The 55798-nt window shown below is 71.6% G+C and carries 51 protein-coding genes (1 of these 51 cut by a window edge); 15 read left to right on the top strand and 36 right to left on the bottom strand.

The genetic code is table 11. The features are described 5' to 3' along the window. The 4 genes from ACLF3M_RS31210 to rimP all read right to left on the bottom strand — a co-directional run. Positions 1–446: translation initiation factor IF-2 associated domain-containing protein (locus ACLF3M_RS31210; RefSeq protein ID WP_430660927.1), on the bottom strand; the 446-nt coding region annotated here is incomplete at its 3' end. 28 nt (positions 447–474) lie between these two features. Further along, positions 475–1227, bottom strand: a complete 753-nt coding sequence (locus ACLF3M_RS31215) for an RNA-binding protein (protein WP_430660983.1) — start codon at positions 1225–1227, stop codon at positions 475–477. Next, on the bottom strand, positions 1184–2818 hold the full coding sequence (nusA, locus tag ACLF3M_RS31220; RefSeq protein ID WP_430660928.1) for a transcription termination factor NusA: 1635 nt from the start codon (positions 2816–2818) through the stop codon (positions 1184–1186). Before nusA ends, ACLF3M_RS31215 begins: the two co-directional genes overlap by 44 nt. Before the next feature lie 4 nt (positions 2819–2822). Next, positions 2823–3425 (bottom strand): ribosome maturation factor RimP, encoded by a 603-nt coding sequence (rimP, locus tag ACLF3M_RS31225; protein ID WP_430660929.1) that lies wholly within the window; start codon positions 3423–3425, stop codon positions 2823–2825. Between the two features lie 224 nt (positions 3426–3649). On the opposite strand from rimP, the gene gmd reads away from it, so the two are divergent. Together gmd and ACLF3M_RS31235 are read left to right on the top strand one after the other, a co-directional pair. Further along, on the top strand, positions 3650–4711 hold the full coding sequence (gmd, locus tag ACLF3M_RS31230; protein WP_430660930.1) for a GDP-mannose 4,6-dehydratase: 1062 nt from the start codon (positions 3650–3652) through the stop codon (positions 4709–4711). Beyond that, a complete protein-coding gene (locus tag ACLF3M_RS31235; RefSeq protein WP_430660931.1) occupies positions 4708–6741 on the top strand; it encodes a GDP-L-fucose synthase family protein in 2034 nt (677 codons plus the stop codon). Before gmd ends, ACLF3M_RS31235 begins: the two co-directional genes overlap by 4 nt. A gap of 22 nt (positions 6742–6763) precedes the next feature. Here the strand turns inward: ACLF3M_RS31235 and ACLF3M_RS31240 are convergent, their stop codons facing one another. The 6 genes from ACLF3M_RS31240 to dnaK form a co-directional block, all read right to left on the bottom strand. After that, complete coding sequence (locus ACLF3M_RS31240) at positions 6764–7246, bottom strand: hypothetical protein (protein ID WP_430660932.1); 483 nt, start codon at positions 7244–7246, stop codon at positions 6764–6766. A 71-nt stretch (positions 7247–7317) separates the two neighbouring features. Continuing rightward, positions 7318–8031, bottom strand: a complete 714-nt coding sequence (trmB, locus tag ACLF3M_RS31245; RefSeq protein WP_430660933.1) for a tRNA (guanine(46)-N(7))-methyltransferase TrmB — start codon at positions 8029–8031, stop codon at positions 7318–7320. 93 nt (positions 8032–8124) lie between these two features. Next, positions 8125–9312 (bottom strand): methionine adenosyltransferase, encoded by a 1188-nt coding sequence (gene metK, locus ACLF3M_RS31250; RefSeq protein WP_430660934.1) that lies wholly within the window; start codon positions 9310–9312, stop codon positions 8125–8127. A gap of 145 nt (positions 9313–9457) precedes the next feature. Continuing rightward, positions 9458–10228, bottom strand: a complete 771-nt coding sequence (dapB, locus tag ACLF3M_RS31255) for a 4-hydroxy-tetrahydrodipicolinate reductase (RefSeq protein WP_430660935.1) — start codon at positions 10226–10228, stop codon at positions 9458–9460. Positions 10229–10604: 376 nt separating this feature from the next. Further along, the gene (dnaJ, locus tag ACLF3M_RS31260) at positions 10605–11759 is read right to left on the bottom strand and encodes a molecular chaperone DnaJ (protein ID WP_430660936.1); all 1155 of its coding nucleotides are present in this window, start codon (positions 11757–11759) and stop codon (positions 10605–10607) included. Positions 11760–11856: 97 nt separating this feature from the next. Continuing rightward, positions 11857–13770 (bottom strand): molecular chaperone DnaK, encoded by a 1914-nt coding sequence (dnaK, locus tag ACLF3M_RS31265; RefSeq protein ID WP_430660937.1) that lies wholly within the window; start codon positions 13768–13770, stop codon positions 11857–11859. 307 nt (positions 13771–14077) lie between these two features. On the opposite strand from dnaK, the gene ACLF3M_RS31270 reads away from it, so the two are divergent. Then, positions 14078–15364: a DUF3422 family protein gene (locus ACLF3M_RS31270; protein WP_430660938.1), complete on the top strand. Its 1287-nt coding sequence runs from the start codon at positions 14078–14080 to the stop codon at positions 15362–15364. Positions 15365–15667: 303 nt separating this feature from the next. Further along, positions 15668–18199 (top strand): DUF7507 domain-containing protein, encoded by a 2532-nt coding sequence (locus ACLF3M_RS31275; protein WP_430660939.1) that lies wholly within the window; start codon positions 15668–15670, stop codon positions 18197–18199. 79 nt (positions 18200–18278) lie between these two features. Here the strand turns inward: ACLF3M_RS31275 and ACLF3M_RS31280 are convergent, their stop codons facing one another. Then, positions 18279–18854 (bottom strand): nucleotide exchange factor GrpE, encoded by a 576-nt coding sequence (locus ACLF3M_RS31280; RefSeq protein ID WP_430660940.1) that lies wholly within the window; start codon positions 18852–18854, stop codon positions 18279–18281. A 147-nt stretch (positions 18855–19001) separates the two neighbouring features. On the opposite strand from ACLF3M_RS31280, the gene murJ reads away from it, so the two are divergent. Further along, on the top strand, positions 19002–20543 hold the full coding sequence (gene murJ, locus ACLF3M_RS31285; RefSeq protein ID WP_430660941.1) for a murein biosynthesis integral membrane protein MurJ: 1542 nt from the start codon (positions 19002–19004) through the stop codon (positions 20541–20543). 113 nt (positions 20544–20656) lie between these two features. Beyond that, positions 20657–23419 (top strand): hypothetical protein, encoded by a 2763-nt coding sequence (locus ACLF3M_RS31290; RefSeq protein WP_430660942.1) that lies wholly within the window; start codon positions 20657–20659, stop codon positions 23417–23419. Between the two features lie 3 nt (positions 23420–23422). On the opposite strand, the gene ACLF3M_RS31295 is transcribed toward ACLF3M_RS31290, so the two are convergent. From ACLF3M_RS31295 to ribA, 3 genes are all read right to left on the bottom strand, one after another. Then, positions 23423–23794, bottom strand: a complete 372-nt coding sequence (locus ACLF3M_RS31295; RefSeq protein WP_430660943.1) for a hypothetical protein — start codon at positions 23792–23794, stop codon at positions 23423–23425. Between the two features lie 66 nt (positions 23795–23860). Then, positions 23861–24379, bottom strand: a complete 519-nt coding sequence (locus tag ACLF3M_RS31300; RefSeq protein WP_430660944.1) for a L,D-transpeptidase family protein — start codon at positions 24377–24379, stop codon at positions 23861–23863. A gap of 198 nt (positions 24380–24577) precedes the next feature. After that, complete coding sequence (gene ribA, locus ACLF3M_RS31305; protein ID WP_430660945.1) at positions 24578–25756, bottom strand: GTP cyclohydrolase II RibA; 1179 nt, start codon at positions 25754–25756, stop codon at positions 24578–24580. Positions 25757–26024: 268 nt separating this feature from the next. Here ribA and ACLF3M_RS31310 point away from each other — a divergent pair, with 268 nt between their 5' ends. Next, a complete protein-coding gene (locus ACLF3M_RS31310) occupies positions 26025–26750 on the top strand; it encodes a response regulator transcription factor (protein ID WP_430660946.1) in 726 nt (241 codons plus the stop codon). A gap of 136 nt (positions 26751–26886) precedes the next feature. Here ACLF3M_RS31310 and ACLF3M_RS31315 read toward each other — a convergent pair whose 3' ends face one another. The 5 genes from ACLF3M_RS31315 to ACLF3M_RS31335 all read right to left on the bottom strand — a co-directional run bounded on the left by ACLF3M_RS31315 (position 26887) and on the right by ACLF3M_RS31335 (position 30467). Continuing rightward, positions 26887–27486 (bottom strand): malonic semialdehyde reductase, encoded by a 600-nt coding sequence (locus ACLF3M_RS31315; RefSeq protein ID WP_430660947.1) that lies wholly within the window; start codon positions 27484–27486, stop codon positions 26887–26889. Positions 27487–27600: 114 nt separating this feature from the next. After that, a complete protein-coding gene (locus tag ACLF3M_RS31320; RefSeq protein ID WP_430660948.1) occupies positions 27601–28167 on the bottom strand; it encodes a NifU family protein in 567 nt (188 codons plus the stop codon). Positions 28168–28267: 100 nt separating this feature from the next. After that, positions 28268–28762: a universal stress protein gene (locus ACLF3M_RS31325; RefSeq protein ID WP_430660949.1), complete on the bottom strand. Its 495-nt coding sequence runs from the start codon at positions 28760–28762 to the stop codon at positions 28268–28270. After that, a complete protein-coding gene (locus ACLF3M_RS31330) occupies positions 28762–29562 on the bottom strand; it encodes a TIGR02186 family protein (protein WP_430660950.1) in 801 nt (266 codons plus the stop codon). The genes ACLF3M_RS31325 and ACLF3M_RS31330 overlap by 1 nt, the downstream gene beginning before the upstream one ends. After that, entirely contained in the window at positions 29559–30467 is a 909-nt protein-coding gene (locus ACLF3M_RS31335; protein ID WP_430660951.1) for a sulfite exporter TauE/SafE family protein, read from the bottom strand. The genes ACLF3M_RS31330 and ACLF3M_RS31335 overlap by 4 nt, the downstream gene beginning before the upstream one ends. A 177-nt stretch (positions 30468–30644) precedes the next feature. Here ACLF3M_RS31335 and ACLF3M_RS31340 point away from each other — a divergent pair, with 177 nt between their 5' ends. Beyond that, the gene (locus ACLF3M_RS31340) at positions 30645–31568 is read left to right on the top strand and encodes a hypothetical protein (protein WP_430660952.1); all 924 of its coding nucleotides are present in this window, start codon (positions 30645–30647) and stop codon (positions 31566–31568) included. Here ACLF3M_RS31340 and ACLF3M_RS31345 read toward each other — a convergent pair. Further along, positions 31559–32479 (bottom strand): hypothetical protein, encoded by a 921-nt coding sequence (locus tag ACLF3M_RS31345; protein ID WP_430660953.1) that lies wholly within the window; start codon positions 32477–32479, stop codon positions 31559–31561. The two genes, ACLF3M_RS31340 and ACLF3M_RS31345, sit on opposite strands and share 10 nt — an antisense overlap. Before the next feature lie 46 nt (positions 32480–32525). Between ACLF3M_RS31345 and ACLF3M_RS31350 the strand changes: the two genes are divergently transcribed. Continuing rightward, positions 32526–34103: a bifunctional metallophosphatase/5'-nucleotidase gene (locus ACLF3M_RS31350; RefSeq protein WP_430660954.1), complete on the top strand. Its 1578-nt coding sequence runs from the start codon at positions 32526–32528 to the stop codon at positions 34101–34103. Continuing rightward, positions 34100–34690, top strand: coding sequence for a DUF938 domain-containing protein (locus ACLF3M_RS31355; protein WP_430660955.1), 591 nt, complete (start codon positions 34100–34102; stop codon positions 34688–34690). Before ACLF3M_RS31350 ends, ACLF3M_RS31355 begins: the two co-directional genes overlap by 4 nt. A gap of 78 nt (positions 34691–34768) precedes the next feature. Here the strand turns inward: ACLF3M_RS31355 and ACLF3M_RS31360 are convergent, their stop codons facing one another. From ACLF3M_RS31360 to ACLF3M_RS31380, 5 genes are all read right to left on the bottom strand, one after another. Continuing rightward, positions 34769–35551 (bottom strand): succinate dehydrogenase iron-sulfur subunit, encoded by a 783-nt coding sequence (locus ACLF3M_RS31360; protein ID WP_430660956.1) that lies wholly within the window; start codon positions 35549–35551, stop codon positions 34769–34771. Positions 35552–35569: 18 nt separating this feature from the next. Continuing rightward, positions 35570–37393: a succinate dehydrogenase flavoprotein subunit gene (gene sdhA / locus ACLF3M_RS31365; RefSeq protein ID WP_430660957.1), complete on the bottom strand. Its 1824-nt coding sequence runs from the start codon at positions 37391–37393 to the stop codon at positions 35570–35572. Between the two features lie 67 nt (positions 37394–37460). After that, entirely contained in the window at positions 37461–37886 is a 426-nt protein-coding gene (gene sdhD, locus ACLF3M_RS31370; RefSeq protein WP_430660958.1) for a succinate dehydrogenase, hydrophobic membrane anchor protein, read from the bottom strand. Positions 37887–37896: 10 nt separating this feature from the next. Beyond that, the gene (sdhC, locus tag ACLF3M_RS31375; RefSeq protein WP_430660959.1) at positions 37897–38340 is read right to left on the bottom strand and encodes a succinate dehydrogenase, cytochrome b556 subunit; all 444 of its coding nucleotides are present in this window, start codon (positions 38338–38340) and stop codon (positions 37897–37899) included. 320 nt (positions 38341–38660) lie between these two features. Continuing rightward, positions 38661–39074: a hypothetical protein gene (locus ACLF3M_RS31380; RefSeq protein ID WP_430660960.1), complete on the bottom strand. Its 414-nt coding sequence runs from the start codon at positions 39072–39074 to the stop codon at positions 38661–38663. A gap of 128 nt (positions 39075–39202) precedes the next feature. Here ACLF3M_RS31380 and ACLF3M_RS31385 point away from each other — a divergent pair, with 128 nt between their 5' ends. Beyond that, on the top strand, positions 39203–39979 hold the full coding sequence (locus tag ACLF3M_RS31385) for a helix-turn-helix domain-containing protein (protein ID WP_430660961.1): 777 nt from the start codon (positions 39203–39205) through the stop codon (positions 39977–39979). Here ACLF3M_RS31385 and ACLF3M_RS31390 read toward each other — a convergent pair whose 3' ends face one another. The 7 genes from ACLF3M_RS31390 to ACLF3M_RS31420 form a co-directional block, all read right to left on the bottom strand. Further along, positions 39980–41338: an LLM class flavin-dependent oxidoreductase gene (locus ACLF3M_RS31390; protein ID WP_430660962.1), complete on the bottom strand. Its 1359-nt coding sequence runs from the start codon at positions 41336–41338 to the stop codon at positions 39980–39982. A 131-nt stretch (positions 41339–41469) separates the two neighbouring features. After that, on the bottom strand, positions 41470–42441 hold the full coding sequence (locus ACLF3M_RS31395; RefSeq protein WP_430660963.1) for a Bug family tripartite tricarboxylate transporter substrate binding protein: 972 nt from the start codon (positions 42439–42441) through the stop codon (positions 41470–41472). 25 nt (positions 42442–42466) lie between these two features. Then, on the bottom strand, positions 42467–43618 hold the full coding sequence (locus ACLF3M_RS31400; RefSeq protein WP_430660964.1) for a sialidase family protein: 1152 nt from the start codon (positions 43616–43618) through the stop codon (positions 42467–42469). After that, positions 43618–44718: an iron-containing alcohol dehydrogenase gene (locus tag ACLF3M_RS31405; protein ID WP_430660965.1), complete on the bottom strand. Its 1101-nt coding sequence runs from the start codon at positions 44716–44718 to the stop codon at positions 43618–43620. Before ACLF3M_RS31405 ends, ACLF3M_RS31400 begins: the two co-directional genes overlap by 1 nt. Beyond that, entirely contained in the window at positions 44718–45740 is a 1023-nt protein-coding gene (gene pdxA, locus ACLF3M_RS31410; RefSeq protein WP_430660966.1) for a 4-hydroxythreonine-4-phosphate dehydrogenase PdxA, read from the bottom strand. The genes ACLF3M_RS31405 and pdxA overlap by 1 nt, the downstream gene beginning before the upstream one ends. Next, positions 45737–46831, bottom strand: coding sequence for a four-carbon acid sugar kinase family protein (locus tag ACLF3M_RS31415; RefSeq protein ID WP_430660967.1), 1095 nt, complete (start codon positions 46829–46831; stop codon positions 45737–45739). Before ACLF3M_RS31415 ends, pdxA begins: the two co-directional genes overlap by 4 nt. Further along, complete coding sequence (locus ACLF3M_RS31420) at positions 46828–47673, bottom strand: IclR family transcriptional regulator (protein WP_430660968.1); 846 nt, start codon at positions 47671–47673, stop codon at positions 46828–46830. Before ACLF3M_RS31420 ends, ACLF3M_RS31415 begins: the two co-directional genes overlap by 4 nt. Positions 47674–47800: 127 nt before the next feature. On the opposite strand from ACLF3M_RS31420, the gene ACLF3M_RS31425 reads away from it, so the two are divergent. Continuing rightward, positions 47801–48652 carry a peptidase gene (locus ACLF3M_RS31425; RefSeq protein WP_430660969.1) on the top strand — a complete coding sequence of 284 codons (852 nt, stop codon included), beginning with the start codon at positions 47801–47803 and terminating at the stop codon, positions 48650–48652. Between the two features lie 57 nt (positions 48653–48709). On the opposite strand, the gene ACLF3M_RS31430 is transcribed toward ACLF3M_RS31425, so the two are convergent. From ACLF3M_RS31430 to ACLF3M_RS31445, 4 genes are all read right to left on the bottom strand, one after another. Further along, complete coding sequence (locus tag ACLF3M_RS31430) at positions 48710–49381, bottom strand: SDR family NAD(P)-dependent oxidoreductase (RefSeq protein WP_430660970.1); 672 nt, start codon at positions 49379–49381, stop codon at positions 48710–48712. Further along, the gene (gene moaB / locus ACLF3M_RS31435; RefSeq protein ID WP_430660971.1) at positions 49378–49917 is read right to left on the bottom strand and encodes a molybdenum cofactor biosynthesis protein B; all 540 of its coding nucleotides are present in this window, start codon (positions 49915–49917) and stop codon (positions 49378–49380) included. Before moaB ends, ACLF3M_RS31430 begins: the two co-directional genes overlap by 4 nt. 38 nt (positions 49918–49955) lie before the next feature. After that, positions 49956–51593 (bottom strand): transglycosylase SLT domain-containing protein, encoded by a 1638-nt coding sequence (locus ACLF3M_RS31440; protein WP_430660972.1) that lies wholly within the window; start codon positions 51591–51593, stop codon positions 49956–49958. A 304-nt stretch (positions 51594–51897) separates the two neighbouring features. After that, positions 51898–52680, bottom strand: coding sequence for a uracil-DNA glycosylase (locus ACLF3M_RS31445; protein ID WP_430660973.1), 783 nt, complete (start codon positions 52678–52680; stop codon positions 51898–51900). An 88-nt stretch (positions 52681–52768) separates the two neighbouring features. Between ACLF3M_RS31445 and ACLF3M_RS31450 the strand changes: the two genes are divergently transcribed. The 3 genes from ACLF3M_RS31450 to ACLF3M_RS31460 form a co-directional block, all read left to right on the top strand. After that, positions 52769–54409, top strand: coding sequence for a 4Fe-4S dicluster domain-containing protein (locus ACLF3M_RS31450; RefSeq protein WP_430660974.1), 1641 nt, complete (start codon positions 52769–52771; stop codon positions 54407–54409). A gap of 185 nt (positions 54410–54594) precedes the next feature. Further along, entirely contained in the window at positions 54595–54870 is a 276-nt protein-coding gene (locus ACLF3M_RS31455) for a hypothetical protein (RefSeq protein ID WP_430660975.1), read from the top strand. 676 nt (positions 54871–55546) lie between these two features. Further along, positions 55547–55798: the 5' portion of a LacI family DNA-binding transcriptional regulator gene (locus tag ACLF3M_RS31460; RefSeq protein WP_430660976.1), read on the top strand. 828 nt of this gene lie beyond the right edge of the window; the window shows 252 of its 1080 coding nt (coding positions 1–252); it begins with the start codon at positions 55547–55549; its stop codon lies off the right edge, out of view.

Here is a 55798-nt window from a genome sequence, read left to right on the forward strand (position 1 = left end):
GGCGCGCGGCGCTCCTCGTCCTGGCGACGGGCGGCTTCCTCGGCGGCGGAGCGCAGGCTCAGCGCCTGGCGCTCGCGCTCCTCGCGCTCGCGCGCCTGGGCCTTGCGCTGCTCCTCCAGCACGCGGGCGCGCGTGTCCATCTCGGCCTGGGTGAGCGGGCGCCCCCCCGGGGCCGCGGGCTTCGCGGCCGCCGGCGCGGCTGGCCTGGCCCCCGGCGCGGCGGGCGCGCCGGGCTTTGCCGCCGGCGCGGCCACGCCGGGCTTGGCGGCGACCGCACCCGGGGCCGGGCGCTTCTTCACCACCTCCACCTGGACGACCTTGCTGCGCCCGTGGCTGAAGGACTGCCGCACGCTGCCGCCATCGACGGTCTTGCCCAGGTCAAGGCGTCCACCCGGCCGGAGCGAGAGCCGGCCCTTCCCTGCATCCTGGTCGTTCTGGTCGCTCATTCGCCGATCCGAACCCGATCTCTCTTCATCAGTCCACTGCACCGGCCGCGCCATCGCGGTCGGGCTTCGCGTCCGGTCGGGCGCGATCCTCCGCCGGGCGCCTGCCCGGCTTCTGGGCGTCGCGCCTCGGCGCGGCGTCCGGTCGGAGGGTCATCCCCTCCAGCCTCGCGGCTTCCGCCGCGATCCTTTCCGCCAGCCGCCCGCGGGCGACGGCGACATGCACGGCCCTGTCCCGGCCGAACGGCGCGCCGAGCGCCGCCGCGTCGAGGGGCGATACCACCGGCACATCCCGGCGTCCGACCAGCCTGGCCTTCTCGGCCGTGCTGCCATCCGCCGCCTGTACCATCAACCCGGCGCGGCCGGCCTGCAGCCATTCCCTGGCCGCCTGCCACCCGCTGACCGCCTGCCCCGCGCGCCGCGCGAAGCCGACGAGGTCCCGGATGCGCCCCCGCAGGCCATCCTCGATCGTCGCGCGAAGGTCGGGGGGCACAAGCACCTCGCCGCGGACGGCCTTAGCAAAGGCCCCGCGGCGCGCGGCCTGTTCTATCACATCGGCCTTCGCACTCAACCACATTCCCCGGCCGGGCAGGCGTTCCGCGAGATCCGCGATCACTTTCCGGTCGGGGCCGAGGACGAAGCGGACCATCGCCTCCTTCGGCAGACGCTCACGCGTCACCAGGCAACGGCGGAGCGGCCCGCGCTCCGGCTCGTCGTCTTCCGCAGCTTCGATGGGCAGTTCAGCCGGCGTTGCCGTCTTCCGTCTCCCCGGCGGTCTCTTCAGTCGCTTCCTCGGCGACCGGCTCGTCGTCGCCTGTCCCGGGCGCGGGCTCGTCGTCACCCGTCCCGGGCGCGGGATCGTCACCGAACCAGCCGGCGGCCTGGCGCGCGGCCATGATGATGGCGTTGGCGCTATCCTCGTCCACGGTCTCGGACCCCAGGATCTCGACCAGCTCGTCGCCGGCGAGATCCGCCAAGTCCTCGAGCGTCTTGACGCCCTTCTCGCCGAGCTGGACCAGCATCGCCGGCGAGAAGTTGCCGACCTCCTGCACGCTGTCCTCGACGCCCATCTCGCGGCGCTTCTCGTCGTATTCGCCGTCGCGCTTCTCGATGAAGGCCGCGGCGCGGCGCTTCAGCTCGGCCGCGATGTTCTCGTCGAAGCCCTCGATGCCGGCGAGCTCCTCGTCGTCCACGGCCACGATCTCCTCGATCGAGCCGAAGCCCTCGGTCACCAGCAGGCCGGCGATGACGTCGTCCACGTCGAGGCCCTCGACGAACAGGCCGGAGCGCTTGCGGAAATCCTCCTGCCGGCGCTCCGATTCCTCGGCCTCGGTCAGGATGTCGATATCGTAGCGCGTGAGCTGCGATGCAAGGCGCACGTTCTGGCCACGGCGGCCGATCGCGAGGCTCAGCTGGTCGTCGGGCACCACGACCTCGCAGCGATGGCCTTCCTCGTCCAGCACGACCTTCGTCACCTCGGCCGGCGCGAGGGCGTTGACGATGAAGGTCGCGCTGTCCTGCGACCAGTTGATGATGTCGATCTTCTCGCCCTGCAGCTCCTGCACGACGGCCTGCACGCGGGAACCGCGCATGCCGACGCAGGCGCCGACGGGGTCGATGCTGCTGTCGCGCGAGATCACCGCCATCTTGGCGCGGCTGCCGGGGTCGCGGGCGACCGCCTTGATCTCGATGATGCCGTCGTAGATCTCCGGCACTTCCTGCGCGAAGAGCTTGGCGAGGAAGCCGGGATGCGTGCGGGAGAGGAAGATCTGCGGGCCGCGCGGTTCCTCCCGCACGTCGTAGATGTAGGCGCGGACGCGGTCGCCGTTCTTGAAGGCCTCGCGCGGGATGGTCTCGTCACGGCGAAGCAGCGCCTCGGCCCGGCCGAGGTCCACCATGAGGTTGCCGTACTCCGTCCGCTTGACCACGCCGTTGATGATCTCGCCGACGCGGTCCTTGTATTCCGCGAACTGCTTGGACCGCTCGACCTCGCGCACGCGCTGGACGATGACCTGCTTGGCGGTCTGGGCGGCGATGCGGCCGAAATCGATCGGCGGGAGGGGGTCCACGATGAACTCGCCCACCGCGATGCCCGGCCGGATCTTCTGGGCGATGCGGTGGGGCATCTGCGTCGCCTCGTTCTCGACGGGCTCGGCCTCCACCACCTCGGTCCAGCGGGACAGCTTCACCTCGCCGGTCTTGCGGTCGATGACGGCGCGGATGTCCTTCTCGTGCCCGTACTTGGCGCGGCCGGCCTTCTGGATGGCCTGCTCCATCGCCTCGAGCACTTCCTCGCGCTCGATCATCTTCTCGCGCGCGACGGCGTCGGCGACCTGGAGGAGTTCGGGGCGGGCAATGGCGACGTCGAGGGCCATGGCGTCAGTGTCCCTTGCGCTGGGTTGGCCGATCGGCCCCGTCTTCCGCCTCGTCGGCGTCCTCGGGATCGGTCGGGGGAGCGGCAGTGGCCGCGATCAGTTCGTCGGTGAGCACCAGCTTCGCCTTGCGGATGTTGCCGCGCGGGAAGCTCACTTCGCTGCCGTCCTCCAGCCGGACTCGGGCAAACTCGGCATCGGCGCCGAGGGCGACGCCCTTGAAGCGCTTGCGCCCGTCCTGCGGGATGGCGAGCTCGAGCGTCGCGACATGGCCGGCAAAGCGGTTCCAGTCCTTGGCCCGCGTCAGCGGGCGGTCGATGCCGGCGGAGGAGACCTCCAGCATCCACTCCCCGCGGATCGGGTCCTCCACGTCCAGCACGGCGCCGATGGCGTGGCTGATCGTCTCGCAATCCGCGACGAGAAAGGGCGCGCCGTCGGCGCGGTCGGCCATGACCTGCACCGTCGGTCGTTCCTTGCCGCTGACCTGCACGCGCACGAGCTCGTAGCCCAGCTGCGCCAGGCTCGGCAGGATGGCGTTGGCGATGCGAAGCTCGAGCCCCTCGTGCTGGGGCAGGTCGGCATCGGCGGGGATCGGGTTCGTGTCGCTCATGGCCAGGTGGCTCGGCGCCTCCCGGCCAACAAAAAAGGCGGCCCTTTGGGGGCCACCCTCCGTGACGTCGGAAAGCGATTGGCCAGGGATATAGGCGATGCCGCGGGCGGCGGCAAGCACCGAACGCCGGCCTGTGCCAGGCCCGGGGCGGTGCGCCGGGCAGCGGAACGGTGTATCCGCGACGCACCGCGGCGGCCGGGGGCCCCGCCCGACCGGAGAGCTGCATGAGCCGCGTTGCCCTGATCACCGGCATGACCGGCCAGGACGGGTCCTACCTGGCGGAGCTGCTGCTCGCGAAGGGCTACGTGGTGCATGGCGTGAAGCGCCGCGCCTCCTCCTTCAACACGCAGCGCGTGGACCACCTGTATGTGGATCCCCATGTCGCGGGCGCGCGCTTCTTCCTCCATTACGGCGACCTGACCGACGCCACCAACCTCATCCGCATCCTGGCCGAGACGCAGCCGGACGAGATCTACAACCTCGGCGCACAGTCGCATGTCCAGGTCAGCTTCGAGACGCCGGAATACACCGCCAACGCGGATGGCCTGGGCGTGCTACGGCTGCTGGAGGCGATCCGGATCCTCGGCATGGAGAAGCGGGCGCGTTTCTACCAGGCCTCCACCGGCGAGCTCTACGGCAAGGTCCGGGCCGTGCCGCAGGACGAGGCCACGCCCTTCCACCCGCGCTCGCCCTACGGCGTCGCCAAGCTCTACGGCTACTGGATCACCGTGAACTACCGCGAGGCCCATGGGCTGCACGCCTCCAACGGCATCCTCTTCAACCATGAGAGCCCGCGGCGCGGCGAGACCTTCGTCACCCGCAAGATCACCCGCGCCGTCGCCGCCATCGGGGCCGGGCTGCAGGACGTGCTCTGGCTCGGCAACCTCGATGCGCGGCGCGACTGGGGCCATGCGGCGGAGTATGTCGAGGGGATGTGGCGGATCCTCCAGCAGGACAGCCCGGACGACTACGTCCTCGCGACGGGGCAGACCCATGCGGTGCGCGACTTCGCGCGCCTCGCCTTCGCCGAGGCCGGCATCGCGCTGGAATGGTCCGGCCGCGGCGTCGAGGAGGTCGGGCGCTGCGCCGCGACCGGGCGCGTGCTGGTGCGGGTGGACCCGCGGTATTTCCGCCCCGCCGAGGTGGACCTGCTGATCGGCAATGCGGCCAAGGCCAGGCGCGTCCTGGGCTGGGAACCGCGCGTGACCGTGCCGCAGCTCGTCGCGGAAATGGTGCGCGCCGACATCGCCGCGATCCGCGCCGGCGGGCAGGACCGCGTGGGATGACCGCGCCCTTCGACCTGGCGGGCCGGCGCGTGCTGGTCACCGGCCATCGCGGCATGGTGGGCTCCGCCCTGGTCCGGCGCCTCGCCGCGGAAGATGTCGCGGTGCTGACGCTCGACCGACGGAAGGTGGATCTGCGCAACCAGCTTCAGGTGCGTCGCGCGATGGCGGCGATGCGGCCCGACGTCGTGATCGTCGCCGCGGCCAGGGTCGGCGGCATCGTCGCGAATGACCGCTACCCCGCCGACTTCCTCTACGACAACCTGATGATCGAGGCGAACCTGATCCAGGCGGCGCACCTGGCCGACGTCGCGAAGCTGCTCTTCTTCGCCTCTTCCTGCATCTACCCCGAGCACGCGCCGCAGCCGATCCGCGAGGAATCGCTGCTGACCGGGCCGTTGCAGCCCACCAACGAATGGTACGCCATCGCCAAGATCGCCGGCATCAGGCTCTGCGACGCCTATCGCCGGCAGCACGGCCGCGACTTCATCTCCGCCATGCCCTGCAACCTCTACGGCCCGAACGACAGTTTCGATCCCGAGCGCAGCCACGTCATCCCCGGCCTGATGCGCCGCTTCCACGAGGCGAAGCTGGCCGGCGCGGAGGAAGTGGTCTGCTGGGGCACCGGCGCGCCGCGGCGCGAATTCCTGCATGTGGACGACCTCGCGGAGGCCTGCGTCTTCCTGCTGCGCCATTTCAGCGCGGAAGGGCCGATCAATGTCGGCACCGGCAGCGACATCAGCATCCGCGAACTCGCGGAGACGATGCGGGACGTCACGGGCTATGCCGGGCGGATCGCCTGGGACGCGTCCCGGCCCGACGGGACGATGCTCAAGCGCATGGATGTCGGCCGGATCGAGGCGATGGGATGGAAGCCGCGCATCGCCTTCGCCGAAGGACTGGCCGGGACCTATCGCTGGTTCACCGCGCAGGAGAGGCTGCGCGGCGGCGGCGGGCCGGCGCGCGTCGGCCGGCCGGATCCGGGCGAGCGGCGGCTCGGCGCGATCGAGCTGCATGCGCCGGACGAAGTGGCGGCCGGCCTGTTGCGCGCCTTCGGCGCCGCGCTCGGCGAGGATCCCGCCGGCGCGCCGCGGCATCCCAAGGATCCGCTGCGGATGCGCTGGGCCCGGCCCGGCATGGGGCCGCGGGAGGTGCGCTCGCTCTCGCTGCGCCGCTTCGGGCGCTTCGGCAATGGCGTGACGCAGCTGCTGAACGCGATCCACCTGGCGCGCCGGGCGGGCATCGCACGCATCCATCTCGGCCCCGTCAACCCCGCCGGGCTCGCCGCCAGCCGCGCCATCGAGGGCATCGAGTTCCGGCTGGACGAGGCCGACGGCAGCGCGGGGGCGGACCTGCTTGGCCGCTTCTTCTACGGCAGCGTGCTGCCGCGCGCCTTCGCCAGCCGCGACGCCGCGGCGGTGGAGGCGATCGCCGCGACCTGGCTGCGGCCGCTGTTCGACGGCTTCTTCGCGCCACGCCCGGCGCGGCCGGCGCCGACGCTGCACGTCCACCTGCGCGCCGGCGACGTCTTCGTCCGGGCGCACCCGCTCTACACCCAGCCGCCGCTCGGCTTCTACGCCCGCGCCGTCGCGCATGCCGTCGCGGAGCTCGGCGTGCGCCACGTCGTGCTGGTGCACGAGGACGAGGCCAATCCCTGCATCGCCGCGCTGCGCGACTGGCTGGCGGCGCGGGGCATCGACTTCTCCGACCAATCGGCGAGCCTCCAGGAGGACCAAAGCGAGCTGATGGCGGCCGAGCACCTCGTGGTCTCGCGCGGGACCTTCTGCCTGCCGGCGCTGCTGCTCTCGACGCGGCTGCGCACGGTGTATGGCTTCCGCGACGATGCGACGCTGGCGCTGCCGAGGCTGCCGCTCGCTGCCCTGATGCGGCGGCGCGGCGCGCGCTGCCTGAGGGTCGCCGATGCCGGCGGCGCCTACATCCCCGCCGCGGGCTGGCGCAACACCCCGGCGCAGCGCGCCATGATGCTGGACTACCCCGAGGGCGCGCTGCGGATCGAGGAAGCGGGCCGCTGAAGCGGGTGCCGGAGGGTCGGAGCTAGCCCGCCCCGGGCGGCGCCGGCAGGGCGGCGAGGTGCGTCACGCGCCGCCGCCCATGCGTGCGGGACGACAGCGCCACGCCGTGGTGGCGGTTGTCGAAGACCTCGGCCCTTCCGCCGCGGGCGACCCGCAGCAGGCAGAAATGGTCGGTCACGCGCGCCAACCACCAGCCCTCCGGCAGGCCCGCCTTCACCGCGGCGGCGAGCGTCGGAGTGCCTTCGACCGGGCGGGGCGCGGCGTTCACGCCGAGGCAGCCCAGCGCCCCGATCAGGTCGCGCCACCAGGCCGTGACGATCTCCTGCCCCGGGGGATAGCGCTCCGGCGCGATGCGGGAGAGCAGGTCGCAGGCGCTCGCGTAGCTGACGCCGGCCGCTGTCGCGACCACGGCCGGCCCGCACCACGGGGCATAGCCGCCGCGCTCGCCGGCAAAATCCTCGGGGCGGCGCAGGCGACGGTCGTCGTTGGAGGCGGCGAGCTGCATCGAAAGGAATGTCCCGCTGGAATAAGGCAGGACCTCACTTTAGCGTGAAGTATACAATCACACAATCGCGATCATGCGCGACGGCGGAAGATCCAGTAGATCGGGCGGCGCCCCTCGCGCAGCGCCTTGGCCTCGTAGCGGGTGCCCGGCCAGCCCGGCGGGCGGGTCGTCTCCCGCGATGCAGGGACGAAATCCGCGGCGGCGCCCATCACCTCCTCGACCCAGGCCTGGTAGGTCGGATCGTCGGACGCGATTCGCCATTCGCCCCCCGGTTTCAGCGCACGGGCGGCCAGCGGCAGAAGCGAGGGGTGCACGAAGCGCCGCTTGGCATGGCGCGCCTTCGGCCAGGGGTCGGGGAAGAGCAGGAACAGCCGGTCCAGCGCGCCTTCCGGCAGCACGGCGAGCAGGTGCCGGGCGTCGCGCGGCCAGAGCCGCAGGTTGGGCGGCAGCGCCCCGGTCGCCTCCTCGCCCTCGGCGACGAGTCGCGTCAGCAGGGAGCAGAGCCCGTTCTCGAAGACCTCGGAGGCGATGTAGGCAACGCCCGGGTTTGCCGCGACCTGGTCGAGCGCGTGCTCGCCCCCGCCGAACCCGACCTCGAGCCAGAGCGGCGCCTGCGGCATGCCGAAGGCGGCGAGGGGGTCGGCAGCCTGGGCGGCCGCCAGGTCGAGCCGCGGCAGGGTGACGTCGAGCAGGCGCTGCTGCCGCGGCCGCAGCGGATGCCCCCGACGGCGACCATAGAGGCGGTCAGGCACGCCCTCGGCGAGGGGCGGACGGTCGGCGGTCATCGGAGCGTCCAATCGAAAGGGCGGCGGGCTCGCGCCCGCCGCCCTCAAGGTGCGAAGCGCGCGGAGCGCGCGCCCGGCGTCCGAGGGCAAGAATTAACGCCCGAACGCCCGCTTCAGGTCGTCCACCAGGTCGGTCCGCTCCCAGGTGAACGTCCCCTTCTCCGCATCCGGCGTGCGGCCAAAATGGCCGTAGGAGCTGGTCGGCACGTAGATCGGACGATTGAGGTGAAGGTGCTCGCGGATGCCGCGCGGCGAGAGGTTCACCAGCCCGTCCACGACCTTGGCGAGCTTCACCTCGTCCACGTCGCGCCCGGTGCCGTGCAGGTCGAAATAGACCGACAGCGGCTTGGAGACGCCGATCGCGTAGCTCACCTGGATCGTGCATTTCTCCGCCAGGCCCGCCGCGACGACGTTCTTCGCGACATAGCGCGCGGCATAGGCGGCCGAGCGGTCCACCTTCGTCGGGTCCTTGCCGCTGAAGGCGCCGCCGCCATGCGGGGCCGCGCCGCCATAGGTGTCCACGATGATCTTGCGCCCGGTCAGGCCGCAATCGCCGTCGGGCCCGCCGATCACGAACTTGCCCGTGGGGTTCACGTAGAATTCGTTGTCCCCGCACATCCAGCCATTGGGCAGGGTGCTTTCCACCAGCGGGCGCAGCATGCGCTTGATCTCGGCCTGCTCGAGGCCCTCGACATGCTGGGTCGAGACGACGACCGAGGTCGCGCCGACCGGCTTGCCGTCGACGTAGCGCAGCGTGACCTGCGACTTGGCGTCGGGCAGCAGCCCGGCCACTGCGACGTCGCCGTTGCGGCGCATCTCGCTGATCCGGCGCAGGATGAGATGCGCGTAGTACAGCGGCGCGGGCATCAGCTCCGGCGTCTCGGTGCAGGCATAGCCGAACATGATGCCCTGGTCGCCCGCGCCCTCGTCCTTGTTGCCGGCGGCGTCCACGCCCTGGGCGATGTGCTCGGACTGGGCGTGCAGGTGGCAGGCGATGTCGGCGGTCTGCCAGTGGAAGCCGTCCTGCTCGTAGCCGATGTCGTGGATCGCCATGCGGGCGAGGTGCTTCAGGTATTCCGCCGTCACGCTGCCGGGCCCGCGGACCTCGCCGGCGAGGACCACGCGGTTGGTGGTCACCAGCGTCTCGCAGGCGACGCGCGAATAGGGATCGGCGGTCAGGAAGGCGTCGAGGACGGTGTCGGAGATGCGGTCGGCCACCTTGTCGGGATGACCTTCGGAGACGGACTCCGACGTGAACAGGTATTCGCCCGTGTCGCGCATGGCGTGATTCGGCCTCTTGTCGCGGGAGGGCCGGATGCCCCGGCCGGGAAGCCCGGGAATCCGGGACGGGCGCGTATCGCAGCGGAGTGCGGCAGGGTCAAGGCGGGGGAATGCGTTCGGACCGCCGTCGCGGCGGCGCGGGGAATCACATCCCCAGCACGTCGCGCATGCCGTAGAGCCCCGGCCCGCGCCCCTGCAGCCAGAGCGCCGCGCGCACCGCGCCGGTGGCATAGGCGCGGCGGTCGAAGCTGCGATGGGTCAGCGCGATGTGCTCGGTGGCGGAGGCGAAGAGCAGCGTGTGCTCGCCGACGACCTGGCCGCCGCGCAACGCGGCGAAGCCGATGGCGCCGGCCTTCCGCGCGCCGGTGTGCCCGTCACGGCCGGATTCGATGCCGGCCTCCTCCATCGTGATCCCCCGTCCCTTCGCGACGGCACGTCCCATCGCGATCGCGGTGCCGGAGGGCGCGTCCACCTTCTGGCGGTGGTGCATCTCGACGATCTCGGCGTCGTATTGCGCGCCGGGCAGGGCCGCGCCCATGCGCTCGGCCAGCGCGAGGACCAGGTTCACGCCGGGGGCGAAGTTGGCGGCGTAGACGATCGGGGCCGTCCTGCCGGCATCGGCGACCGCCCTTTCCTGCTGCGCGTTCAGGCCGGAGGAGCCGAGCACGAGGCCCCTCCGGCTCGAGGCGGCGAGGGCGGCGTGGGGCACCGCTTCGTCGGCATGGGTGAAGTCGATCACGACGTCGGCGACGGCGAAGAGCGCCACGGGGTCGGGCAGGATCGTCACGCCCCCGGGCGGCACCTTGGTCGAACCTGGCCGCATCGTGCCGCCGGCGAGCGTCGCGCCGGCGGCGGCGACTTCCTCGACCAGCAGGCGGCCCATGCGGCCGGCGATGCCGGCGATTCCAATGCGCATCCTGTCCCTCCAGAACGCGCGACGCTTCGCGCGGGCGGGGCGGGGGGTCAAGCTTCCGGACGAGCGCAGGCCCCCCACGTGCCTCGCTCCGCTCGGCACCCTCCCCCGCACGCGGGATAGGGATAAGGCCGCAACCTCTCGCTCTCCCGCCACAGCCTCGAAACAACAAAAGCCCCGCTTGCGCGGGGCTTTCGCTTAGGGGGGGCGGGCGGCGACGCGGGTGGGACCGTGTCCGCGCCGCCGCCTGCCGGGGCCGCCGCTGGGGGGATGCGACGGTTGCAGCATGAACGTGGCGCCGGGCCCAGGGTTTCCGACCGTCGCAAGCCCCCTACAGCACTCGCCATGGTCACATCGCCGTGGCCCGCCCGACGGCGCCTCAGCGCCCGAGCCCGTCCCAGAACTCCTTCACCTTGGCGAAGAAGCCCTCGCTCTCGGGGCTGGATTTCCCGTGCTGCTCGCTCTCGCGCTCGAACTCCGCGAGCAGCTCCTGCTGGCGCTTGGTCAGGTTCTGCGGCGTCTCCACCGCGACCTGGACATACATGTCGCCGCGCGCAGCGCTGCGCAGGACAGAGAAGCCTTTGCCGCGCAGCCGGAACTGGTCGCCCGCCTGCGTCCCCGCGGGGATCGAGACCTTGGCCCGGCCGCCATCCACCGTCGGCACCTCCACCGCGCCGCCGAGCGCGGCCTGCGTCATGCGCAGCGGCACGCGGACGAAGATGTTGGCGCCGTCGCGCTGGAAGATCGGGTGCGTCTTCACCGCGATGTCGACATAGAGGTCGCCCGACGGCGCGCCGCGCAGCCCCGCCTCGCCCTCGCCCGAGAGCCTGATCCGCGTGCCGTCCTCCACGCCCGCCGGGATGGTCACGGCCAGCGTGCGGTCGCGCTGCACGCGGCCCTGGCCCGCGCAGACCTTGCAGGGGTTCTTCACGACGCGGCCGGAGCCGCCGCAGGTCGGGCAGGTCCGCTCGATTAGGAAGAAGCCCTGCTGCGCGCGGACCTTGCCCGAGCCGCCACAGCTGCCGCACGTCGCGGCCGCCTGGGCGGCGGGACCCTCGGAGCCCGTGCCCTTGCAGGCCTCGCAGGAGACGGTGGTGGAGACGCGAATGGTCTTCTTGGCGCCGGCGAAGGCTTCCTCGAGCGTGACCTCCACGCCGGTGCGCAGGTCCGACCCGCGCCCGACCGGCCCGCCGCGGCGGCCGCGGCCGCCCAATCCGCCGAACATCTCCTCGAAGATGTCCTCGAAGGCGCCGCCGAAGGGATTGCCCCCCTGCCCGAACGGGTTCCCGCCGCCGCCCGTGCCGCCCTGCTCGAAGGCGGCGTGGCCGTAGCGGTCATAGGCGGCCCGCTTCTCCGGGTCCTTCAGCACGTCGTAGGCCTCGTTCAATTCCTTGAACCTGCCTTCCGCCGCCTTGTCGCCCTGGTTGCGGTCCGGGTGGAACTGCATGGCGAGCTTGCGGTAGGCCTTCTTCAGGTCCTCCTCGCTCGCTTCCCGGGCCACGCCCAGGACCTGGTAGTAGTCACGCTTGGCCATGGGCCCTCAGGTCCTCGATGAGCCTATCCATCGCGGCAGCGCCCGACCCCCTTGCGGAAGCCGGGCGCGCCGAGCCCAGTCAGATCCGAAGATCGCCTTACGAGGGCTTCTTCTTCTTGGGGTCGACTTCCTCGAACTCGGCGTCGACCACCTTCTCGTCCGGCTTGCCCGCACCACCCGCGGCATCGCCGCCGCCCTCGGCGGCCTGCTGCTGCTTGTAGAGCGTCTCGCCCATCTTCATCGCGGCCTGGGACAGCTTCTCCGCGGCCTCGCGGATGGTCTCGGCCTCCGTGCTGTCGAGCGCGCCGCGCGCCTCGGCCACCGCTGCGCGGACCGCGTCCTTCTCGGCCTCGCCGAGCTTGGCCGCGTTCTCGTTCAGCGTCTTCTCCGTGGAGTGCACCAGCGCATCGAGCTGGTTGCGCGCCTCCACCGCCTCGCGCCTCTTCTTGTCGGCATCCGCATTCGCCTCGGCCTCGCGCACCATGCGCTCGATGTCGGCGTCCGACAGGCCGGACTTGGCCTGGATGCGGATCTGCTGCTCCTTGCCGGTGGCCTTGTCCTTCGCGCTGACGGACACGATGCCGTTCGCGTCGATGTCGAAGGTCACCTCGATCTGCGGCACGCCGCGGGGTGCGGGCGGGATGCCGGTCAGGTCGAACTGGCCGAGCAGCTTGTTGTCGGCCGCCATCTCGCGCTCGCCCTGGAAGACCTTGATCGTCACCGCGTTCTGGTTGTCGTCGGCGGTGGAGAAGACCGAGCTCTTCTTGGTCGGGATCGTGGTGTTGCGGTCGATCAGGCGGGTGAAGACGCCGCCCAGCGTCTCGATGCCGAGGCTCAGCGGCGTGACGTCGAGCAGCAGCACGTCCTTAACGTCGCCCTTCAGCACGCCGCCCTGGATGGCCGCGCCGATGGCGACGACCTCGTCGGGGTTGACGTTGCGCGCGGGCTCCTTGCCGAAGAACTGCTTCACGGTCTCCACGACCTTCGGCATGCGCGTCATGCCGCCGACCAGGATGACCTCGTCCACCTCGTTCGCCGCGATGCCGGCATCCTTCAGCGCCTGGCGGCAGGGCTCCAGCGTCTTCATGACGAGGTCATCGACCAGCGCTTCCAGCTTCGCGCGAGTCAGCGTGAGCACCAGGTGCTTCGGGCCCGACGCGTCGGCCGTGATGAAGGGCAGGTTGATCTCGGTCTGCTTGGAGCTCGACAGCTCGATCTTCGCCTTCTCGGCGGCTTCCTTCAGCCGCTGCAGCGCGAGCTTGTCGCCGCGCAGGTCGATGCCCTGCTCCTTCTTGAACTCCTCGGCGAGGTAGTCGATCACGCGCTGGTCGAAATCCTCGCCGCCGAGGAAGGTATCGCCGTTCGTGCTCTTCACCTCGAAGACGCCGTCACCGATCTCGAGCACGGAGATGTCGAAGGTGCCGCCGCCGAGGTCGTAGACCGCGATCGTGCCGGTCTTCTTCTGGTCCATGCCGTAGGCGAGCGCCGCCGCCGTCGGCTCGTTGATGATGCGCAGGACGTCGAGGCCCGCGATCGCGCCGGCTTCCTTCGTGGCCTGGCGCTGGGCGTCGTTGAAGTAGGCGGGGACGGTGATGACGGCCTGCGTCACCTTCTCGCCGAGATAGGCCTCGGCCGTCTCCTTCATCTTGGTCAGGATGTTCGCGCTGATCTGCTGCGGCGCATAGGGCTGGCCGTCCACCTCGACCCAGGCGTCGCCATTGGCGGCGCGGACGATGGAATAGGGCACCAGGCCCTTGTCCTTCGTCACCATCGGATCCTCGAAGCGGCGGCCGATCAGGCGCTTGACCGCGTAGAGGGTGTTCATGGGGTTGGTCACGGCCTGGCGCTTGGCGGACTGGCCGACCAGGCGCTCGCCGGACTTCGAGAAGGCGACCATCGAGGGGGTGGTGCGCGCACCCTCGGCGTTCTCGACGACCCTGACGTCCTTGCCTTCCATGATGGCGACGCAGGAATTGGTGGTACCGAGGTCGATACCGATGACCTTGCTCATCCGCAAAACTCTCCTTCCTGGCAGGCGGGGGCGGCCCCGGAGGCACCGCGCCCGCCCCCGTCCATGCGACGGATGGGGGTGGCAAACAGGGCGGCCGGGAAGATGGCCGCCTTGGCGTGGACCGGCCCTGGCGGGCCGTCTCGCAGCGCGATGTATTGAGCCCCTGGCGCCGGGACAAGGGGGGAACGGGCAGGCGCGACGAAAAGCGTCGCCGCGACCGCGGCGCCGTATTCCATGGCCACGCGCCATGCCGCCTTGTTTCGTGGCTGCGCGCCGCGCGCGGCCCCGCTATAGGGCCGGCCTGACCATGATCGCCAACCTCCCCCAGCATCCCGACCGCGACCTGCTCGCGGGCGAGCTCCATGCCCGTCCGCCGCTGCCGCTCGAGACCCCCGTGGCGATCAGCCGCCTCGCCAATCTGAGCGAGCCCGGCCAGCCCCGCGGCGCGGCGGCGGAGCATCTCGGCCTGCTCTGCCGGCGCTACGGCGTGGCCCCGCCGGCGCCCGCCGCCGACTTCTTCCTCGGCGATTTCGGCAGCTTCTCGCTGCGCTACGAGCGCCACACCGAATTCGACGGCTACACCTTCTCCCGCCCCTTTCCCGAGCCGCCCGGCGCCGACCCCTTCGACGAGACGGCGATCGGCGCGGTGCCGACGGACTGGCTCGCCGCCATGCCGGGGAAGACGCTCGTCGCCTCCCACATCGCGGTGGTGCCCACGGCGGGCGAGGACGAGCCGCCGCCCCCCGGCTGCTTCGTGCCGGACAACCTCGCCGGCGCGAGCCTCAATGCCGGCGCAGCGACCTGCTGGACCGATTTCCGCCCAGGGCCGGACGGCTTCACCCGCCTCCTGCTGCAGGACCACGGCATGACGCCGGCGCTTGCCGGGCGCCTGGCGCAGGCGCTGTGGGAGATCGAGACCTACCGGATGCTGGCCCTGCTGGCGCTGCCAGCGGCGCGCCGCGCTCAGGCCTCGCTCGGCCTCGCCTCCGAGGAACTCGCCGCCATCGCCGAGCGCCTGCCGGGCCTTGCCAGCCTCGACGAGGAGCGGCGCGCGCTGGAGCAGCTGACCAGCCTCGCCACCATGATCGAGCGCCAGGCGGCGACCACCGCCGACCGCTTCTCTGCCGCGCGGGCCTATCACGCGCTGGTCGGGCGGCGGCTGCTGCTGCTGCGGGAGCAGCGGCTGCACGGCCTGCCCACGCTCTCGGAGTATCTGGAACGCCGGCTCGATCCCGCCATGGCGACGGTGGACGCCGCGAATTCGCGCATCGGCTCGCTCTCCACCCGCTGCGCCCGCGCGGTGGAGCTGCTGCGCGCCCGCGTCGCGGTCGCGCAGGAAGCGCAGAGCCAGAAGCTGCTGGCCGCCATGGCCGATACCGGCCGCGCCCAGCTCCGCCTGCAGGAGACGGTGGAGGGGCTGTCGGTCGCGGCGATCAGCTACTACGTGCTGTCGCTGCTCGCCTATGTGCTGAAGCCGCTGCCCTGGGAGGTCTTCGGCCTGGGGGGCGAGGCGGCGCTGGCCGTGCTGGTGCCGGCGGTGGCCGCCTTCGTCTGGATCCGCATGCGGCGGCGGCGCATCCGGCCGATGATCTGACGCAACAGGGTTGCCGGCGCGGACGGCGTCCGGCCGGGCACGCCCCACGGGATCGGCGGCGCCTGCGGTCCGGCCCGCTCGCGCAATCCGGAATAAGGTATTTGATTATACAATAACGGCCCAAAACGGCCGCAAGTTTGCTTCCTGAGGCGAGGCGAGCGTCAAAAAGGTCGCAAGGCGAGTGTGACTTACTGTTTTTCTACTACCGGTTTGTGGTGTCGCGGCGCGGATGAGGTGCAGGCTGCCGTCGCCGACCCCCCCAAACCGCGAGCGCCCGGCCATGACGGGGCGCCAAGGCATGACATGAGCCAGAACCTGACGTCCGGCGGCACGGCCACCATCAACGGTGCCGTGTTCGTCGCCGAATTCGACAGCGGGACGGGCAGCGGGGTGCTGCAGCCCTTCGTCCGGATCCAGGAGAGCGGGACCGAGAACGGCGCCAACAACGACCCGGCCCTCGGCCAGTTCGAGGACGTGAAGCCCGCCTTCCTGAGCCTCGTGACGGTGAACAGCCTCGCCGCGCTGCCCGCCACGCCCGACATCCCCTTCGAGAGCTACGCCTTCGTCCTCGACATCGGCGAGCCCGGCGGCAAGGCGAGCCTTATCACGCTCGAGACGCTGAAGGTCTTCGTCAGCAGCAAGGCCACGCTCTACTACTCGAATGGCGACTGGCACGACGCCGCCCTGGGCGGCAGCGTGGTCAGCCTCACCCCGATCTACGACCTGGATGCGGGCCTTGGCGGCAACACGAGCGTGCTGCTCGACGGCGACCTCGTGGGCAGCGGCAACGGCAAGACCGACCTCGGCGTCTTCATCCCGACGTCGCTCTTCACCGGCGGGCAGTATGTCTATCTCTATTCCGAGTTCAGCGGCACGGATGGCAGCTTCGAGGAATGGGCCGGCATCTGGGCCGACACGATCCCGACGCCGCGGATCTCCATCGTCAAGAACACCGCCGATGCGCAGGGGCTGAACGGCGACGACGGGCTGACCATCCTCGCGGGCAGCAGCATCAGCTTCGTCTACACCGTCCGCAACACCGGCGATGTCGCGCTGTCCGGCGTGACGGTGACGGACGACAACGGCACGCCGGGCAACACCGCCGACGACAACACCGCGTCCTATGTCTCGGGCGACACCAACGGCAACAGCCTCCTCGACCTCGACGAGACCTGGATCTTCTCCCTCGCCGGCACGGCGATCCATGGCAACTACGCCAACAACGCAACCGTCGTCGGCTCGGGCGCGGGCAGCACCGTCAGTTCCACCGACGACAGCTCCTATGTCGGCGTCACGCCCGGCATCGCGGTGGACAAGGTCACCGGCGACGGCCCCGGCGGCCTGGACAATGACGGCGACAACCTGACCATCCTCGCCGGCAAGGCCGTCATCTGGACCTACAGCGTCACCAACATCGGCGACGTGCCGCTTTCCGGCGTCGTCGTGAAGGACGACAACGGCACGGCCGACACCGGCGACGACAAGATCGCCAGCTATCTCTCCGGCGACACCAACGGCGACAGCCTGCTCGGCACCACCGAGACCTGGATCTACACCCTCGCCGGCACGACGGGCAGCGACGACTACACCAACCTCGGCACGGCGAGCGGGACCTACACCGACGACCTGCGCAACGGCGCCACGGTCAGCGGCAGCGACGGCAGCGGCTACACCGTCGCCAAGCCCTCGGTGGACATCGAGAAGTACGTCGTCATCAACGGCGTCGCCTATGACGCCGACACCGCGCCCGGCCAGCTGGTCTCGCAATACGACACGATCCAGTTCCGCTTCGTCGTCCACAACACCGGCAACGTGGCGCTGACGGACCTCGTCGTCACCGACGACCGCTTCGACCTGAACGGCAGCCTGCCAGGCGGTGCCTGGACCATCGCCTCGCTGGACGCGGATGACAGCATCGCCGGCGGCGCCGACGAGGCCACGCTGACCATCGGCGCGAGCTTCCAGGCCGGCCAGCACACCAACACCGGCAGCGTCGTGGGCTGCTACACCGACGACCTCGGCAACACCGCCGCGCCCACCGACAGCGACGCCGCCAACTACTTCGGCGTGCCCGGCCCGGGCGTGCGGACGCCGGGCTTCTGGAGCAACTGGACCGATTTCTGGGATGGCGATTCCCACAAGCCCGCCCAGGCCGGCACCAAGGGCTTCGCGCCCTGGGACGTGGTCTACAATGCCTATCTAGGGGACAATGGCGGGTCCGGCAGCGTCAAGGACCCCGTCGGCATCGACGTCTATTCCGCGCCGGTCGCCGCCGGCAACACCGCCAACGGCAACCGCGGCATCCTGATCGGCGACTACGACCTCAACGGCAAGACCGACGCCGGCGAGAGCACCATCTTCTACTCGCTGACCGAGGCGCTGACGATCATCAACGCCTCGGCGAAGGTGCAAGGCGATGCGCGCTACATCCTGGACCGCCACCTCGTCGCGACCTGGCTGAACTACATGGCCGGCAACCCCTTGGATGCGCCGGACGCCACCAAGACCGATGCGCGCGACCTCGTGGACTGGTCGGTCGCCTGGCTGAAGGCTCGTACCCCGGACGAGAACGGCGACGGCGCCGGCGACGGCAACCTCGTGCTGGACGCCGCGACCTGGAAGACGGCATCGAGCAGCAATGCCTGGGTCAAGGGCATCGACGGCGGGGATGGCGGCAGCGGCATCACCAACTACACCGCCGCCGGCCTGCACGGCTTCGACCCCGCCAAGGACATTCCCGCAGGATCGCTGCTGAGCGGGCTGCTCGACGAGTACAACAACAACGGCACGGTGAACGGCGTCTTCGTCGCCTGGAACGACGCGCTCTTCACCTGAGCCGGCGGGGCGCCGGGCGCCCCGCTTCGGCCCGAACCCGCGATCGCAGGGGCCCGGCGCAAGCCGGGCCCGTCGCGCGTCAGCCCTTGCCCGCGACCACCACCATCGCGGGCTTCAGCAGGCGCCCGTTGAGCGTCCAGGCCGGCGTCCAGGCCTGGATCACCGTCCCCGGCGCAACGCCGGGCGGGGCGGGCTGCTCGCTCATCGCCTGGTGCAGTTCGGGGTCGAAGGCCGCGCCCTGCGCCTCCACGCGCTGCACGCCATGGCGCTCCAGCATCGCGACGAATGCGCGCTCCACCCCCTCGAAGCCGTGGCGCAGCTTCGCCATCAGTTCGCTCTCGCCGGGCTCGGCCTTCGGCAGGCTGTCGAGGCCCCGCCGGAGGTTCTCCGCGGTCTCGGCGACGTCGCGGGCGAATTTCTGCACGGCGTAGAGCCGGGCATCCTCGACCTCGCGCTTGGTCCGCGTGCGGAGGTTCTGCATCTCCGCCTCGGCGCGCAGCCACTTGTCGCGCATCGCCGTGACCTCGGCTTCGAGCTCGGCGATGCGCTCGGCCTCGGTCTGCGGCTGGATCTCGACCGCCGGCTCCTCGGCCGGCGCGGCATCGGCCTGGGTCTCGGGCAGGGGGTCGCTCTGGTTCTCGGGCTTGTCGTTCATCGTTCTCGGGTGCGGAAAGGTTCGGGTCGGGCGTGGGCCCGTTAGGCCGACACCTAGGTGCATCGCGTGCGCGAGACAACCCGCCTTGCCCGCCCGTCCCGTCCCTTGGGCTTCCGGAGCGGGGGCAAGGGCTGCTAACCCCTGCCGATGCTGCGCAGCGTGGCGACCGTCGGCGCCTGGACCATGGCCAGCCGGATCCTGGGCTTCGCGCGCGACATGCTGATCGCGGCGAAGCTCGGCGCGACGCCCATGGCCGACGCCTTCTTCGTGGCGCTGCGCCTGCCCAACCTGTTCCGCCAGCTCTTCGGCGAGGGCGCCTTCAACGCCGCCTTCGTCCCCGCCTTCGCCGGCAGCTACGCGCTGGACGGGCCGCGCGCGGCGCGGGCGCTGGCGAATTCGCTCGCGGCGCTGATGAGCCTTTTCCTGTCGGGCATCGTGATCCTCGGCATCGTCTTCATGCCGCAGCTGCTCTACGTCCTCGCCCCCGGCTTCCATGGCGAGAGCCTGCGCTTCCCGCTGACGGTCGAGCTCACGCGGATCACCTTCCCCTACCTGCTCTTCATCTGCCTGGCCGCGCTGGTCTCGGGCGTGCTGAACGGAATGAACCGCTTCTCGGCCGCGGCCGCCGCGCCGATCCTGTTCAACCTGGTCTCGATGGCCGCGCTGCTGGGGCTGACACCCTTCGTCGCGACGCCGGCGCATGCGCTGGCCTGGGGCGTCACCGCGTCGGGCCTACTGCAGCTGCTGATGCTGATCGCGGCGGCGCGCATGGCAGGGATGGCGGTCACGCCCTTCGCCCGGCCGCGGCTGACGAAGGAAGTCCGCACCGTGCTGCGCCGGATGGGGCCGGGGCTGGTCGGGGCAGGCATCACCCAGGTGAACCTGGCGATCGGGATCATCATCGCCTCGCTCCTGCCGGAGGGGGCGGTGAGCTTCCTGTACTATGCCGACCGGATCTCGCAGCTGCCGCTCGGCGTGATCGGGGCGGCGGTCGGCACGGCGCTGCTGCCGGTGCTGTCGGCGCAGCTGCGCACGGGCAAGCGGCTGGCCGCGCATCGCAGCCAGAACCGCGCGATCGAGCTGACGCTGGCCTTCGCGCTGCCGGCGGCCCTGGCGATGGCGGTGGTCCCCGGCCCGATCATCTCGGCGCTGTTCGAGCGCGGCGCCTTCGACAGCCGCGCCGCGGCCGCGACCGCCGCCGCGCTGGTCGCCTATGCCGCGGGGCTGCCGGCCTTCGTGCTGGTGAAGGCGCTCACCCCCGGCTTCTTCGCCCGCGGCGATACCGCCACGCCGGTCAAGGTCGGGCTGGCGGTTGTCGCGCTGAACCTGGTGCTGAATCTCACGCTGACCCGCTGGCTCGGCCATGTCGGCATCGCGCTCGGGACCTCCGTGGCGTCCTGGGTGAATGTGGTGCTGCTGGCCTGGCTGCTGGTGCGTCGCGGCCGGCTTGTGCTCGACCGCCGGCTGCGCCGAGCCGTGCCGCGGCTGCTGGCGGCGGCGCTGGCGATGGCGGCGCTGCTGCTCGCGCTGCAGGCCCTGCTGTTCCCCCAGCCCGATCCCTGGCTCAGGCTCGGCGCGCTGGTGGTGCTGATCTCGGCGGGGATGGCGGCCTATTTCGGCACCGCCCAGGCGATCGGCGGGCTCGACCTGCGCGTCGCACTGCGCGAGCTGCGCCGGCGCAGGACCTGACGCCGCACCACCGGGGGTAGCGAGGCACCCCGTCGGCTCGCCTGTCCGTCCTTGACTTGCGCCGCGGCGCGCCAGCACCCTGCCCGCGACGAAACGCCCGAGGAGCGAGAGCGATGGGCGACAGCCTGCCCGGTCCGGCGGAGCCCGCGGGACCCCGTCCCGCCGCGCGGCAGCCCGCCGGCCCGTCGCGCCTCGGGGCTGCGCTGCGCGGAGTTGGGCGGTTTGCCTGGCGCGTGCTGGTCGGCGGCGCGGCGCTGGCCGGGATCGCCGCGGCCGGGCTCTGGGTCTTCGGCGCCGATGCCTGGGTGCGCGACCGATTCGAGCCGGACGACGGCGGCACGATCTTCGTGGATGGCCCGCAGGTCTACACGCGCGAGCGCCTGGTCAACGATCGCTACCAGGAGGACAGCTGGCTCAACGGCATGCTCGACCGCGCGCGGGAGCAGAGCTTCGGCTATTCCGGCATGCGCGCCGCGACCATGGCGGCGATGCGCCAGGCCGGCTTCGGCGCGGCCCTCGGCGGGACCGGCGCGCCGGCCCCCGGCGGTGGCGACCAGGCGCAGCGCCCGCCGGCGGCGCCCGGCGGGGACCAGGCCCTCCGTCCGCCGCCCCAGCCCGGCGATCCCGCGGCGCTGGCGCAGGGCCTGCCCGACATCTCGATGACGCCGACCTTCCAGCTGCAGGCAATGCGCGCCTATCGCGAGCAGATCCGCACCATGCTGATCGAGAACCAGCTCGACGACCGGCACGACCTGCGCGGCAACTCGCTCTACCGGCTGCGCTTCGACGCCACGATCCTGCCGAACGAGGGCTCGCGCGCCTCGGCGCAGATCCGCATCCGGCTGGGCCAGACGCTGTTCGCGACGCCACCGGAATTCATCACCGACGGCGCGCGCGGCACGGTGCTGAACTGGCTGCTCAACCTCTCGCCGCCGCTCCGCGAGCGCTGGGAGAGCCTCTATGGGCGCTGGCTCACCTCGCTCGAGGTCCGGGTCGAGGAGGCCCGCATCGGGCTCAGGCGCGCCTACGATCTCGGGCGCCTCGGGCCCGACGACTACCAGGCGATGCTGGCCAGGCTCGACACCGAGATCGAGGCCGCCGGCCGGAACCTGACCGCCGCCGCGACGCAGCCGCAGCTCCTCTCGCTGCCCCCGGCGACGCTCGCGACGGTGCAGGGCTGCTATGACGATGCCCGCCGCCAGCTCGAGCGGATGACGGACGCGCCGCGCTGGCCGGCCGAGGCGGACATCCGCACGCTCGACGAGTTCCGCCTCCTGTTCCAGCAGGGCCTGCCGGTGGTGAAGGAAGGCAACCAGCGGGTCCAGATCGAGGACCACAGCGCGCATCCGCTCTACCGTGAGCGCGTCGCCACCCGCATCGCCATGCTGCAGACCATCCAGAGCCTCGGCGCCTTCTGCGCGGGACCACTCGTGGCGGCGGCACCGCCGGTCCAGGCGTCGCCCGATCCCACCGCCGCGCTCGCGCCGCCCGCGCCGGGGGCGGAGGACCCGCGCCGGCTCACGGCCGAGGACCACCGGCGCCGGCTGCTCGACACGCTGTTCTGGCCGCGCATCTACAAGGCGACCACCGGCGTCGAGGAGGACATGCTGGCCGCGCCCGGCGACCCGAGCGCGCTGCCGCAGCCGCTCTCGCTCTCGCGCTATGCCTCGGTCCTCTACCGCCCGGACCGCAGCGTCAGGGCGTTCCGCTTCGAGGCGAACCAGCTGTCGCTGATCATGGTCGGAAGCGAGGCCTGCGTCGTTCCCCTCGGACGCGACCAGTACGACGAGATCGCCCTGCCCGGCGGGCGGCGCGTCTTCGTCGCGAAGGTGCGGCGGCAGGCGATCGCGGCGGGCCTGCCGGAATTCGATCTCGTGAAGCATCTCGACAGGCTGGCCGCGCGCCTCGGCACGGGCGCCGACTGCTCCGCGCAGCTCGTGCCCGTCATCCTCCCGACCGGGCTGGCGGAGTTCGTCAGCGCGGTGTCGCGCTATCCCGATGTCTACAGCTACGCGATCACGCCGACCGAGCCGGACGAGCTGATGGCGAACCGCATCCGCTCCGACATGGTGCGCGACTTCGGCATCCAGGCGCTGCTGGGCGGCCAGGGCGGCGCCGGGCAGGGCCGGGTGCAGGCGCAACAGGCGATGGCGGAGCTGACGCGCTTCGACACGGCGAACCGCGCGGTCTTCGGCTTCAGCCTGCGTGAGAACGCCAACACCACCTCCTTCGGCTGGCGCGTGCAGCCGAGCGACCGGCAGGGAACCGGCCCGGTCCTGCAGCCGCGGCAGCTGCCGATGACCGCCCTGGTCTCCCTGCCGGCCTGGTGGGACGTGCTCGACATCGAGGTCTCGCGCAGCTGGGTGGACCGGCAGGGACGCGAACGCCCGGTCTCGACGGTGCCGCTGACCTACCCGATCGAGCTGCCCGCTAATTTCGAGGCGGTGGACGCCATCCTCTTCCCCACCGCCGACCGCGGCCCCGCGCTGATCGACTGGCAGATCTCGCGCATGGCGGTGCGGCCCTGCGCGCCCTTCTCCGTCACGCTGATCGGGCGGCGGCTGTGGCGGAGCACGGTCGTCACGCTCGGCAGCCAGCGATCGAGCAGCGTCGTGGTCATGCCGAACATGAACGGCATCATCGCGAGCTTCGACATGGTGGAGCCGCCGAGCAACTGGAACCCCAACCAATCCTATTTCGTGCCGCTCACGGTCTGGACCAGCCAGGGCCAGGCCCGGCTGCCGAGGCTGCTGGAGTTCGAGGCGGCAGCCGACCGCCCCATCCCCGGCGGCGCCTGTCCCGAACGCCCGCGCAGCCCGGGCCCGCCAGCCGCGCCACGGACGCCCGCCACGCCGGCGGCGGCGGCGACCCAGTGATGCTCAGGGCGGGACGACCTGCCCGACATCGCCGAAGCAGCCGCAGGCGCTGCCGACCGGCGTGGGGTTGATCTGGCAGACGCCGCGGTAGGTGCGGCAGAACGGGCTGAACGCCATGGGCGGCGGGCCGCCCGGCGCGACGATGCGGCCGGGATCCTGCCGCCCCGGCGCGAAGCAGAAGCAGGGCGCGCCGACCGGCGCGACGCCGGAGGGGCAGACGCCGAAGGCGGTCTGGCACATCGCACCGACCTGCGCCGAGGCCGGCAGGGCGGCAAGCAGGCCGGCGACCGCGACGGCCATGAGCGCGACCGCGCCGCCGCGGCGGACCGGCCGGGTGGCGGCGCGAGCGGCGCTGGTGTCGCGGGCCTGATTCATCGCCGCGAAGCTTCGCCGGGAAGTGCGGCAAAAGGAAGGGCGATCGCGCCGCGCGGGGCCCGCGCGTCAGCCCAGCACCTCGATCCCCCTCAGCCCCGCCTCGAGCACGCGGCGGAGGTCACGCGGCGCGAGCGCCACGCAGCCCTCGGTCGGGCGGAAATCGTCGCGCGCGGGATGCAGGAAGATCGCGCTGCCGCGGCCGCGCTCCACGGGATCGTCGTTCCATCCCAGCACGCCGACCAGGTCGTAGAGCGCGTCGTCGCGCCAGAGCCGTTCATGGGATCCGTCGAAGGGCAGCCGGACCGGCCGGTTGTAGGCGCGCTGCGCGGGATCGTCGCACCAGCCATCCTCGGGCGCGATCGGCTCGACCGGGACGGCGCAGCGCGGCGGGGCGCCGCGATCGGCGCGGAACAGCACGCGCCGCAGCGGCATGACGGCGGCCGGCGTCGCGCCGTCGCCCTCGCGCTTCTCCGTCGCGGGCTTCACGCCACCCTTGCCGAGCGCGCAGCGCAGCACCTGCCCCTGGAACAGGAAGCGCCCATCGGGCAGGACACGGGCGAAGGCGGAATCGGGCGGCGCGGACATCGCGCGATAGATCGCCCGCCGCCGCGGTTTCCGCTATCACCCCAGCGACGGTTCCTGCTATGTTCCAGATGTCAAGACCCGAACTGCAGGCCGGATCTCCCTGAGCGCGCGTTCAGGCATTGCGGAAACCGGGCCCCGTCGGAACGGGACCCAGTTTTAGGGCTAAAACCTCAAAACCCTAAAACCGTAAAGTTCCGCTCAGGTCAGCAGGTGGCCGAAGCGCCGCGCCTTGGTCTGGAGATAGGCGTCGTTCACGCCGTTCGCCGCGAACTGGTGCGCTTCCCGGCCCTCCACCCCGATCCCGCAGGCCGCGAGGCCGGCGAGCTTGTCGGGGTTGTTGGTCAGCAGCCTGACGCGTCCGATCCCGACGGCGCGCAGCATCTCGGCCGCGACCCAGAAGTTGCGCTCGTCCGCGCCGTAGCCCAGCGCCCGGTTCGCATCGAGCGTGTCGAGCCCCTGGTCCTGCAGCGCATAGGCGCGCAGCTTGTTCACCAGGCCGATCCCCCGCCCTTCCTGGGCGAGATAGAGCAGCACGCCGCCCGACGGGTCCTCGGCCATGCGCTTGATCGCGCCGCGCAGCTGCGGCCCGCAGTCGCAGCGCAGGCTCCCCAGCAGGTCGCCGGTGAAGCATTCGGAGTGGATGCGGGCGAGCGGCACGCTGCCTTCGGCCAGCGCCTGCTCGGGCTGGCCGACGAGGATCGCGAGGTGCTCGATCCCGCCATCCGCGGCGCGGAAGGCGACGAGCCTGGCCTCCGGCGCGTCCTCCAGCGGGACGCGGGCCTCCGCGACGCGGGTCAGCGTGCCGGCGGCGGTGTCGGGATAGGCGGCGATGTGCCCGGCCTCGACGGACAGCAGGTCGAGCCGCCCGGACGCGGCCTCGGCCGCCGGCGCGGCAACCAGCGCCGGCAGCAGCCGCGCCAGCTTGGCCAGCGCGATCGCCGCGGAGGCGAGCGCCGGCGCGCCGACCCGCTCCGGCTCCGCCGGCAGCAGCCGCTCCGCGGTCGGGTCGGCAAGCGACCTGAGCACGGCGGGATCGAGCAGCGCGGGCGGCAGGCGCAGCGCGACGGCGCCGGCCTCGGTGCCCGGGGCATCCTGCGGCACGGGGCGCTGCAGGACCGCCGCGGCGCGCACGGGCGCGAGCAGCAGCACGGCCGGGCCGATCCCGGCCAGGCCGAGTTCGGACAGGCCGCGTGCCGAGACGGTTTCGGCGGCCGCGATGATAAGGGTGTGATCGCCGCCGCGGATCAGCACGGGCGTGCCGCGGCGCAGCTCCGCCATGGCGCGGTGGACGGCGCGCAGCGCCCGCGCGGCGGACGCCTGGTCCCCACCCAATCCGCGGTCGTGCAAGCTGGCAGCGAGGTGGCCGGTCAAACTCATTCCCTATCGTCCGTGCTGGCGGCGCTATACACGCGCCCCAATGTGGCGCGGCAAAGGCGTTTGGAAGGGTGTGGCGGGAAGAAAAACATTCCGCCCGTCAAGCGACGGTGATCGTAACGCCTTGCGACAATGCTTGCCCGGCTCGTGAGCAACGGGCAGTGTCGTGATGTCAGCGCAGGCGTTCCTTCGATCCCGGGTTGGGGCGGGAACGCCGTCGTGAAAACCCACGCGTCATGGCGGCGCCAATCCGCCGGAGGAGCTGAGAGCAATGGCTGGTCCCCGACCGATCCTCGTCGTGGACGACGACGAGGCGCTGCGCGAGACTCTGAGCGAGCAGCTCGCCCATGACGGAGAGTTCGCGCCCGAGCAGGCCGGCACCGCCGGCGAGGCTCTGGCGAGGCTGTCCGCCGAGGATGCGCGCTTCGACGCCGTCATCCTCGACATCGGCCTGCCCGACGGCGACGGGCGGGAGCTCTGCGCCAGGCTGCGCCGCCAGGGCTTCAGGATGCCGATCCTGATGCTCACCGGCGCCGACCAGGAGCAGGACATCGTCCGCGGCCTCGACAGCGGCGCGAACGACTACATCGCCAAGCCCTTCCGGGTGAGCGAGCTGACGGCGCGCCTGCGCGCTCAGCTCCGCGTCTTCGACAACAGCGAGGACGCGGTGTTCACCGTCGGGCCCTACACCTTCCGCCCCTCGGCGAAGCTGCTGCTCGAGGTCGCGCGGAACCGCAAGATCCGCCTGACCGAGAAGGAGGCGGCGATCCTCAAGTACCTGTATCGCGCGGGCGGGCGCCCGGTCGGGCGGCAGATTCTGCTGAACGAGGTCTGGGGCTACAACAGCGCGGTCACGACCCATACGCTCGAAACCCACATCTACCGCCTGCGCCAGAAGATCGAGCCCGACCCGAGCCAGGCGCGGCTGCTGCTGACGGAAGGCGGGGGGTACCGGCTGGACCCGCATGCGGGTCGCGCGACCCAGCAGGCGGCGTAGGCGCGGGCCAGCCCGACGAGAAGAAAGGCCCGTCGGAGCGATCCGGCGGGCCTTTTTCATGAGTCTCTGATCCACGGCCCCCTCGCCCGCAAGAGCGGGGGAGGGCGAAAAGAACGAGAGGTGAAGCGAAGCGCCCCTACTCCAGCCGCGCCGCCTCGTCGAAGCTCAGCCGCGGCAGCCGCGGCATCACGCCGGCGGGATCGCCATAGCCCAGATTGACCAGGAAGTTCGACTTCCACGTCGTGCCGCCGAAGAACAGCTCGTCGAGCTTCGCCGCATCGAAACCGCTCATCGGGCCGGCATCGAGCCCGACCGCGCGCGCCGCCAGGATCAGGTACGCGCCCTGCAGCGAGCCGTTGCGGAACGCCGTCTGCTCCGCGAAGGCCGCGTTGCCCGCGAACCAGGACCGCGCATCGGCATGCGGGAACAGGAAGGGCAGCTTGTCGTAGAAGGCGGCGTCATGCGCGACGATGGCCGTCACCGGCGCCGTCATCGTCTTCTCGATGTTGCCAGGCGAGAGCGCCTGCTTGAGCTTCGCCTTGCCCTCCGCCGTGCGGACGAAGACGAAGCGCGCGGGCGAGGCATTGGCCGAGGTCGGCGCGAACTTCAGGAGGTCATAGACCTCCTGCAGCTTCGCGTCGGGGACCGGGCGGTCCTGCCACTTGTTCTGGGTCCGCGCCTCGCGGAAGAGCTGGTCGAGCGCCTGGTCGTCAAGCACGCTGGGATCGGAGAGCATGGGAAGTCCCTCGGCAGGTTGCGTCGGACCGGATATGGCCCCGCCCTGCCGAAGGTCTGCCCGTCAACCGCCGATGGTGGTCATCACCGGCGAGAATGACGGGCCGGGTGACGATCAGGCCTCGACCTGCTCGACCCGCGTCACCTCGGGCACGTAGTGGCGCAGCATCGTCTCGACCCCGTGCTTCAGCGTCGCGCGCGACGACGGGCAGCCGCTGCACGCACCCTGCAGGTGCAGCCGCACCACGCCCTCGCGGAAGCCGCGGAAGACGATGTCGCCGCCGTCGCCGGCGACGGCGGGGCGCACACGGGTGTCGAGCAGCTCCTTGATCTGCGCCACGACCTCGCCGTCGGCGGCGTCGAAATCCTCCTCCTCCGAGGCTTCCTCGGCGCCTTCGATCGCCGGCAGGCCGGCGACGTAGTGGTCCATGATGGCGGCGAGCACGCGAGGCTTCAGCGCCACCCAGTCGGCGTCCTCGCCCTTGGTGACGGTGACGAAGTCGTTGCCGAGGAAGACGCGGGCGACGTCGCCGACGCCGAAGATGCGCGCAGCCAGCGGGCTGCGGCCCTCGGCCTCGTCGGCGGCGGTGAAGTCGGCGGTGCCGCGCCCGCCCATGACGTCCCGCCCGGGCAGGAACTTCAGGGTGGCGGGGTTGGGGGTGCCTTCGGTCTCGATGAACATGCGGGGCGTCCGTTGCGGCCTGGTCGTGTATCCAGGACCTATGTGGTCCTTTTTCCACCGGCCGCAAAGCCCTCCTCCCGCTGCGGGTCGAGAGGGTTGTTCACGTTACCCTCTCGAGCTCCGACTCGCTCAGCGCACCCGGCACGATCGTCATCGGCACCGCGAGCTTCGCGGCGTAGCGCCCGGTCAGCGCCGAGATCAGCGGGCCCGGCCCAGACCCGCCGGTCGCCGCGGCCAGCACCAGGATGGAGATCCGGGGATCCTCCTCGAGCAGCGACAGCAGCTCGTCCCGCGGCTCGCCTTCGCGGATCAGCAGGATGGGCAGGCCGCCGGTGATCTCGTTCACCTCGGCCGCCATGGCGGAGAGCAGCTTCTCCGCCTCCTCCCGCCGCTCCTCGGCCAGCATCGCCCCCACGCCGGCCCATTCGACCTGGCCGGCGGGCTCGATCACCCGCAGCAGCGCCACGCGCCCGCCGCTCTTCTTCGCGCGCAGCGCGGCATAGCGCAGCGCCACGCGCCGCTCCGTGCTGTCGTCCACCACCACCAGGAAGACCCGGTCCCGCCGCGCCTGGGCCGCCGCCGCGCTCTCGCCCATCAGCCCCTCCGGAACAGCACGCTGCCGAGCCAGCCCGCCAGAGCCGCCAGCACGATGCAGGCTAGCCCATACAACACCGGCCAGTCGCGCGCGACGAAGGCGATCTGCGCGGCCGAGCCGACACGCGCAACCTCCAGCGCCAGGTCCTGCCGGGCGACGACGCGCCCGTCCCGCACCAGCATGACCTGGACGCGATACTCGCCCGTCGGCACCGTGGACGGCACGGGCAGCCGCACCGAGAAGAGCCGACCGCCCGCGACCTCGATCGTATTGACCTGGTCCACCCAGAGCCCGCCCTGCTGCTTGAGCTCGCGCAGCGCCACGCGGAACTGCGGCCCGCGCGCCCCGAGCTGCGGCAGGGGGATCAGGTCCATCCCCAGTCGTAAATCCGCCCTCTCGTCGGGCGAGACCAGCTCCCCGACCGGTGTCGTGGAGGCGAGCGCCCAATAGGCCGGGATCCGGTTGAAGCGAGCGGCGGCGCCGTTGATCCAGAAGCCCAGCACGTTGACCTTCTCGCGCACCACCATGGAGGCCTGCGGACCGGTCGCGAGCACCACCACCGCATCGCCCTGCGGCCCGATCAGCCGCTCCGTCGCGCCGAAGACCAGGATCTCGCCGCCGGTGAAGGCGGTCGTCACCTCGATCCGCCGGACACTGAGCTCGGCAGCGAGCGACGGCGGCGCGACCTGTGCGAAGGCCGGGAGCGTCGTGATGAGCCAGGTCGCGATGAGGGCGAGGGCGGCCAGCAGGGAGGGGTCCGGGGAGGGTAGCGCCCTCCCCGGTGACGCCCCGCCCCTCACGGCGCCGGGCCGATCACGAAGAGCTGTCCCGGCGTCCGCAGCAGGTCCCACAGCAGCGCGCCGGCGACGAACAGCACCAGGGCGCCGAGCAGCGCACGGGTTTCCTCGCCGCGGAGCTTGCCGCCCATCGCCGCGCCGAACTGCGCGCCGGCCACGCCGCCGGCCAGCAGCAGCAGGGTCAGCACGATGTCCACGCTGCCGACCTGCACGGCCTGCAGGAAAGTCACGTTCGCCGTGACGAAGACCACCTGGAACAGGGACGTGCCGATCACGATCGAGGTCGGCATGCCCAGCAGGTAGATCATGGCGGGCACCAGCATGAAGCCGCCGCCCACGCCCATCACCGCCGACAGCACGCCGATCAGGAACCCCAGCGTCAGCGGCGGGATGACGGAGATGTAGAGCCGCGACTTGCGGAACCGCATCTTCAGCGGCAGGCCGTGGATCCAGAGATGCTCGTGCAGGCGTCTCGGCCGCGCCTTGCCGCGGCGGAGGATGGCGCCGAGGCTTTCCCGCATCATCAGCCCGCCGACCGAGCCCAGCACGACGATGTAGAAGATCGCGACGGCGAGATCGACCTGGCCCGCGCGGCGCAGCCAGGCGAAGAGCTGCACGCCGGCGGCCGAGCCCATGAAGCCGCCCACCAGCAGCACCGTGCCCATTCGCACGTCCACGTTGCCGCGCCGCCACTGTGCAATGAGCCCGGAGACCGAGGCGCCGAGCGTCTGGTTCGCGCCCGACCCGACCGCGACCGGGGACGGGATGCCGATCAGGATCAGCAGCGGCGTCAGCAGGAAGCCGCCGCCCACGCCGAACAGGCCCGACAGCCAGCCCACGCCGAAGCCGATGCCCAGCAGCAGCAGGGCATCCACCGACATCTCGGCGATCGGCAGATACACCTGCATCGCGAATCAGGCCCGCATCGTCGGAGACGGTCTTCCATGCCGGGGTGGCGGGAATGCGGCGCCACGGGGCGCGGCGTCGCGCCCGGCACTGTCGCGCCGGTTGCGTGGTCGCGTCCAGGGGCCGAACTGCGCGACCTGCCGGGCGTTGCCGGGGCGCAACCGGAAAGGGGCCGCATCATGCAGGCCAGGACATCAACCGCCGAAGAGACCACGATCGGCACGGGCGTCGAGGGCGCGCCCGCCCTGCCGCCGCGCATCTCATGGGGCGCGGTGATCGCCGGCGGCGTCGTCGCCGTGGCGATCGGCGCCCTGCTCAACCTGCTCGGGCTCGCGGTCGGCGCGACGACGATCGATCCCGCGACGCCGGGCGACACGCCCTCGGCCTCGCTGCTGGCGAAGGCGGGCGGGCTGTGGCTGCTGCTGGCCAACCTCATCGGGCTCGGCATCGGCGGCTGGGTGGCGGCCAGGCTGTCCGGCACCTCGGACGACACGGACGGTCTGCTGCACGGGCTCGCGGTCTGGGCGCTCGGCTTCCTGCTCTCGGCGGTGCTGCTCGGCAATCTCGCGGCAGGTGCGGCGAACACCGCGGTGCAGGGCGCGTCCTCCGTGCTCGGCGGCGCGATGCAGGGCGCGGGGCAGGCCGTCGGCCAGGCCGCGCAGGCCGTCGCGCCGGACGCCGCGCGGTCGGTGGATCCCAACGCGCTGGCCGAGCGGCTGCAATCCGCCCTGCAGAGCGGCGGCGATCCCCGCGCCATGACGCCCGACCAGCGCCGCGCCGAGATCACGCGGATCATCGGCGAGCGCGTGCGCCAGGGCGGCTTCCTGGGCAACCAGCGCGACCGGCTGTCGCAGCTCGTCGCGGCGGAAGCCAACATCCCGGCCGAGGAAGCCAACAACCGCATCGGCCAGCTCGAGACCCAGGCGCGCGAGGCCGCGGCCCAGGCCGAGCAGGCCGCGCGCCAGGCCGCTGAAAAGGCGGCGGATGCGGCGGCGACCGGCGCCTATTGGCTCTTCGCGGCGATGCTGCTCGGTGCCGGCGCGGCGGTGCTGGGCGCACGGCTCGGCACCCGGCGCGAGGTCGGGCTGCGCAGCTACGCCTGAGGCGTAGCCGCCGCGTCGCCCAGCGCGGCCAGGCGCGCCACCAAGGCAGGCAGGGTCCGGCGCGCGAGGCCGCGCCGGGCCAGCTTGCCGACCAGCCTGGCCGCGAAACCGTGCTGCGCGGGATCGAGCGTCGCGGCGCGCAGCGCGCCCTCCGCGGCCAGGTCGTGGCGGCCGCTCCGCCAGGCCTGCCGCGCGAGTTCCGTCCACCAGATCGCGGAGCCGCCGCGCGCACCGCGAACCGCGCGCCGAATCGCCGCGAGGTCGGGTTCCGCTTCGGTCAGCAGCGCACGGACGATCCGGCCCAGCAGGCCGATCTGCCGGAGGTGCAGCGTCGCGGGATGACCACCGAAGGGCAGCGCGAGCACCCGCGCACGCCCGCCGCAGGCCGCCCTGATCAGCGCGAGGTGCCGCGCGTCCATGCCGACCGTCTCGGCGACGACGAGGAGCGTCGCATCGCGCGACAGCCCGCCCGGCAGGTCGTCGCCGGCGGGATCGAGGCGCGGCAGTTCCGGCCGCGACCGCGTGTCGAAGGGCACCTTCTCCGGCAGCATGGAGAAGCGCGGCGAGATCGCGACGACGCGCGTCACGCCGAGTGCCGCGGAGTGGCGGAGCGCCGCATAGGCGCCGAGGCTCTGGCCATAGGCGACGCGGTGCCGGAAGGGCGCGGCCGCGGCGCACAGGCCGGGCAGCGCGCGGCGCATCTCGTCCACGATGAACCAGTGGTTCCAGGACGCCGTGAGGTGGATCGCCGGCAGGCCGGCCCGGCGCAGGAAGCCCGCGCCGAAGGCGTGCATCCAGCCCGGCACCTCGCGCATGTCGCGCCCGGAGAAGGTGAGGACGACGGTGTCGGCGGCCGGATCGCCCGGGACGAAGCTGGCGCGCAGGTCGGTCCCGTCGAACAGCAGGCCCATCCGTTTCGGCTAGCATGACGGCGCCCGCCGGGGCAAAGCTGCGGCCATGATGCTCGGCCGACGCCTCCTCCTCGCCGCCCCTCTCGCGATCCCCGCGCTGCGCCCTGCCCTGGGCCAGGCCAGCACCCGGGTCAGCCTGGTGCACGTCAACGACTTCCACAGCCGGCACGAGGGCGGCCAGGCCAATGGAGCGTCCTGCCGCGTCGCCGATCCCTGCCTCGGCGGCAGCGCCCGCCTGGTCGCGGCGGTGAAGGCCGCGCGCGCCGCGGCGGAGGCCGAGGGGCGCGCGACGCTGACGCTCGACGGCGGCGACGAGTTCATGGGCAGCCTGTTCTACACGCTGCATCGCGGCGCCGCGGAAGCGGCGATCCAGCATCTGTGGGGCGTCGAGGCGATGGCGCTCGGCAACCACGAATTCGACCACGGGCCGGAGAATCTGGCGCGCTACCTCGATATCCTGCGCAAGCCGATCGTGGCGGCGAACCTCGACACCTCGGCGGAGCCCGCGCTGGACGGCAAGGTCCGGCCGGCGGTCGAGCTCACGCGCGGCGGGCAGCGCGTGGTGGTGATCGGGCTGATCACCGAGACGACGCCGAACGTCGCTTCGCCCGGGCCGCGCCTGCGCTTCCGCAACGCCGAGGAGGTCACGGAGCGCGCGGTGGCCGAGGCGCGCGCGCAGGGACCGGCGACGGTCGTCGTGCTGTCTCATCGCGGGATCGAGGCGGACCGGCGCATGGCGGCGCGCGTCGCGGGGATCGATGCGATCGTCGGCGGGCATTCGCACACGATCCTGGCGAACCGCCCCGACGCCGAAGGCCCGGCGCCGGTGCTGGTGGACGGGCGCGACCGCACGGTGCGCATCGTGCAGGCCGGCGCGCTGGGGCGCTTCGTCGGGCGGCTCGACCTGGACCTGGCCGAGGGCGGCCGCGTCGTCGCGCACAAGGGCGACGCGACGGAGATCACGCCGGACATGCCGGAGGATGCGGAGGCGCTGGCCGTCGTCGCGCGCTTCGCCGAGCCGCTAGGCGATCTGCGCGCGAGGCCGGTGGCCAGCGCGACATCCGCCTTCGACAACGGCAATTGCCGCCAGGCGGAATGCGCGATCGGCAACGTGATCGCGGAGGCGCTGCTGGCCGCCGCACCCGGATCCGACATTGCGATCCACAATGGCGGAGGCATCCGCGCGAGCCTGCCGGCGGGAACCGTCACCTATGGCGACGTCCTGACCACGATGCCCTTCGGCAACACGCTGGCGACGCTGACGATCCGCGGCGGCGACCTGCGCGCGGCGCTGGAGAACGGCCTCTCGCAGCCCGGCGGCGGGCGCTTTCCGCAGGTCGCGGGGATCCGGATCGTCGCCGACATGTCCCGCCCGGCGGGGCAGCGCCTGGTCTCGGCGGAGGTGCTGGCCGGCGAGCGCGCCGGGCCGCTCGACAACGAGCGCGCCTATCGCGTGGTGACGCACAACTTCCTCCGCCGCGGCGGCGACGGCTACGCACCCTTCCGCGACGCCGCGCTGGACTCCTACGACACCGGGCCGCTGGTGGAGGAGGTGGTGTCGGCCTGGATGGGCACGCGCTCGCCGCTGTCGCCGATGACGGACGGGCGGATCGCGCTGCGATGAGCGATCCTCGCCGGTTCGCGCCGGCGGCGGCACGGAACCGCGAGGCGATCCTGGCGGTGCTGCGCGGCGTGCTGCCCGCGCGCGGCCTGGTGCTGGAGATCGCGAGCGGCAGCGGCGAGCATTGCGCGTTCTTCGCGGCGGCGCTGCCGGGTCTGGACTGGCAGCCGAGCGATCCCGATCCCGACAACGTCGCGAGTTGCGACGCCTGGTGCGCGGGGCTGCCGAATGTGCGCCGGGCGATCGTGCTGGACGCGACCTCGGACTGGACGGTGGAGCGCGCCGATGCCGTGCTCTGCATCAACATGATCCATATCGCACCCTGGAGCGCGGCTCTGGGGCTGCTGCGCGGGGCAGCGCGCGTGCTGCGCGCGCGCTCGCCGCTGGTGCTCTACGGGCCGTGGTTCAGAGCGGGCGTGGAGACGGCGCCGGGGAACCTGGCCTTCGACGCGGATCTGCGGGCGCGGGATCCCGCATGGGGCGTGCGACGGCTGGAGGATTTCGTGGCGGCGGCGGGAGAGGATTTCGACGCGCCGAGCGTGACCGAGATGCCGGCGAACAACGTGACGGTGGTGATGCGAAGGAAGTAGCGAACGCTCCTCGCCCGCACGCCCGGTTCCCTCCCCCGATTGCGGGGGAGGGAAATCAAGGAGCGGGGGAGATAGCGATCACCCGCCCCGCGTCGCGAGCATCTGCTTGATCTCGCCGATGGCCTGCGCGGGGTTCAGCCCCTTCGGGCAGGTCCGCGCGCAGTTCATGATGGTGTGGCAGCGATACAGCTTGAACGGGTCCTCGAGGTTGTCGAGCCGCTCGCCGGTGTGGTCGTCGCGGCTGTCCGCAATCCAGCGATAGGCCTGCAGCAGCACCGCCGGACCGAGATAGCGGTCGCCGTTCCACCAGTAGCTCGGGCAGGCCGTGGTGCAGCAGAAGCACAGGATGCACTCCCACAACCCGTCGAGCTTCGCCCGCTCCTCCTTCGACTGCAGCCGCTCGGCATCCGGCGGGGGCGGGGTGTCGGACTTCAGCCAGGGCTCGACGCTGCGGAGCTGCGCGTAGATCTGGGAGAGGTCCGGCACCAGGTCCTTCACCACCGGCATGTGCGGCAGCGGGGAGATCTTCACGTCGCCCTTCACGTCCTCGATCGGCTTGAGGCAGGCGAGCGTGTTCAGCCCGTCGATGTTCATCGAGCAGGAGCCGCAGATGCCCTCCCGGCAGGAGCGGCGGAAGGTCAGGCTGCTGTCGATCTCGTTCTTGATCTTGATCAGCGCGTCCAGGACCATCGGGCCGCACTGGTCGAGGTCGATCTCGTAGGTGTCGGTCCGCGGGTTGTCGCCGCTGTCGGGATCCCAGCGGTAGATCCTGAACGACTTGACGTTCTTCGACCCCGAGGGCGCGGGATAGCGCTTGCCCTCGGTGATCGTGGAGTTCTTGGGAAGGGTGAAGGTGGCCATGTCAGCGGGTCGCCTTGATCAGTAAACCCGCGCCTTCGGCGGGAAGACCTGAACTTCGTTGGTGAGGGTGCGCATCTTCACCGACCGGTAGTCCAGGCGGACATTGCCGTCGCCGTCGCACCAGGCCAGCGTGTGCTTCATCCAGTTGGCGTCGTCGCGCTCGGGGAAGTCTTCCTGGGCATGCGCGCCGCGGCTTTCCTTGCGGGCGTCGGCGCTGACGATCGTCGTCATCGCATTGCCCAGGAGGTTGTCGAGCTCCAGCGCCTCCATCAGGTCGCTGTTCCAGATCAGGCTGCGGTCGGCGATCTTCAGGTCGCCCATCCCGCCCCAGATCTTCCGCATCTTCTCGACCCCTTCCTTCAGGCTGTCGGTCGAGCGGAACACTGCGGCATGCGTCTGCATCGTGCGCTGCATCTGCACGCGCAGCTCGCTGGTCGGCGTGCCGCCCTTCGCGTTGCGGATGCGGTCGAAGCGGTCGAGGTCGCGCTCGCCAGCGTTGGACGGCAGCGGCGGCTGCGACGCGCCGGGCTTGATCGTCTCCGACGCGCGATGCGCCGCGGCGCGGCCGAACACCACGAGGTCGAGCAGCGAATTGGTGCCGAGCCGGTTCGCGCCGTGGACCGACACGCAGGCGGCCTCGCCCACCGCCATCAGGCCGGGAACGATGGCGTCCTCGTTGTCGCGGGTCGGGCGCAGGACCTCCGTGTGGATGTTCGTGGGGATGCCGCCCATGTTGTAGTGCACGGTCGGCAGGATCGGGATCGGCTCCTTCGTGACATCGACGCCGGCGAAGATCTTCGCGGTCTCGCTGATGCCGGGCAGGCGCTCATGCAGCAGCTCGGCACCCAGGTGCTCGAGGTGCAGCAGGATGTGGTCCTTGTGGGGGCCGACGCCGCGGCCCTCGCGGATCTCGACCGACATGGCCCGCGACACGACATCGCGCGAGGCCAGGTCCTTCGCGGTCGGGGCGTAGCGCTCCATGAAGCGCTCGCCCGCGGAGTTCGTGAGGTAGCCGCCCTCGCCGCGCGCGCCCTCGGTGATAAGGCAGCCCGCGCCGTAGATGCCCGTCGGGTGGAACTGCACGAATTCCTGGTCCTGCAGCGGGAGCCCTGCGCGCAGCACCATCGCGTTGCCGTCGCCGGTGCAGGTATGCGCCGAGGTGCACGACAGATACGCACGGCCGTAGCCGCCGGTCGCCATCACCACGGTCTGCGCGCGGAAGCGGTGGATCGAGCCGTCCTCGAGGCACCAGGCGGTGACGCCGCGGCACGCGCCCTCGTCGTCCATGATGAGGTCGAGGGCGAAATACTCGACGAAGAACTCGCAGCCATGCTTGAGCGACTGCTGGTAGAGCGTGTGCAGGATCGCGTGGCCCGTGCGGTCGGCGGCGGCGCAGGCGCGCATCGCCGGCGTCTTGCCGTAATGCTGCATGTGGCCGCCGAAGGGGCGCTGGTAGATCTTGCCGTCCTCGGTCCGGCTGAAGGGCACGCCGTAATGCTCGAGCTCGATGACGGCGGGGATCGCCTCGCGGCACATGTATTCGATGGCGTCCTGGTCGCCGAGCCAGTCCGACCCCTTCACGGTGTCGTACATGTGCCAGCGCCAGTCGTCCTCGCCCATGTTGCCGAGCGCGGCGCCGACGCCGCCCTGGGCGGCCACGGTGTGGCTCCGCGTCGGGAAGACCTTGGTGATGCAGGCGGTCTTCAGCCCCGCCGCGCCCATGCCGAAGGTCGCGCGGAGCCCCGCGCCGCCGGCGCCGACCACCACGACGTCGTAGGTGTGATCCACGATCCGGTAGGCGCCCCCATTGGGACCAACATGGGGCTTGGAGATGGCGTTCATCGTGCCGTCCGTGTGTCAGGCCCGGGCCCGGGATAGGGCCCGCGCATGGGAAATCGTGCCTCGGCGGTCAGACTGCAATCCTCAGGACCGCGATCCGCAGCACCGCGAGCGCCGCGGCGATGCCGAGCAGCCAGCAGGCGCCCTTGGTCATCAAAACCAGGGCGATCCTGGTCCATTCGTTGTTCGTGTAGTCCTCGATGACGACCTGCAGGCCCGACGCCGTGTGGTGGAAGGTCAGGCCGATTAGCGCGAGCAGCAGCACCGCGTTGAAGGGCCGGCCGATCCAGACCAGGGCCTCGGCATGGGTCATGCCGGCATTCGTCGCCATGGCGACGATGAACCAGATCATCAGCGGCAGCAGCGCGATGGAGGTGACGCGCTGCATCCACCAGTGATGCGCGCCGGAGTGGGAGGCGCCGAGGCCCCGCACGCGCGCCAGCGGCGCCTGCATCTGCGCCTGGCGGGGAGGCTGGCCGGAGGTGGAATGAGACATGGTCAGCCCCTCACCAGGAGATCAGCAGCATCAGCCAGGTAAGGGCCGTCAGCACCGCGGTGCCGACCAGCACCGCGCGGCCGGTCCTGTAGGTCGTCGGGATGTCGTAGCCCCAGCCCGCATCCCAGGCGAGGTGCCGGATGCCGGCCAGCGTGTGGAACCACGCCGCCGCCGTCAGCCCCATCAGGAACAGCACGCCGAGGAAGGAGCCGAGGAACCACTGCGCCGTGGCGAAGGCGGAGGCGCCGGAGGCCGCGGCGATCAGCCACCAGCTCATCACTACTACGCCGACAGTCCAGATCATGCCGGTGACGCGATGCGAGATCGAGATGGCGCTGGTCATCTGCAGCATGTCATAGACCTGCAGATGCGGGGACAACGGGCGGCGGATGGTCGTGCCGTCCGACCGGCGACCGATCATGGTCGCCTCGCGCGAGTCCTTCATGACGGACATGACTACGCTCCCGATCGCGCATCATGTCCGGGCCCGAGGGCCTCGACGACACCTGCGCATCTTCCTCACCCGTCTCTTTATGGTGCACTGCGCCATAGCGTCAACGCGGGGAGGCGTGGCGGTCTGGGTGACGTTTTGAACATGACGGTCGGGGCTTAGGAATGTTATCATATTCCCATGCCCCGACCCGGTCCGAGTCGCCCGCCAGGAGCCGTGCCGCCTCGCCCGTCCCGCGGGCAGCGATGGTTCGACCTCATCCACAAGCTGCTCACCGGCGGCGCCGCCCTGGCGACGCTGGTGAAGCTGCTGCTGGGGTGACGTCAGCGCGTGGAGCGCGCCAGCCCCGCATACTGCGCGGCGGCGAAGACGGCCACCGCGATCGCCTGGGCAACGACGAAGGCGATGCCGAGCCCGGTAGGCGCCACCCAGCCCGAGGCCAGCAGCAGCAAGCTGTCCGCGGCCCAGACGGCGTTGCCGCCGACGACGAGCCAGACCAGCCAGGCCGGCAGAGCGTCCCGCCGTGCCATCCGGGCGACGAGGGCGGCGTAGGCGATGCAGAAGGCGCCGGCGCCCTGCAGCAGCGCGCCCGGCAGCCCGAGCGGCGCGGCGAGCGAGCTCCCGCCGGCCAATGCCAGGGCCCCGAGCGTGCCGGAGGCGATGGCGTCGGCGCCGAGCGCCAGGCGCAACAGGCGCGAAGGCCGGATCGCGGCGGGGGTGGCGATGGTGGTGTCCATGCTGTCGTCCTCCTCGGCGGGCGGCCCTATCGCCGTCCCGCTGGCGCCGAGGATCGCGACGCCGGGCCCGCGAAGCGATGACGTCGGAGGTAATCGAAACGCGGCGCGCGGCGCGGCAGGATGCGTCCATGACCGTGATGACCCGCGATGTCGGCGGCCTGATCCGCGAATGGCGCCGCCGCCGGCGCCTGTCCCAGCTGGCGCTCGCCAGCGAGGCCGAGATCTCACAGCGGCACCTGAGCTTCGTGGAATCCGGCCGCTCGAAGCCGAGCCGGGAGATGCTGCTGCACCTCTGCGAGCAGCTCGAGGTGCCGCTGCGCGAGCGCAACCTGCTGCTGGTCGCCGCCGGCTTCGCGCCGCACTACCCCCAGCGCGCCTGGGACGATCCGGCGATGGCGGGCGCGCGCGCCGTCGTGGCCCGCGTGCTGGCGGCGCATGAGCCCTTCCCCGCCCTCGCCTTCGACCGGCACTGGACGATGCTGGACGCGAACCGCGCCGTGGCGCCGCTGCTGGAGGGTGTCGCCCCCACCCTGCTGCGGCCGCCGGTGAACCTGATGCGGCTCGCGCTACACCCCGAGGGCATCGCGCCGCGCGTCGTCAATCTGTCGGAGTGGCGCGCGCATATCCTGGAGAGGCTCCGCCGCCAGGCCGAGCAGACCGCGGACACCGTGCTGGTCGCGCTGCTGGCGGAGCTGCGCGGGTATCCCGGCGGCGGTCCGCTGCGGGTCGATCACGACGCCGGGGCCGTGGCGGTGCCGCTGCGGCTGCGTGTCGGGGAAACGGAGCTGGCCTTCCTGTCCACGACGACGGTGTTCGGGACGCCGGTGGACGTGACGCTGTCCGAGATCGCGATCGAGGCGTTTCTTCCGGCTGACGCGGCGACGGCCGGGGCGCTGGCGGAGTAGTCAGCCCCGTGGGAAGAAGCGATTCTCCGGCCGCGGCAGCCCGAGATGCTCGCGCAGCGTCGTCCCCTCGTATTCCGTCCTGAACCGCCCGCGCCGCTGCAGTTCCGGCACGACCTTCTCGCAGAAGGCCTCGAGCCCGCCCGGCACATGGCTGAACATGATGTTGAAGCCGTCGCAGGTGCGGGCTTCAAGCCACTCCTCCATCTCGTCCGCGATGGTCTGCGGCGTGCCGACCATCGCGAGCCCCGCATAACCGCCGAGCCGCTGCGCGAGCTGCCGCACGGTCAGGTTCTCCCGCCGCGCCAGGTTGATCGCGCGCTCCCGCCCGCTCTTGCTGCTTTCGGTCTCCGGGATGTCCGGCAGCGGGCCGTCCAGGCCGAATTGCCGCGCATCCACGCCGAGCGCGACCGACAGTGACCCGATCGCGCTTTCAAGGTGCACCAGGCTGTCGAGCTTCGCCCGCATCGCGCGCGCTTCCTCCACCGTCTCGCCGACCACCGTCAGGCAGCCCGGCAGGATCTTGATGAAGTCGGGGTTGCGCCCGATCCGCGCCGCGCGGTCCTTGACGTCGGCGTAGAAGGCCTGCGCGTCCTTGAGCGGACCGCCCGCGGCGAAGACCATCTCGGCGGTCTCGGCGGCGATCTGCCGGCCGGCGTCGGACGCGCCGGCCTGCACGATCACCGGCCAGCCCTGCACGGGCCGCGCGACGTTGAGCGGGCCGCGCACCGACAACTCCTCGCCGACATGATCCAGCACATGCATGCGCGACGGGTCCCAGAAGATCCCGCTGGCGGCGTCGCGGATGAAGGCGTCGTCGGCGAAGCTGTCCCAGAGGCCGGTGACGACGTCATAGAATTCCCGCGCGCGCTTGTAGCGCTCGCCATGCGCCCTGTGGACGTCATGGCCGAAATTGCCGGCGGCGTCGGGATTGGCCGTCGTCACCAGGTTCCACCCCGCGCGCCCGTTCGAGATGTGGTCCAGCGAGGCGAATTTCCGCGCGACATGATAGGGGTCGTTGTAGGTGGTGGACGCTGTCGCGATCAGGCCGATGCGCTCCGTCACCGCCGCGAGCGCGGGCAGCAGGATCAGCGGGTCGAAGCTGGTGACGGTGTGGCTGCGGCGCAGCGCCTCGATCGGCATGTTCAGCAGCGCGAGGTGGTCCGCCATGAAGAAGGCGTCGAACTTCGCGGCCTCCAGCGCCTGGATCAGGTATTTCAGCTTGGGGAAGCTGAAATTCGCGTCGGGCCAGGCGCCGGGATAGCGCCAGGCGCCGGTGTGGATTGTGACGGGGCGCATGAAGGCGCCGAGATGGAGCTGGCGGTTCGGCATGGCGCGGGGCTCGCTTCGATGCCCCAGCATGCGCCGATAACAGCGCCGCGCACATCGTCTATGGCGTCCGGCGCCACATGCGCTGGTGTCATGGCCGCGCGGGATTCATCCCACGTGGGCGCCGCGGCGGAGAAACAGCTTCCCCGCCACAGCAGTGCGCGTCACTCCGGCTGGTAGTTCACGCTGCGCAGCAGCTCCGTCGCGCGGACGATCTCGTTCGCGATGAAGCGGCGGGATTCGTCCGTGCTCTCGGTCACGGGCTCCAGGACCTGCTGCGTCAGGCGCTGTACGATGGCGGGGTCGCGCATCGTCTCCTGCATCAGCGCGTTGATGCGCTGGACGATGTCGTTCGGCGTGCCCTTCGGTGCCCAGACCCCGTACCAGGACTGGAACTCGTAGCCCGGCAGCCCGGCCTCGCCCATGGTCGGCACGTTCGGCGCCAGCGGCGAGCGTTCCTTCGACGCGATGCCGAGCGCGCGGATGCGCCCGCCCTCGGTGTGCGGCAGCAGGTTGAAGGAGGGATCGATCAGCAGCTGCACGTTGCCCGCCATCAGGTCCTGCAGCGCGGGCTGGGTTCCGCGATAGGCCACCATCTCGAGATCCGCGCCCGTCCGCCGGTTCAGCTCGATCGTCGCGAGGTGGCTGGCCGCGCCCAGCGAGGTGATGGCGATCGACCATTGCCGCGGGTTGCGCTTCGCGGCCGCGACCACCTCGGTAAGCGTGCGCTCCGGGCGGTTGCCGGCGATCGCCATGACCAGCGGCGCCTGCGCCGTGCGCGCGCAGACCTCGAGGTCGGTCTGCGGGTCGAAATTGGCGTTCTTGAGGACCAGCGGCATCACCGCGGTGTTGAAGGCTGACGCGAGCAGCGTGTAGCCGTCGGGTGCGGCGCCCAGCACCTCCCGCGTGCCGACCAGGCCGGCGCCGCCGGTCTTGTTCTCGGTGATCGCGGTCGCGCCGAGCCTCTCCTGCAGGCGCGAGGCGGTCAGGCGGGCCAGCATGTCGTTCGCCGCACCGGGCGGCCAGGGGCAGATGACGCGCAGCGGGCGGCCCGTGGGCCAGGTGCCCTGCGCGAAGACGGCGGGCGCCTGCAGCATGCCAAGCGTGGCGGCGGCGATCAGGGTACGGCGTTGCATGGCTGTTTCCTCCTCGACGATTCGTTCAGGATGCGGCCTTCACCCAGTCCTCGGTGACGCGGACATGGCGGATGGCCTGGCGCCACCAGGTGAAGGCGAGATGCAGCGCGCCGTCCGGCGTCTGCAGGATGCTGGGGTAGGAGAATTCGCGGTTCAGCCTGTCCTTGGAGTTGTTGGTCAGGCAGTAGCCGTCGCCGGTCGCGACGTCGCGGCGATGCGGCCAGGTGCGGCCGCCATCCTCGGAAATGGCGATGGTCATCGGCGCGCGCGGCGCGCCCCAGAAGGCGCTGCGGCCGGTGGCGGGGATCTCCACCGCCATGTCCTCGCCGAGGTCGTCGTAGAGCGACGTCCGGCGGTCCGTGGCGTTCGCGGCCGAGGAATGGTTGTAGGCCAGCGCGACATGGCCGTTGGCCAGCACCCGCGCCTGGATGGAGGAGTTGTTGTTCGGCAGTTCCGTCGGCTCCGGCGCCGACCAGTCGCGGCCGTTGATCGAACGCGACGCGTAGACGAAATCCGCCCAACGGCTGCGATACAGCGCGAGCAGCGTGCCGTCCTGCAGCGGCAGGATGTCCATGTGCACGGCGCCGGTGGAGTTCGGTACGTCGTGCCCTGTCCAGGTCTTTCCCTGGTCCGAGGAGACCATCACCAGCGAGGTGTCCTCGTCCCCGCGCCAGGCGCCGGCCGGCGGCGTGGGACACAGCCAGGCCGGCAGCAGCCAGTCGCCGCTCTGCGCAACGACGATGGGCTGGCGGATGAAGAGGCCCTTGCGGTCGATCAGCGTGGAGATCGGGCCCCAGCTCCTGCCGCCATCCTCGGAAATCCGGTGCCGCACGACAGCGGTGTCCTGGTGGCCGGAGACCTGCGCGGTCCAGAGCAGCCAGAGCCTGCCGTCCGGCGCGGTGAACAGCAGCGGGTTCTGCTCCGACCGCGTGGGGTCGTCCGAGAGCTTCACGGCTTCGGTCCAGCGCCCATCCACCAGGCGCGAGAAATGCACGGAGATGTCGGGCACGCCTTCCTGCGTGCCGCCGAACCACACGCAGCCGAGCCCTCCGCCGGGCAGCACATGCAGGAAGGCCGCGTGGTTCTGGATGCAGGGCGTGGGGATGAAGGCGTCGGCGCGGCCGGGATCGCCGGGCGCCGGCCTCAGGTCGGGGGAGCGGTCGAGGACGTCCGACATCAGAAGGCCCTCCGGTACATCGCGAGGATTTCGCTTTCGGAAATGTCGCGCGGGTTCCAGTCCAGCAGGCGGCGAATGGCGTGCGCCTCCTTCGCCATCACCGGCAGGTCGTCCTCCGGCACGCCGAGCTTCGAAAGGCGCATCTCCATCCCGAGCGACGCGCACCACTCATAGGCATTGCGCGTTCCGAGCGCCTCCAGCACCAGCTTCGTCTTCTCTTCCACCGCCGGCGCGTTGAAGGCGAGGGTGTGCGGGAAGATCACGGCGCAGGCGAGGCCATGCGCGACGTGATGGCGCGTGCCCAGGGGATAGGCCACGGCGTGCCCCGCCGTCGTGTTCACGGGCCCGAGGCAATAGCCGCCATAGAGCGAGGCCAGTGCCAGCCCCGCCCGCGCCTCGGCATCGCTGCCGTCAGCGACAGCGCGGGGGAGGTAGCGGCCCACCAGCCGGATGCCCTCCAGCGCGTAGAGATCGATCAGGGGATGCGCGCGCTTGCTGGTGAAACCCTCGGTGCAATGCGCCAGCGCGTCCACTCCGGTCGCGGCGGTGACCGCGGGCGGGACGGTCATGGTCAGCGCCGGATCCACCACCGCGAGGTCCGCCAGCATGTGACGCGACTGCACCGCGAGCTTCGCCTGCGTCGCAGGATCGGTGACCAGCGACCGCGTCCCGGCCTCGCTGCCCGTGCCCGCCGTCGTCGGCACCTGCACCAGCGCGACGCGGCGGCCGTTCACCTTCTCCGGCCCGACCACGTCATGGATGGTCTGCCCGCTGCCCGGCAGCACCGCGACGAGCTTGGCGAGATCGAGCGCGCTGCCGCCGCCATAGCCGATGACGAGGTCGGGTTTCACGCGCGCCGCCACCGCCAATGCGGCGTCGAGGTTCGGGATGTCAGGCTCCGGCTTGACCTCGCCGAAGACCGTGACCTGGCCCTGCAGCGCCAGCTTGTCCGCGCGCGCGGCGTTGGACCGGCCGGCGACGACGAGGATGCGCTTCAGCCCGCGCTCCGCCGCCCATTCGCCGACGAAGGGCGCGCGGCCCACGCCGAACTCGATGCGCTGCGGGCGGAGGATCTCGATCGGGGTCGTCAGGTCGGTCATCAGTGATCCCTCCGCGCCGTCAGCGCCTCGGCGTATTCGATGGCCTCGATCAGGCTGCGTTCGCTCGCGATGCCCTTGCCCGCGATGTCGAAGGCGGTGCCGTGATCGACGGAGGTGCGGATCACCGGCAGGCCGAGCGTGACATTGACGCCGGACAGCGCGTCCCACTTCCCCGTCGCGGGATCCACGTGGAAGCCGAGCAGCTTCACCGGTATGTGCCCCTGGTCGTGGTACATCGCGACCACCGCGTCGAACTGGCCGGCGCGCAACTTCACGAAGACGGTGTCGCCGGGCACCGGGCCCGTCACGTCCATCCCGTCCGCCACGGCCTGCGCGATGGTCGGCGCCGTCACCTCGATGTCCTGCATGCCGAACAGGCCGCCCTCGCCGGCATGCGGGTTCAGCGCGGCGACCGCGATGCGCGGCCGCTCGATGCCGAGGTCGCGCAGCGCCTTCTGCGTGAGGTCGAGCACCAGGCGGATGCGCTGCGGCGTCGCGCGCTTCGGCACGTCTTCCAGCGCGCAATGCGTGGTGACGTGGCTGACGCGCATGTTGCCATGGGCCAGCAGCATCACGCTGCCCTTCACGCCGGTCAGTTCGGCCAGCATCTCGGTATGGCCGGCATAGTGGAAGCCCGCCTTGTTCAGCGCTTCCTTGTTCAGCGGCGCGGTGACGATGGCGCCGACGCGGCCGGCCTGCGCCAGGCGCACGCCCTTCTCCACGGCGTGGAACGCCAGCCGCCCGCCATCGGCGGACAGCACGCCGGTCTCGATCGGCGCACCCTCGGGGGCGGCCTGCAGGAACGCCAGCGCCGGCCAGTCGCCTTCCATCCCGACCTCGGGGATCGCCTCGCCGCCGACCAGCGCGCGCGCGCGGTCCAGCGCGGGGCCGCTGCCGATGACCAGCAGCCCGAGTTCGCCCGCCGCGATGCGCGGCGCCAGCGCGTTGCAGGCCTTGACGATGATCTCCGGCCCGATCCCCGCGGGATCGCCCATGGTGATTGCGAGGTGCCTGGCGCTCATGTCGTCTGCATTTCCGCGATGAAGCCGTTGCGCGCTAGCAGGTCGCGCCAGAAGCCGTCGGCGCCGAAGGCGCCGGATTTCGAGACCACCGCCACGCCGTCCCAGCGCCCGCCGCGCATCACCGAGCGCGGCACGCCGGGTGCGACCAGCCCGGTCGCCTCCAGCGCCTCGGCGCCGAGCGCCGCGCAGAGGCCGGCCAGCGTCTCCCCGCCCGCGACGAGCAGCGTGCCCGGCGCATCGAGACGCTGCGTCAGCCGCGCGAAGCTCCGCGCGATCCGCTGCGCGGCGAGGTCGCGCGGCAGCGGCGCCAGATCCAGGCTGACCAGCGCCGCCCCGTGGCGCGACAGCGCATGCGCGATGCGGCGGGGATCGCCTTCCTCCGGGACGCGCAGCGCGCGGTCGCCGCAGGCCTGGAGCTGCCGCGCCGTGACGGGATGATCCGACCCGAACAACCCGAGCACCGGGCCCCGGAGCGTGGCTTCCGCGCGCACCGGCCCCGCCGCGCCCAGCGCGCGCCCCAGCCCGCCGCTGCCGCACCACAACACCGGGCCGCGCGCGGCCTCGCCGCAGGCGACGACGCGGCGCAGGTCGTCCTCGGTCCCGGCGTCGAAGACCGAGATGCCCTCCGGCAGCGGGCGCGCGGCGTCGCCGCGAACGCTGTCCAGGCCCTCGGCCGCCAGCATCGCGGCGATGTCGCCCACCGCGCGCCAGCCCTCGCCGTCGCGCGCGTGTTGCACGCCGCCGCGCGTCACGCGGCCCTGCGCGGGGAAGGCCGGCGCGAGCACCACGCTGCGCACGCGGCCCGCCTGCAGGCCGGCGGCGAGTTCCGCGAAGGGATGGCCGCGCAGCAGGCTGTCGATCTTGCGGAAGGCGATCGTCGCACCCTCCAGCATCGCGGCGGCGTCGCGCGCGCGGCGGACCGCGACCTCGCGCGGCACATCGCGCGTGTTGGTCGCCAGCGCCAGGCTGCCGGTCGTCACCGTCGCATCCCAGCGCACCGGGACGGGACCGCAGAGGCCCGTCAGCTCCGCGGCCGTGTCCAGCGCGCCGGTCAGGTCGTCCGCCACCAGGCGCAGCAAGGGCGTCGTCATGGCCGCAACCCGATCGCGCCGAGCGACAGGCGCAGCCCGTCGCCGAGTTCGCCGGCGATGCGCAGCGCCTCGGGCGCCGCATGCGCGACGAAGGGCGCCAGTTCCTCGCGCGTCGTGGCGATGGTCAGGCTGACGCCGGCGACCGGCGCGCCCGACGCGTCCAGCACCGGCGCCGCGACGGTGCGCAGGCCATAGGCGTTCTCGCCGTCCGCGACCGCATAGCCGCGCGCCCGCACCTCATCGAGTCGCGCGAGCAGCGCATCCATCCCGGTCAGCGTGCGCTCCGACAGCATCACGCGCTCCACGGCGTGCAGATGCGCGACCTGGTCCGCGCGCGGCAGCCAGGCCAGGATCGCCTGGCCCAGCGCCGTGGCATAGGCGCCGATCCGCGTGCCGGGCCGCCGCACCAGGCCGTGGCGTTCCAGCGCGGCCTCGACCCGCGCGAGGTAGATCACCTCGCCACGGTCGAGCACGCCGAGCGAGGCCGCGTCCGCGACACCGGGCACGGCTTCCCGCAGCAGCGGCGTCGCATGCGAGGGCAGGTCGCCCGCGGACAGCGCGGCGAAGCCGAGCTCGAGGCAGCGCAGCGTCAGGCGATAGCGTCGCGTCGCGGGGACGGCGCGGACATAGCCAAGGTCGATCAGCGTATGGATCAGGCGGAAGGCGGTGCCGCGATCGAGGCCCGCGCGCGCCGCGACCTCGGCGGTCGTCAGCTCGGGCGATCCAGGGCCGAAGGCCTTGAGCACGGCGAATACCTTGCCCACGGACTGGACCTGGTTCTTCGGGTTCGCCGCGACGGCGGAGCCGAGCCTCCTCCCCTGTGTCGCGTCGCCTTCCGGCACGCTCGATTTCCTTCAATAGATCGGATTCCGAACGCATGTTCGGAATGCACGCAAGCTACGGGAGGGCCATGGCACGGGTCAAGCGCCTCGTGCGAGGCTGCATCACACCACCCCGAGAGCCACCCCGATGCCCCGCCATGATCTGACCGTCTCGCTTGGTCTCGTCCGTTACCGCGTGGAGCGTCCCTGGGGCGACATCCCGCCCGGCGTCGGCGTGCTATCCGATGTCGCCTGCGACGGCAAAGGCCGCGTCTATGCGCAGCTTCGCACCGACCCCGCCGTCGATCCCGTGACGCCCGCGGTGGTGGTGCTGGAACCGGACGGCCGGCGCCTTACGGCATGGGGCGGCGAGGAGGTGGCGGATGGCCACATGCTGTCGGTGCATCCCGACGGCCGGGTCTTCGTCGTCGATCGCGACATGCATGAGATCGTCGTGTTCAGCGCGGACGGACGACGCCTTGGCGGCCTTGGCCGACGCGGGCATGCGAACGAGCCCTTCAACGCGCCCTGCGACGTCGCCTTCGCAGCCGATGGCACGATCTATGTCGCGGACGGCTACGGCGCCAGCGTCGTGCATCGCTTCAGCGCCGAGGGCACGCCGATGGGGCGCTGGGGCGAGCCCGGCGCGGGGCCCGGGCAGTTCTCCACGCCGCACGGCATCTGGGTGCTGCCGGATGGGCGGGTCGCGGTGGCGGACCGCGAGAACAACCGCGTGCAGGTCTTCACGCCGGAAGGCCGTTGGCTCGCGGACTGGCCGGACCACCACAAGCCGATGTCGGTGCATGGCGACGGCGCCGGTGGGTTGCTCGTGACCGACCAGGTGCCGCGGCTCACGCGGATCGACGGCAGCGGGAGGCTGGTCGGGCGGTGCCGGCCGGTGCTGAACGGGGCGCACGGCATGTGGCGCGCGCCGGACGGGGTGATCTACCTCTCGGAGCAGAATCCGAACAGGCTGACGCGGCTGGTGCCGATCGCCTGACCGGCGCGCCAACGAAGCACCCCCACCCTGACCCTCCCCCGCGAGCGGGGGAGGGAATTACAGCGACGCCCCCCCGCAGACGAACACCTGCTGGCCGGTGATCGCGCCGGCCTCCGGGCCCAGCAGGAACGCCGTCAGCGCCGCGACCTCCTCCGGCGTCACCAGCCGCCCGATCGGCGGCAGGCTCGGCGGCATGGCGGCGCGGGCGGGGTCGCGCAGCATCGGCGTATCGGTCGCGGCGGGTGAGACGACGTTCACGGTGATGCCGCGCGGCGCGAGCTCCAGCGCCCAGGCCCGCGCCATCGCGACGAGCGCGGCCTTGGTCGCGCCGTACTGGCTGCGGCCCGCGACGCCCTGCGACCCGCGGCTGCCGATCAGGACGATGCGGCCGCCTTCGGGCAGGCGCGGCGCCAGCGCGTCGGCGATGACCGCGGCGGCCTCGACATGCAGGCGCCAGAGTGTGCGGCCGGCCTCGTGATCCAACTGGCCGAGCGGTCCGCCGCGCATCAGCCCCGCCGCATGCACCAGCGCGTCCGGCGCCAACTCCGCCAGCGCGGCGCGGACCGCCGCGTGGTCCTCGATGTCGAGCGGCAGGTGATCGTAGCCGGCTTCGGCGCGCCCGGGATCGCGGCGGCTTATGCCCGTCACGCGCCAGCCCTCGCGCAGCAGCCGGTCCACGATCGCGGCGCCGATGCCGGAGCTCGCGCCCGTGACGATCGCGTGCCTCATGCCGCGCGCAGATGTTCCTGCAGCCGCGGCATCAGCTCCACCAGGTTGCAGGGCCGGTGCCGGCTGTCGAGCTGGAACAGGAGGATGTCATCCCAGGCGTCCTTGCAGGCCCCGGTGCTGCCGGGCAGCGCAAACAGGTAGGTCCCGCCCGACACGCCGCCGATCGCGCGCGACTGGATCGTGGAGGTGCCGATCTTCGCGTAGCTCAGCATGCGGAAGAGCTCGCCGAAGCCGGTGATCTCCTTCTCCAGCACACGGTCGAAGGCCTCGGGCGTGACGTCGCGGCCGGTGATGCCGGTGCCGCCGGTGGTGATGACGCAGTCGATGGCGGGATCGGCGATCCAGCGGCGGAGCGTCGCCTCGATGACGTCCGCCTCGTCCTTGCAGATCTCGCGTGCGGCGAGCCTGTGGCCGGCCTTGGCGATGCGCTCGGCCAGCGTGTCGCCGCTGCGGTCCGACGCCAGGTCGCGGGTGTCCGACACGGTCAGGACAGCGATGTTGACGGGCAGGAAGGTGCGGGATTCATCGATCGGCATGGCGGGAAGATAGGGCGCCGGGGGCCGCGACGCAGCCCCTATCGCCGCGTCGCCGCCACCCTCGCGGCCGCACGGCCTTCCGTGAAATGCGGGAACTGCCCGGCTGCCAGCGCATCCAGGCTCTCCGACGGCAGGCCGAGACGCGCGGCGTAGATCCAGGAATAGGCCATGACGCGCTGCACGAAGCTGCGCGTCTCCGTCACCGGGATGCTCTCGATGAAGAGGAACGGATCGTTCCGGTGCCTGAGCGCGGGCTGCCAGCGCGAGAGGTTGCCCGGCCCGTTGTTGTAGGCCGCGAGCAGCCGGATCAGGTCGCCATTCACCTGCTCGTGCCGCGCGAGATACAGCACGTAGCGCTGACCGACCTCGAGGGCGAAGCCAGGCTCGTGCAGGCGCTGGGCGCCCGCGCCGCGCAGCGTCTCGTCGCCCGTGATGTAGCTCGCCGTCGCCGGCATGATCTGCATCAGCCCGCGCGCGCCGGCGCGGCTGACGGCCTCGGGGTCGAAATTGCTCTCCTGCCGCGCCAGCGCGTAGAGCAGCGCGGGATCCATGCGGAAGCCGCCCTCCGGCGCGAGCCGCGGCAGGGGAAAGCGAGCGAAGTCGCGCGGGCGTCCGTCGGCGCCCTGCTGCAGGGACGCCAGCTGCGCGCCGAGGTCGTTCATCCCCGCGGTGGAGGCGACGACCAGCATCGCGCGCATCACGCCGGCATTGCCCTGCACCCGCGGCCAGAGCGCTCGCATCTCGGCTTCCGCTCGCTCGCGCTGGCCAACCTGCAGCAGGGCCAGCGCCCGCCAGCCCGCGGCGGTCTCGGCCACCGCCGCTGCCTCGCTGACGCCGGCGACCTCGCGTTCCCAGGCGAAGCTGTTGGGCAGGCCGAGCGCGCGGCGCGCGATCATGCCGTAGAAGGTCCGCGGCTCCTGCGCAGCCTGCATCATCCAGGGCACGTAGAGATGCGGCCGGCGGGCGCGAACCGCGGCGCGCGCGGTCCAGAAGGCCGCAGCCGCGCGCATCGCGGGGGAGGCGAAGTCGGCGCGCGCGGCCTGCTCGAAATAGGGCAGTGCGACGTCGGGCCGGTCCGCGCCCCAGGCCGCGAGGCCCGCGACGAAGGGCGGGAAGGCAGCGCCGGCGGCGTTGCGGGTGGCTTCGGCGGACAGGCGGAACGCGTCGTCGTCGCGGCCGAGCTGCAGCAAGGCCTGGGCGATGTCGGCCTGCAGCAGCGCGGCATAGGTCGCGTTGGCGCGGGACCGCGTGATGGCGGCCAGAGCGCCGGCGACGTCGCCGTCGCGCGCGCGGTCGCGCACGGTGCGGTCGAGGGCGGCGTTGCGGGTCACGCCGCCCGGCAGGGGCTCGCGCTCCTCCGGCACGACCTCGCCATTCGACAGCGCGGCCTGGTCGGGGGCGGGCGGCAGCATCGTGCCGGCCGGCGCCTTGCGGACCAGCAGCGCGTGCAGCGCCGGCGCGTCGGGGTGGTCGGCATGGTCGCCGAACCAGGCCAGCAGCTCCGCCACGCCGGGGTCGTGCCCGCGCAGCCAGCGATCGGCCAGGACATGGCCCATCAGCCGGCGGTCATCCAGGCGCTCGGCCTCACGCGCGGCGGCCGCCATCTCGCCCCGGGACTGGAGCTCGAAGATACGGTGAAGCCGCGCCGCGTCCGACGGCGCCAGGGGCTGTGGCAACCCGGCGATCCCACCCCGGAGGGGACGGGGGACGCTCATGGCGGTCTGGTCGGCCCGTTGCCCGAAGGCGGGGGCCTGAACCCCCGCGATCATCGTCGCCCCGAGGAGGAGGACCAGGGCCCTGGAAGGGGCCGCGATCCCGCGGAGACGCCGGGCCATGGGGCAGATCGCTCGCATGGCGGCGACTCCCCTACAGGCGCCCTCACGGCAGGCGCAACCCCACAATCACGCGCGCAGTGAGGCTTTTTAGACGGTTATTAAGGAATCAGCGCCTTCTGCCATGTTCTTCACGCATTATCCCGCCTCACGACGGCGCGACCCGTCCGTCAAGGGTCCGCTTCAGCAGGACAAGGTCGCCCCAGGCGTCGCGCTTGGCGTGCGGGCTGCGGAGGAGATAGGCGGGGTGGAGCGTCGCCAGCGCGGGCCGCCCCCCGTGTTCGGGCGGCAGTTGGTGCCACCGGCCGCGCAGCCGCGTGATGCCGTCCTTCGCGCGCAGCAGCGTCTTGGCCGAGACGCCGCCGAGCAGCACGACGTGGCGCGGATCGGCCAGTTCGATGTGGCGCAACACGAAGGGCAGAAAAAGCGCGATTTCGGCATCCGTCGGCGTGCGGTTTCCCGGCGGCCGCCAGGGCAGGATGTTGGTGAGGTAGAAGTCGCTTTCCCGCTTCAGCCCGATCGAGGCGAACATCCGGTCCAGCAACTGGCCGGAGACGCCGACGAAGGGCTTGCCCTGGCGATCCTCGTCGGCGCCCGGCGCCTCGCCGACCAGCATCAGGCCGCTCGTCACGTTCCCGTCGGAGAAGACAAGGTTCGTCGCGGTCTCGCGCAGCGGGCTGTCAGCGGCGGCGATGGCCGCCTTCAGCGCATTGAGGTCCTTCGCATCCGCGGCCAGCCGCGCCGCCGCGGCCGGGACCGGGGCCAGCGGGATGGGCGCGGCGGCGGGCCTGGCGACAGCGGGCCTCGCCGGCGACACGGGCGCCGGGGCGGGCGGCGCGGCGAAGCGGTCCACCGGCGCCTCGGCCAGCGCCTCGTCCGCCCCCCACTCGATCTGAAGGCTCAGCGCCGCGAGCAGCGCATCCCGGTCCATGCCGGGCATATCGGCGGTCGCGAGGGTTCCGCGCAAGCACCCGCGACGCTACATCCTGCGCGCGGCAGAAAAGCCAGGGGAAAGCAGCATGTCCGACGCGCAGCGCGAAGCCATGGAGTTCGACGTGCTCGTCGTCGGCGGCGGCCCCGCCGGGCTCGCCTGCGCCATCCGGCTGAAGCAGGCCAGCCCCGAGGCGTCGGTGTGCCTGGTGGAGAAGGGCAGCGAGATCGGCGCCCATATCCTCTCGGGCGCGGTGCTGGAGCCCCGCGCACTGGACGAGCTGTTGCCGGACTGGCGCGAGGACCCGCCGGCGCTGGCGACCCCCGTCACCGAGGACCGCTTCATGCTGCTGACAGCGGGCGGGTCCTTCAAGCTGCCGACGCCGCCGCAGATGAACAACCACGGCAACTACATCGTGTCGCTCGGGAATGTGTGCCGCTGGCTGGGCGCGAAGGCCGAGGCGCTCGGTGTCGAGATCTATCCGGGCTTCGCGGCGTCCGAGACGATCATCGAGGAGAACCAGGTCCGCGGCGTCGTCGCCGGCGTGATGGGCATCCAGCGCGACGGCACCAAGGGCCCGGACTACCAGCCGGGGATGGAGCTGCGCGCCACCTACACCGTCTTCGCCGAGGGCTGCCGCGGCAGCCTGACCAAGCGGCTCTTCGAGACTTTCGACCTGCGGCGTGACTGCCAGCCGCAGACCTATGCGCTGGGGGTGAAGGAACTCTGGGAGATCCCGCGCGACATGCACAAGCCGGGCCTGGTGTGGCATTCCACGGGCTGGCCGCTGCCGAGCGACACCTATGGCGGCTCCTGGCTCTACATGCTGGGCGAGAATCTGGTCTCTATCGGCTTCGTGGTGGGGCTCGACTACTCCAACCCATGGCTGTCGCCCTTCGAGGAGTTCCAGCGCTTCAAGACGCACCCCGCCGTGCGCGGCTTCCTCGAGGGTGGCAAGCGCGTCGCCTATGGCGCCCGCGCGCTGAACGAGGGGGGGTTCCAGTCCATCCCGCGCCTGGTCTTCCCCGGCGGGATGATCATCGGCGACGCCGCGGGCTTCCTCAACGTGCCGAAGATCAAGGGCACGCACACCTCGATGAAGTCGGGGATGGTGGCGGCCGAAGCGATCGCCGCCGCGCTGGCCGGCGATCGCGCGCCGGTGCTGGAGAGCTACCCCGAGGCGCTGAAGGCGAGCTGGGTGTGGCCGGAGCTGGAGAGCGTGCGCAACATCCGGCCGGGCTTCGCGAAATGGGGGCTCTGGGGCGGGCTGCTGAATGCGGCGGTGGACACCTATGTCTTCCGCGGCAAGGCGCCCTGGACCTTCGGCCACCACGCCGACCATGACTGCCTGGCCAATGCCGCCTCCGCGCCGAGGATCGAGTATCCGAAGCCCGACGGCGTGCTGACCTTCGACCGGCTGTCGTCGGTGTATCTCTCCAACACCAACCACGCCGAGGACCAGCCTTCGCATCTCGTGCTGAAGGAGCCGGGGCGCTGGGAAGGCATCAACTGGGAGCGCTACCGATCGCCCGAGAGCCGCTATTGCCCCGCGGCGGTCTACGAGGCCGTGGGCGAGGAGGCGGGCAACGGCGAGGGGCCGATGCACCTCGTGATCAACGCGCAGAACTGCGTGCACTGCAAGACCTGCGACATCAAGGATCCCAGCCAGAACATCGACTGGCGGACACCGGAAGGGGGTGGCGGGCCGAACTACATCGGCGGGATGTAGGCGGGGCGCGGCCAAGGCACCGAAATCCGTGGCCAGATTTGGGTTTTTCCGCAGCATCGTCATCGGATTGGCCTTGACCTCCGGCCTCATCGCGCAGGACGCTGGGCGTGCTTTCGAAACGCCGGATGCAGGCTGTCGCGCATGGCCGGCGTGACGACTGGAACGTCTTCTTGGGAGAGATCCGCATGCGTCGCTTCGTCCTTCTTGCCGCGCTCGGCCTGACCGTGGCGGCCGCCCCGGCCCTCGCGCAGCAGCGCCAGTCCAGCTCCCGCCAGGCCGCAGCCCGGCAGCCGCAGATGTCGGAGACCGACCGCCTGAACCAGATGAGCCTCGATCGTGCCAAGTCCGGCCAGAACGTGCTGACGGGCGGCCCGGACACCACGCAGAACCTGAACTCGCTGAGCGACCAGGCTGCGCAGCGCGGCCAGAACATGAACCAGGCGCCGATGCCCTTCCGTTGATCGGCCGGCTGGCCCGGGGAAGACCTCCGGGCGGTTCCGGAACGCCGCGGCGCCCATGTGCCGCGGCGTTTCGTTTTTTTGGGGGGCCAGACTTTACGGTTTTAGGATTTTAAGCTTTTAGCCCTCAAGCCTGCCCGGGTTTCGGACGAACCGTTCGGCGCTTGACCCGCCTTGGCGGCTTCCGGACAAACTGCCCCATAGTCTCGAATGCTTGTGCGGTCCGATGCAGCCCGGCCAGCGCCGGTGTCAAAGAGCGGCGCCACGATACAAGGAATATTATCCTTTCGTCCAGGCAAAAGCGTGGGGGTCATGCGCTTGGCCTTCCCCGTTGCGGCGGACGGACCGCCCTAACCCGCCGGCCCCGGCGCATCCAGGGCTCACCACCTCGGCGCACCGGGCGGGGTCGTCGGGCCGCGACAGCGCCCGGATGGACTGCACAACCGCAAGCGCGTTGCGTACGCGAAAGCTTGCGCGCGCAACGCGGAGGGCCTCGCCTTGCAAGCGCATGCAAAGCTCGGCAATTTGGTCGCTGAGATGGTTGAGGAGGAACTGGCGGCGATGCGAACCCGCCAGGCACGAACCTGAGCATGGTGACCAGCGCCCGCGATGCGTATGGGCCGCGCCCGGCCCGGGCTGGCCGGTTCGGCCCGACCAGCGCGCGGCTTCCACCATCGAGATGACCGAGCCGCGTGCCAGCCGCGCGCCGCGCCCGGCCACTGCGGATGACGTGGCCCGCATGGCCGGCGTCTCGCAATCAGCTGTCAGCCGCGCCTTTACTCCGGGTGCCTCCATCGCGCGCGAGACCCGCGAGCGGGTGGAGAAGGCGGCGCGTGCGCTGGGCTACCGGCCCAACGCCATCGCCCGCAGCCTGACCACGCGGCGCAGCCGCATCATCGGCGTCGCAGCGGCCTATCTGCAGAATCACTTC

It is taken from the genome of Falsiroseomonas sp. HW251 (assembly GCF_050563545.1).
Classification (GTDB): Bacteria; Pseudomonadota; Alphaproteobacteria; order Acetobacterales; family Acetobacteraceae; genus Falsiroseomonas.

Coding starts and splice junctions, on each gene's coding strand:
- nusA (WP_430660928.1), bottom strand. CDS start 2,818: ATGGCCCTCGACGTCGCCATTGCCCGCCCCGAACTCCTCCAGGTCGCC.
- rimP (WP_430660929.1), bottom strand. CDS start 3,425: ATGAGCGACACGAACCCGATCCCCGCCGATGCCGACCTGCCCCAGCAC.
- gmd (WP_430660930.1), top strand. CDS start 3,650: ATGAGCCGCGTTGCCCTGATCACCGGCATGACCGGCCAGGACGGGTCC.
- ACLF3M_RS31235 (WP_430660931.1), top strand. CDS start 4,708: ATGACCGCGCCCTTCGACCTGGCGGGCCGGCGCGTGCTGGTCACCGGC.
- ACLF3M_RS31240 (WP_430660932.1), bottom strand. CDS start 7,246: ATGCAGCTCGCCGCCTCCAACGACGACCGTCGCCTGCGCCGCCCCGAG.
- trmB (WP_430660933.1), bottom strand. CDS start 8,031: ATGACCGCCGACCGTCCGCCCCTCGCCGAGGGCGTGCCTGACCGCCTC.
- metK (WP_430660934.1), bottom strand. CDS start 9,312: ATGCGCGACACGGGCGAATACCTGTTCACGTCGGAGTCCGTCTCCGAA.
- dapB (WP_430660935.1), bottom strand. CDS start 10,228: ATGCGCATTGGAATCGCCGGCATCGCCGGCCGCATGGGCCGCCTGCTG.
- dnaJ (WP_430660936.1), bottom strand. CDS start 11,759: ATGGCCAAGCGTGACTACTACCAGGTCCTGGGCGTGGCCCGGGAAGCG.
- dnaK (WP_430660937.1), bottom strand. CDS start 13,770: ATGAGCAAGGTCATCGGTATCGACCTCGGTACCACCAATTCCTGCGTC.
- ACLF3M_RS31270 (WP_430660938.1), top strand. CDS start 14,078: ATGATCGCCAACCTCCCCCAGCATCCCGACCGCGACCTGCTCGCGGGC.
- ACLF3M_RS31275 (WP_430660939.1), top strand. CDS start 15,668: ATGAGCCAGAACCTGACGTCCGGCGGCACGGCCACCATCAACGGTGCC.
- ACLF3M_RS31280 (WP_430660940.1), bottom strand. CDS start 18,854: ATGAACGACAAGCCCGAGAACCAGAGCGACCCCCTGCCCGAGACCCAG.
- murJ (WP_430660941.1), top strand. CDS start 19,002: ATGCTGCGCAGCGTGGCGACCGTCGGCGCCTGGACCATGGCCAGCCGG.
- ACLF3M_RS31290 (WP_430660942.1), top strand. CDS start 20,657: ATGGGCGACAGCCTGCCCGGTCCGGCGGAGCCCGCGGGACCCCGTCCC.
- ACLF3M_RS31295 (WP_430660943.1), bottom strand. CDS start 23,794: ATGAATCAGGCCCGCGACACCAGCGCCGCTCGCGCCGCCACCCGGCCG.
- ACLF3M_RS31300 (WP_430660944.1), bottom strand. CDS start 24,379: ATGTCCGCGCCGCCCGATTCCGCCTTCGCCCGTGTCCTGCCCGATGGG.
- ribA (WP_430660945.1), bottom strand. CDS start 25,756: ATGAGTTTGACCGGCCACCTCGCTGCCAGCTTGCACGACCGCGGATTG.
- ACLF3M_RS31310 (WP_430660946.1), top strand. CDS start 26,025: ATGGCTGGTCCCCGACCGATCCTCGTCGTGGACGACGACGAGGCGCTG.
- ACLF3M_RS31315 (WP_430660947.1), bottom strand. CDS start 27,486: ATGCTCTCCGATCCCAGCGTGCTTGACGACCAGGCGCTCGACCAGCTC.
- ACLF3M_RS31320 (WP_430660948.1), bottom strand. CDS start 28,167: ATGTTCATCGAGACCGAAGGCACCCCCAACCCCGCCACCCTGAAGTTC.
- ACLF3M_RS31325 (WP_430660949.1), bottom strand. CDS start 28,762: ATGGGCGAGAGCGCGGCGGCGGCCCAGGCGCGGCGGGACCGGGTCTTC.
- ACLF3M_RS31335 (WP_430660951.1), bottom strand. CDS start 30,467: ATGCAGGTGTATCTGCCGATCGCCGAGATGTCGGTGGATGCCCTGCTG.
- ACLF3M_RS31340 (WP_430660952.1), top strand. CDS start 30,645: ATGCAGGCCAGGACATCAACCGCCGAAGAGACCACGATCGGCACGGGC.
- ACLF3M_RS31345 (WP_430660953.1), bottom strand. CDS start 32,479: ATGGGCCTGCTGTTCGACGGGACCGACCTGCGCGCCAGCTTCGTCCCG.
- ACLF3M_RS31350 (WP_430660954.1), top strand. CDS start 32,526: ATGATGCTCGGCCGACGCCTCCTCCTCGCCGCCCCTCTCGCGATCCCC.
- ACLF3M_RS31355 (WP_430660955.1), top strand. CDS start 34,100: ATGAGCGATCCTCGCCGGTTCGCGCCGGCGGCGGCACGGAACCGCGAG.
- ACLF3M_RS31360 (WP_430660956.1), bottom strand. CDS start 35,551: ATGGCCACCTTCACCCTTCCCAAGAACTCCACGATCACCGAGGGCAAG.
- sdhA (WP_430660957.1), bottom strand. CDS start 37,393: ATGAACGCCATCTCCAAGCCCCATGTTGGTCCCAATGGGGGCGCCTAC.
- sdhD (WP_430660958.1), bottom strand. CDS start 37,886: ATGTCTCATTCCACCTCCGGCCAGCCTCCCCGCCAGGCGCAGATGCAG.
- sdhC (WP_430660959.1), bottom strand. CDS start 38,340: ATGTCCGTCATGAAGGACTCGCGCGAGGCGACCATGATCGGTCGCCGG.
- ACLF3M_RS31380 (WP_430660960.1), bottom strand. CDS start 39,074: ATGGACACCACCATCGCCACCCCCGCCGCGATCCGGCCTTCGCGCCTG.
- ACLF3M_RS31385 (WP_430660961.1), top strand. CDS start 39,203: ATGACCGTGATGACCCGCGATGTCGGCGGCCTGATCCGCGAATGGCGC.
- ACLF3M_RS31390 (WP_430660962.1), bottom strand. CDS start 41,338: ATGCTGGGGCATCGAAGCGAGCCCCGCGCCATGCCGAACCGCCAGCTC.
- ACLF3M_RS31395 (WP_430660963.1), bottom strand. CDS start 42,441: ATGCAACGCCGTACCCTGATCGCCGCCGCCACGCTTGGCATGCTGCAG.
- ACLF3M_RS31400 (WP_430660964.1), bottom strand. CDS start 43,618: ATGTCGGACGTCCTCGACCGCTCCCCCGACCTGAGGCCGGCGCCCGGC.
- ACLF3M_RS31405 (WP_430660965.1), bottom strand. CDS start 44,718: ATGACCGACCTGACGACCCCGATCGAGATCCTCCGCCCGCAGCGCATC.
- pdxA (WP_430660966.1), bottom strand. CDS start 45,740: ATGAGCGCCAGGCACCTCGCAATCACCATGGGCGATCCCGCGGGGATC.
- ACLF3M_RS31415 (WP_430660967.1), bottom strand. CDS start 46,831: ATGACGACGCCCTTGCTGCGCCTGGTGGCGGACGACCTGACCGGCGCG.
- ACLF3M_RS31425 (WP_430660969.1), top strand. CDS start 47,801: ATGCCCCGCCATGATCTGACCGTCTCGCTTGGTCTCGTCCGTTACCGC.
- ACLF3M_RS31430 (WP_430660970.1), bottom strand. CDS start 49,381: ATGAGGCACGCGATCGTCACGGGCGCGAGCTCCGGCATCGGCGCCGCG.
- moaB (WP_430660971.1), bottom strand. CDS start 49,917: ATGCCGATCGATGAATCCCGCACCTTCCTGCCCGTCAACATCGCTGTC.
- ACLF3M_RS31445 (WP_430660973.1), bottom strand. CDS start 52,680: ATGGACCGGGATGCGCTGCTCGCGGCGCTGAGCCTTCAGATCGAGTGG.
- ACLF3M_RS31450 (WP_430660974.1), top strand. CDS start 52,769: ATGTCCGACGCGCAGCGCGAAGCCATGGAGTTCGACGTGCTCGTCGTC.
- ACLF3M_RS31455 (WP_430660975.1), top strand. CDS start 54,595: ATGCGTCGCTTCGTCCTTCTTGCCGCGCTCGGCCTGACCGTGGCGGCC.